The 54,622-nt window shown below is 65.1% G+C and carries 57 protein-coding genes and 1 tRNA gene (2 of these 58 running past the window's edge); 21 read left to right on the forward strand and 37 right to left on the reverse strand.

The window, feature by feature from the left end:
* From Q8M85_RS18875 to Q8M85_RS18915, 9 genes are all read right to left on the reverse strand, one after another.
* On the reverse strand, positions 1-145 hold the beginning of the coding sequence (locus Q8M85_RS18875) for a 4-hydroxyproline epimerase (RefSeq protein ID WP_305547456.1). The gene continues 857 nt to the left of window position 1, outside the view; the window shows 145 of its 1,002 coding nt (coding positions 1-145); its start codon is at positions 143-145; its stop codon lies off the left edge, out of view.
* Position 146: 1 nt separating this feature from the next.
* Positions 147-1,376, reverse strand: a complete 1,230-nt coding sequence (locus Q8M85_RS18880) for an FAD-binding oxidoreductase (protein WP_305547457.1) — start codon at positions 1,374-1,376, stop codon at positions 147-149.
* 1 nt (position 1,377) lies between these two features.
* Positions 1,378-2,337 (reverse strand): dihydrodipicolinate synthase family protein, encoded by a 960-nt coding sequence (locus Q8M85_RS18885; protein ID WP_305547458.1) that lies wholly within the window; start codon positions 2,335-2,337, stop codon positions 1,378-1,380.
* A gap of 82 nt (positions 2,338-2,419) precedes the next feature.
* Entirely contained in the window at positions 2,420-3,118 is a 699-nt protein-coding gene (locus tag Q8M85_RS18890; protein ID WP_305547459.1) for a GntR family transcriptional regulator, read from the reverse strand.
* Between the two features lie 43 nt (positions 3,119-3,161).
* Positions 3,162-4,148, reverse strand: a complete 987-nt coding sequence (locus tag Q8M85_RS18895) for an ABC transporter ATP-binding protein (protein WP_305547460.1) — start codon at positions 4,146-4,148, stop codon at positions 3,162-3,164.
* A gap of 3 nt (positions 4,149-4,151) precedes the next feature.
* Entirely contained in the window at positions 4,152-4,991 is an 840-nt protein-coding gene (locus tag Q8M85_RS18900) for a carbohydrate ABC transporter permease (protein WP_305547461.1), read from the reverse strand.
* Positions 4,988-5,854: a carbohydrate ABC transporter permease gene (locus Q8M85_RS18905; protein WP_305547463.1), complete on the reverse strand. Its 867-nt coding sequence runs from the start codon at positions 5,852-5,854 to the stop codon at positions 4,988-4,990. The genes Q8M85_RS18900 and Q8M85_RS18905 overlap by 4 nt, the downstream gene beginning before the upstream one ends.
* Before the next feature lie 67 nt (positions 5,855-5,921).
* Positions 5,922-7,199 (reverse strand): ABC transporter substrate-binding protein, encoded by a 1,278-nt coding sequence (locus Q8M85_RS18910; RefSeq protein WP_305547465.1) that lies wholly within the window; start codon positions 7,197-7,199, stop codon positions 5,922-5,924.
* Positions 7,200-7,224: 25 nt separating this feature from the next.
* Positions 7,225-9,564: an alpha-L-rhamnosidase gene (locus Q8M85_RS18915; RefSeq protein WP_305547467.1), complete on the reverse strand. Its 2,340-nt coding sequence runs from the start codon at positions 9,562-9,564 to the stop codon at positions 7,225-7,227.
* Between the two features lie 126 nt (positions 9,565-9,690).
* On the opposite strand from Q8M85_RS18915, the gene Q8M85_RS18920 reads away from it, so the two are divergent.
* Entirely contained in the window at positions 9,691-10,701 is a 1,011-nt protein-coding gene (locus Q8M85_RS18920) for a LacI family DNA-binding transcriptional regulator (RefSeq protein WP_305547469.1), read from the forward strand.
* Here Q8M85_RS18920 and Q8M85_RS18925 read toward each other — a convergent pair.
* From Q8M85_RS18925 to tsaD, 4 genes are read right to left on the reverse strand one after another with little or no spacing between them, the layout of a single operon-like run.
* Positions 10,698-11,117 (reverse strand): EVE domain-containing protein, encoded by a 420-nt coding sequence (locus Q8M85_RS18925; protein ID WP_305547887.1) that lies wholly within the window; start codon positions 11,115-11,117, stop codon positions 10,698-10,700. The two genes, Q8M85_RS18920 and Q8M85_RS18925, sit on opposite strands and share 4 nt — an antisense overlap.
* The gene (locus Q8M85_RS18930; RefSeq protein WP_305547889.1) at positions 11,114-11,386 is read right to left on the reverse strand and encodes a YciI family protein; all 273 of its coding nucleotides are present in this window, start codon (positions 11,384-11,386) and stop codon (positions 11,114-11,116) included. Before Q8M85_RS18930 ends, Q8M85_RS18925 begins: the two co-directional genes overlap by 4 nt.
* Positions 11,387-11,388: 2 nt before the next feature.
* Positions 11,389-12,342 (reverse strand): NAD(P)H-dependent glycerol-3-phosphate dehydrogenase, encoded by a 954-nt coding sequence (locus Q8M85_RS18935; RefSeq protein WP_305547471.1) that lies wholly within the window; start codon positions 12,340-12,342, stop codon positions 11,389-11,391.
* Entirely contained in the window at positions 12,339-13,424 is a 1,086-nt protein-coding gene (tsaD, locus tag Q8M85_RS18940; RefSeq protein WP_305547473.1) for a tRNA (adenosine(37)-N6)-threonylcarbamoyltransferase complex transferase subunit TsaD, read from the reverse strand. The genes Q8M85_RS18935 and tsaD overlap by 4 nt, the downstream gene beginning before the upstream one ends.
* Before the next feature lie 137 nt (positions 13,425-13,561).
* Here tsaD and Q8M85_RS18945 point away from each other — a divergent pair, with 137 nt between their 5' ends.
* From Q8M85_RS18945 to Q8M85_RS18960, 4 genes are all read left to right on the forward strand, one after another.
* Positions 13,562-14,194 (forward strand): uroporphyrinogen-III synthase, encoded by a 633-nt coding sequence (locus tag Q8M85_RS18945; RefSeq protein WP_305547475.1) that lies wholly within the window; start codon positions 13,562-13,564, stop codon positions 14,192-14,194.
* Between the two features lie 53 nt (positions 14,195-14,247).
* Complete coding sequence (locus tag Q8M85_RS18950; RefSeq protein ID WP_305547477.1) at positions 14,248-15,372, forward strand: hypothetical protein; 1,125 nt, start codon at positions 14,248-14,250, stop codon at positions 15,370-15,372.
* Positions 15,372-16,820: a heme biosynthesis protein HemY gene (locus Q8M85_RS18955; RefSeq protein ID WP_305547479.1), complete on the forward strand. Its 1,449-nt coding sequence runs from the start codon at positions 15,372-15,374 to the stop codon at positions 16,818-16,820. The genes Q8M85_RS18950 and Q8M85_RS18955 overlap by 1 nt, the downstream gene beginning before the upstream one ends.
* 50 nt (positions 16,821-16,870) lie before the next feature.
* Positions 16,871-16,946 (forward strand) — tRNA-Thr (locus tag Q8M85_RS18960).
* Between the two features lie 77 nt (positions 16,947-17,023).
* Here the strand turns inward: Q8M85_RS18960 and Q8M85_RS18965 are convergent.
* From Q8M85_RS18965 to Q8M85_RS18980, 4 genes are all read right to left on the reverse strand, one after another.
* Entirely contained in the window at positions 17,024-19,513 is a 2,490-nt protein-coding gene (locus Q8M85_RS18965; RefSeq protein WP_305547481.1) for a DEAD/DEAH box helicase, read from the reverse strand.
* A gap of 144 nt (positions 19,514-19,657) precedes the next feature.
* Complete coding sequence (locus tag Q8M85_RS18970; RefSeq protein ID WP_305547483.1) at positions 19,658-20,437, reverse strand: 3'(2'),5'-bisphosphate nucleotidase CysQ; 780 nt, start codon at positions 20,435-20,437, stop codon at positions 19,658-19,660.
* A complete protein-coding gene (locus Q8M85_RS18975) occupies positions 20,424-21,767 on the reverse strand; it encodes a TldD/PmbA family protein (protein WP_305547485.1) in 1,344 nt (447 codons plus the stop codon). The genes Q8M85_RS18970 and Q8M85_RS18975 overlap by 14 nt, the downstream gene beginning before the upstream one ends.
* A gap of 83 nt (positions 21,768-21,850) precedes the next feature.
* Entirely contained in the window at positions 21,851-23,359 is a 1,509-nt protein-coding gene (locus Q8M85_RS18980; RefSeq protein ID WP_305547487.1) for a DUF2125 domain-containing protein, read from the reverse strand.
* 106 nt (positions 23,360-23,465) lie between these two features.
* On the opposite strand from Q8M85_RS18980, the gene Q8M85_RS18985 reads away from it, so the two are divergent.
* From Q8M85_RS18985 to Q8M85_RS19000, 4 genes are read left to right on the forward strand one after another with little or no spacing between them, the layout of a single operon-like run.
* The gene (locus Q8M85_RS18985; RefSeq protein WP_305547489.1) at positions 23,466-24,083 is read left to right on the forward strand and encodes an enoyl-CoA hydratase/isomerase family protein; all 618 of its coding nucleotides are present in this window, start codon (positions 23,466-23,468) and stop codon (positions 24,081-24,083) included.
* Complete coding sequence (gene speB, locus Q8M85_RS18990) at positions 24,080-25,024, forward strand: agmatinase (protein ID WP_305547491.1); 945 nt, start codon at positions 24,080-24,082, stop codon at positions 25,022-25,024. The genes Q8M85_RS18985 and speB overlap by 4 nt, the downstream gene beginning before the upstream one ends.
* Before the next feature lie 48 nt (positions 25,025-25,072).
* On the forward strand, positions 25,073-26,320 hold the full coding sequence (locus Q8M85_RS18995) for a mechanosensitive ion channel family protein (protein WP_305547891.1): 1,248 nt from the start codon (positions 25,073-25,075) through the stop codon (positions 26,318-26,320).
* Positions 26,304-27,491 carry a TIGR03862 family flavoprotein gene (locus tag Q8M85_RS19000; protein ID WP_305547493.1) on the forward strand — a complete coding sequence of 396 codons (1,188 nt, stop codon included), beginning with the start codon at positions 26,304-26,306 and terminating at the stop codon, positions 27,489-27,491. Before Q8M85_RS18995 ends, Q8M85_RS19000 begins: the two co-directional genes overlap by 17 nt.
* Before the next feature lie 34 nt (positions 27,492-27,525).
* Here the strand turns inward: Q8M85_RS19000 and Q8M85_RS19005 are convergent, their stop codons facing one another.
* Genes Q8M85_RS19005 through ubiG form a run of 4 tightly spaced genes read right to left on the reverse strand, consistent with a single transcriptional unit; the run spans position 27,526 to position 30,631 of the window.
* Positions 27,526-27,981 (reverse strand): hypothetical protein, encoded by a 456-nt coding sequence (locus tag Q8M85_RS19005; protein ID WP_305547495.1) that lies wholly within the window; start codon positions 27,979-27,981, stop codon positions 27,526-27,528.
* Positions 27,982-29,064, reverse strand: coding sequence for a phenylalanine--tRNA ligase subunit alpha (gene pheS / locus Q8M85_RS19010; RefSeq protein ID WP_305547497.1), 1,083 nt, complete (start codon positions 29,062-29,064; stop codon positions 27,982-27,984).
* A gap of 59 nt (positions 29,065-29,123) precedes the next feature.
* Positions 29,124-29,840: a class I SAM-dependent methyltransferase gene (locus tag Q8M85_RS19015; protein WP_305547499.1), complete on the reverse strand. Its 717-nt coding sequence runs from the start codon at positions 29,838-29,840 to the stop codon at positions 29,124-29,126.
* Positions 29,841-29,893: 53 nt separating this feature from the next.
* Positions 29,894-30,631, reverse strand: coding sequence for a bifunctional 2-polyprenyl-6-hydroxyphenol methylase/3-demethylubiquinol 3-O-methyltransferase UbiG (gene ubiG, locus Q8M85_RS19020; RefSeq protein ID WP_305547501.1), 738 nt, complete (start codon positions 30,629-30,631; stop codon positions 29,894-29,896).
* Positions 30,632-30,688: 57 nt separating this feature from the next.
* Here ubiG and pip point away from each other — a divergent pair, with 57 nt between their 5' ends.
* Positions 30,689-31,657 carry a prolyl aminopeptidase gene (pip, locus tag Q8M85_RS19025; RefSeq protein WP_305547503.1) on the forward strand — a complete coding sequence of 323 codons (969 nt, stop codon included), beginning with the start codon at positions 30,689-30,691 and terminating at the stop codon, positions 31,655-31,657.
* A 50-nt stretch (positions 31,658-31,707) separates the two neighbouring features.
* Here pip and Q8M85_RS19030 read toward each other — a convergent pair whose 3' ends face one another.
* The 7 genes from Q8M85_RS19030 to Q8M85_RS19060 form a co-directional block, all read right to left on the reverse strand.
* On the reverse strand, positions 31,708-32,343 hold the full coding sequence (locus Q8M85_RS19030; RefSeq protein ID WP_305547505.1) for a hypothetical protein: 636 nt from the start codon (positions 32,341-32,343) through the stop codon (positions 31,708-31,710).
* 178 nt (positions 32,344-32,521) lie between these two features.
* Positions 32,522-34,435 carry a 1-deoxy-D-xylulose-5-phosphate synthase gene (gene dxs, locus Q8M85_RS19035; RefSeq protein WP_305547507.1) on the reverse strand — a complete coding sequence of 638 codons (1,914 nt, stop codon included), beginning with the start codon at positions 34,433-34,435 and terminating at the stop codon, positions 32,522-32,524.
* A gap of 19 nt (positions 34,436-34,454) precedes the next feature.
* A complete protein-coding gene (locus Q8M85_RS19040) occupies positions 34,455-35,324 on the reverse strand; it encodes a polyprenyl synthetase family protein (protein ID WP_305547509.1) in 870 nt (289 codons plus the stop codon).
* The gene (locus Q8M85_RS19045) at positions 35,321-35,560 is read right to left on the reverse strand and encodes an exodeoxyribonuclease VII small subunit (protein WP_305547511.1); all 240 of its coding nucleotides are present in this window, start codon (positions 35,558-35,560) and stop codon (positions 35,321-35,323) included. The genes Q8M85_RS19040 and Q8M85_RS19045 overlap by 4 nt, the downstream gene beginning before the upstream one ends.
* A complete protein-coding gene (locus Q8M85_RS19050) occupies positions 35,557-36,465 on the reverse strand; it encodes a histone deacetylase family protein (RefSeq protein WP_305547513.1) in 909 nt (302 codons plus the stop codon). Before Q8M85_RS19050 ends, Q8M85_RS19045 begins: the two co-directional genes overlap by 4 nt.
* Positions 36,466-36,580: 115 nt before the next feature.
* Complete coding sequence (locus tag Q8M85_RS19055; protein ID WP_305547893.1) at positions 36,581-37,279, reverse strand: response regulator; 699 nt, start codon at positions 37,277-37,279, stop codon at positions 36,581-36,583.
* The gene (locus Q8M85_RS19060; protein WP_305547895.1) at positions 37,276-37,770 is read right to left on the reverse strand and encodes a MarR family winged helix-turn-helix transcriptional regulator; all 495 of its coding nucleotides are present in this window, start codon (positions 37,768-37,770) and stop codon (positions 37,276-37,278) included. Before Q8M85_RS19060 ends, Q8M85_RS19055 begins: the two co-directional genes overlap by 4 nt.
* A 139-nt stretch (positions 37,771-37,909) precedes the next feature.
* On the opposite strand from Q8M85_RS19060, the gene Q8M85_RS19065 reads away from it, so the two are divergent.
* Positions 37,910-38,776 carry a branched-chain amino acid aminotransferase gene (locus Q8M85_RS19065; RefSeq protein ID WP_305547515.1) on the forward strand — a complete coding sequence of 289 codons (867 nt, stop codon included), beginning with the start codon at positions 37,910-37,912 and terminating at the stop codon, positions 38,774-38,776.
* Positions 38,777-38,840: 64 nt separating this feature from the next.
* On the opposite strand, the gene Q8M85_RS19070 is transcribed toward Q8M85_RS19065, so the two are convergent.
* A complete protein-coding gene (locus Q8M85_RS19070) occupies positions 38,841-39,269 on the reverse strand; it encodes an organic hydroperoxide resistance protein (protein ID WP_305547517.1) in 429 nt (142 codons plus the stop codon).
* A gap of 103 nt (positions 39,270-39,372) precedes the next feature.
* Here Q8M85_RS19070 and Q8M85_RS19075 point away from each other — a divergent pair, with 103 nt between their 5' ends.
* The gene (locus Q8M85_RS19075; protein ID WP_305547519.1) at positions 39,373-39,804 is read left to right on the forward strand and encodes a MarR family winged helix-turn-helix transcriptional regulator; all 432 of its coding nucleotides are present in this window, start codon (positions 39,373-39,375) and stop codon (positions 39,802-39,804) included.
* A gap of 69 nt (positions 39,805-39,873) precedes the next feature.
* Here the strand turns inward: Q8M85_RS19075 and Q8M85_RS19080 are convergent, their stop codons facing one another.
* On the reverse strand, positions 39,874-40,041 hold the full coding sequence (locus Q8M85_RS19080) for a hypothetical protein (protein WP_305547521.1): 168 nt from the start codon (positions 40,039-40,041) through the stop codon (positions 39,874-39,876).
* A 156-nt stretch (positions 40,042-40,197) separates the two neighbouring features.
* Between Q8M85_RS19080 and Q8M85_RS19085 the strand changes: the two genes are divergently transcribed.
* Genes Q8M85_RS19085 through Q8M85_RS19095 form a run of 3 tightly spaced genes read left to right on the forward strand, consistent with a single transcriptional unit; the run spans position 40,198 to position 42,571 of the window.
* A complete protein-coding gene (locus Q8M85_RS19085) occupies positions 40,198-40,932 on the forward strand; it encodes an SDR family oxidoreductase (RefSeq protein ID WP_305547897.1) in 735 nt (244 codons plus the stop codon).
* Positions 40,933-40,947: 15 nt separating this feature from the next.
* Positions 40,948-41,802, forward strand: a complete 855-nt coding sequence (locus Q8M85_RS19090; protein WP_305547523.1) for a fumarylacetoacetate hydrolase family protein — start codon at positions 40,948-40,950, stop codon at positions 41,800-41,802.
* 1 nt (position 41,803) lies between these two features.
* The gene (locus Q8M85_RS19095) at positions 41,804-42,571 is read left to right on the forward strand and encodes an SDR family oxidoreductase (protein ID WP_305547525.1); all 768 of its coding nucleotides are present in this window, start codon (positions 41,804-41,806) and stop codon (positions 42,569-42,571) included.
* Here Q8M85_RS19095 and queG read toward each other — a convergent pair.
* The 4 genes from queG to Q8M85_RS19115 form a co-directional block, all read right to left on the reverse strand.
* Entirely contained in the window at positions 42,568-43,593 is a 1,026-nt protein-coding gene (queG, locus tag Q8M85_RS19100) for a tRNA epoxyqueuosine(34) reductase QueG (RefSeq protein ID WP_305547527.1), read from the reverse strand. The genes Q8M85_RS19095 and queG overlap by 4 nt on opposite strands.
* 48 nt (positions 43,594-43,641) lie before the next feature.
* Entirely contained in the window at positions 43,642-44,319 is a 678-nt protein-coding gene (locus Q8M85_RS19105) for a glutathione S-transferase family protein (protein ID WP_305547529.1), read from the reverse strand.
* Positions 44,320-44,389: 70 nt separating this feature from the next.
* A complete protein-coding gene (mtgA, locus tag Q8M85_RS19110; protein ID WP_305547531.1) occupies positions 44,390-45,142 on the reverse strand; it encodes a monofunctional biosynthetic peptidoglycan transglycosylase in 753 nt (250 codons plus the stop codon).
* Positions 45,143-45,164: 22 nt separating this feature from the next.
* On the reverse strand, positions 45,165-45,683 hold the full coding sequence (locus Q8M85_RS19115; protein WP_305547533.1) for a DUF1269 domain-containing protein: 519 nt from the start codon (positions 45,681-45,683) through the stop codon (positions 45,165-45,167).
* 252 nt (positions 45,684-45,935) lie between these two features.
* Here Q8M85_RS19115 and Q8M85_RS19120 point away from each other — a divergent pair, with 252 nt between their 5' ends.
* Positions 45,936-46,436, forward strand: a complete 501-nt coding sequence (locus Q8M85_RS19120) for a DUF1643 domain-containing protein (RefSeq protein WP_305547535.1) — start codon at positions 45,936-45,938, stop codon at positions 46,434-46,436.
* Positions 46,437-46,441: 5 nt separating this feature from the next.
* Here Q8M85_RS19120 and Q8M85_RS19125 read toward each other — a convergent pair whose 3' ends face one another.
* Positions 46,442-47,437: a calcium-binding protein gene (locus tag Q8M85_RS19125; protein WP_305547537.1), complete on the reverse strand. Its 996-nt coding sequence runs from the start codon at positions 47,435-47,437 to the stop codon at positions 46,442-46,444.
* A 288-nt stretch (positions 47,438-47,725) separates the two neighbouring features.
* Here Q8M85_RS19125 and rpsO point away from each other — a divergent pair, with 288 nt between their 5' ends.
* Together rpsO and hslV are read left to right on the forward strand one after the other, a co-directional pair.
* Positions 47,726-47,995 carry a 30S ribosomal protein S15 gene (gene rpsO, locus Q8M85_RS19130; protein WP_305547539.1) on the forward strand — a complete coding sequence of 90 codons (270 nt, stop codon included), beginning with the start codon at positions 47,726-47,728 and terminating at the stop codon, positions 47,993-47,995.
* Between the two features lie 101 nt (positions 47,996-48,096).
* Positions 48,097-48,654: an ATP-dependent protease subunit HslV gene (gene hslV / locus Q8M85_RS19135; RefSeq protein WP_305547541.1), complete on the forward strand. Its 558-nt coding sequence runs from the start codon at positions 48,097-48,099 to the stop codon at positions 48,652-48,654.
* Here the strand turns inward: hslV and Q8M85_RS19140 are convergent.
* Positions 48,644-49,861 carry a glycosyltransferase gene (locus Q8M85_RS19140; protein WP_305547543.1) on the reverse strand — a complete coding sequence of 406 codons (1,218 nt, stop codon included), beginning with the start codon at positions 49,859-49,861 and terminating at the stop codon, positions 48,644-48,646. The genes hslV and Q8M85_RS19140 overlap by 11 nt on opposite strands.
* Before the next feature lie 46 nt (positions 49,862-49,907).
* On the reverse strand, positions 49,908-50,198 hold the full coding sequence (locus Q8M85_RS19145) for a BrnA antitoxin family protein (protein WP_305547545.1): 291 nt from the start codon (positions 50,196-50,198) through the stop codon (positions 49,908-49,910).
* Positions 50,199-50,406: 208 nt separating this feature from the next.
* On the opposite strand from Q8M85_RS19145, the gene Q8M85_RS19150 reads away from it, so the two are divergent.
* The 3 genes from Q8M85_RS19150 to mutS form a co-directional block, all read left to right on the forward strand.
* Positions 50,407-51,468 (forward strand): hypothetical protein, encoded by a 1,062-nt coding sequence (locus Q8M85_RS19150; protein WP_305547547.1) that lies wholly within the window; start codon positions 50,407-50,409, stop codon positions 51,466-51,468.
* Positions 51,465-52,763 carry an ATP-dependent protease ATPase subunit HslU gene (gene hslU, locus Q8M85_RS19155; RefSeq protein ID WP_305547549.1) on the forward strand — a complete coding sequence of 433 codons (1,299 nt, stop codon included), beginning with the start codon at positions 51,465-51,467 and terminating at the stop codon, positions 52,761-52,763. The genes Q8M85_RS19150 and hslU overlap by 4 nt, the downstream gene beginning before the upstream one ends.
* A 455-nt stretch (positions 52,764-53,218) precedes the next feature.
* Positions 53,219-54,622, forward strand: the 5' portion of a protein-coding gene (mutS, locus tag Q8M85_RS19160; protein ID WP_305547551.1) for a DNA mismatch repair protein MutS. It continues 1,215 nt past the right edge of the window; only the first 1,404 of its 2,619 coding nucleotides appear in the window; it begins with the start codon at positions 53,219-53,221; the stop codon falls past the right edge of the window.

A 54,622-nucleotide genomic window follows, 5' to 3' on the forward strand; every position in this document is an offset into this window, starting at 1 on the left:
TCCGTATCCAATCGTAATCCTTCAGGAAATGCGCGCGCCGTTCCAGCATCGTTGCCCCCTCCAGCCGGGGGCCTCCGCCCGAGACCAGCCGCACCGGATTGCCGCAGGTGTGCCCGTCCAGGCAAGAGAACGTATATACGGCCATGTCAGAACCTTTGCGGGCTGAAAGGGGTCAGGTTGATCGGCGGTGCGGCATCGGTCAGCAGGTCCGCCACGATCCTTGCCGTCCCGGCGCTTTGGGTCAGACCAAGGTGACCGTGGCCGAATGCATATACAACATGCGGGGAGGCCTTGGCCCGCCCGATGGCCGGCAGACTGTCCGGCAGCGACGGCCGGAAGCCCATCCATTGCCGCCCGCCCTCGGTCTTCAGGGAGGGCAGAAAAGTCTTTGCCTTCCGCAACATCGCCTCGGATCGCTTGAAGTTCGGCGGCAGGGACAACCCGCCCAGCTCCACCGCCCCGCCGACCCTGACGCCGGTCGACAGGCGCGAGACGACGAAGCCGTGCCCGCCAAACGTGACCTGGCAGCGCAGGTCAAACGCGTCCGTCGGAAGCGTGGTGTTATAGCCGCGTTCGGTTTCCAGCGGGATACGCTCACCCAGCGTCGCGGCGATCCGGTGCGAAAAGGCCCCGGCGCTCAGCACGACCTTGTCGGCGATCAATGGCTCGGCCTTGGTCGGTATATACACCCTCCCGTCCTGCGGCGTCAGCCCCGTGACCTCGGCCCGCAGGATCGTCCCGCCTTGGGCCTGGAACCGCGCCGCCAGTGCCAGCACATAATCCATCGGGTCGGCTATGGACCACCAGCCGGGGGTGAAGGTGCCACGCGTGAAACGGGGGGAAAGGCCGGGTTGCACCTCGGTCATCTCTTCCGCGTTCAGGTGGCGGAAGTCGATCCCGTGGGCCGTCCTGGCCTCCCAGCCGGGAAGCGAGGCGCGGAACTCGGCTTCGGTCTCATAGACCTGAAGGTTGCCATCCTTGCGCAGCATCCCCAGCGTGCCGGTCGCGGCCAGAAAAGGCTCTAGCTCGGCCCGCGACAGGTCCATCATCGCCGTTTGCGCAGCGGTTGAGGCCGCCACCGCGCGTGGCGAACAGGCCCGCCAGAAGCGGTAAAGCCAGGGGGCGATCTGCAGCGCGTAGGCAGGCGGGATGGTCAGCGGGCCGAGGGGGTCCAGCAACCACTTCGGCGCCTTGCGCAAGATACCGGGCGAGGCCAGCGGCAGGATGTCGGTAAACGCAAACGCCCCGGCATTGCCTGCCGAGGCCCCGGCGGCGGGGCCTTCGCGGTCCACCACCGTGACAGTCAGACCCCGCGCTTGCACCATCAGGGCGGCGGACAGGCCGATGACCCCGGCCCCGATGACGATGACCTTCATGTCAGGCGGCGTATTTCCGAGCCTCGGGCTGCTTGGCCCAATCGGCATACCAGGCGTCGAACATGCGCAGCTGGGCTTCGATGAAGCCCTTCTGGCTGGCCGACAGCTCATCGCCCTCGGTGAAGTGGTGGGTATAGGCCGCTTCGCCGCGCAGGACCATCATGTGCTTGAAGAACAACACCAAATCGGGGCCAGCGTCGACCTCGGACAGGACCTGCATCGCCTGGTCCAGCTCATAGGCCAGCCGCCTTGCCTCGGCATCGCCGTTCTGCGCGGCCTTGCACAGCGAGACCAGATGCAGCACCTCACGCGGCAGCACGTTGCCAATCCCGGTGATCGCGCCGTCGGCGTTGCAGTTGACGTAGCCGTGGTAGACGGCTGTATCGACACCGATCATAAGCTTCAGGTCAGCGTCCGCCCCGGTGATCGCATTCGCGGCATAGGACAGATCGTCATAGCCGCCGAATTCCTTGAAGCCGACAAGGTTCGGATGCTCGGCCCGGATCTGGAAGAAGAGGTCGGCCTTGGTGGAATAGCCATAGTAGGGGCTGTTGTAGATCACGGCGGGCAGCTTCGGCGCCGCCGACAGCACCGCCTTGAAATGCAGCCGCTGCGCCGCGACGACTGTGCCGCGCGACAAGAGACGGGGGATGACCATAAGGCCATGTGCGCCGACCTTCTGGGCATGGGCGGCAATGGCGGCTGAGGTGGCTGTATTTACAGCACCCGTGCCGACGACGACCTTGATCCCGGCTTTCACCAGCCGCTCGACACCCTCCATCCGTTGTTCGGTGGTGAGCAAGGGCCAGTCGCCCATCGAGCCGCAATAGACGACGGCGGCCATGCCCAGACCCACAAGCTCTTTCGCCTTGGCGACAAGCGTGTCGAAGTCCGGGCTCCGGTCCGCGTTGCAAGGGGTCATCAGGGCCGGGATGGTGCCCGAGAAGATATCCGATTTCATGCTTCAATCCTTCTATAGGCGGGCGAATCCGCAGGTGTGTGATTGCAGGATATACTTTGCATTTTATTTGTCGACAAGATTTTCAAAGCGCGATGTCTACTCGCAGATCGCGTGCCATCATCTGCTGGATCTGTTGGACGATCTTGTCGGCGTGGTCCTTCGCCAGCCGGTCGCAAGTCGCGATATCGCGCGCGGCGATGGCGGTGATGATCGCTTCGTGTTCTTGTATATACGGGTGCGGCAGGCGCGGCTCGAAGGTGGGATAGTAATACAGCCGCAGGATACGGCGGCCCTCATCCAGAAGGCGCGAGAAAAGCTGAAGGTAGTAGGGGTTGCGTCCCGCCTCGGCGATGGCGACGTGGAAGTCGCGGTTCAGTTGAATCATTCCGGCAGTATCCCCAGCCAGAACAACCCGGGCGAAGGCGCTTTGCCTGGACCGGATCTCGGCCAGATCGGCAGCATCATGGAATTGGGCCGCGAGGCGGGTGGTGACACGATACATCAGGGTCAGCGCGTCGAAGAAGTGATGCAGGTTCGGGAAATCGATCTGCGAGACCACGGTGGAGCGGTTCGGCAGCAACGTCACCAACCCATCGCCTGCCAGCCGTACCAGCGCCTCGCGGATGGGAGTGCGCGACATCGACAGCCGATCGGCCAGGCCGATTTCGTCAACCGGCTCACCCGGTTGCAGGGTCAGATTCAGGATTTCGTCGCGCAGGGTATCGTAGACGAACCGCGCGCCGGTGCCGCGCTTGCGTTCTTGTGGGTCTTCTTCGGACATGGCCATTCCTCTTGTCGACAAGAGGCATACAACGGTCGCGGCCTCAGGCGTAGCAAAAATCGCGGCCCGGAACCGGTGTCACGCCCTGCGTCGCTCCGATCTGCGGATTGCTGTCGCCGTCGGCGCGAACCACCATCTCGCCCAAGCCCGGTACCTCAAGGTAGATCACTGTGTCGGCCCCCAGCCGTTCGACATGGCGGACAGTTCCGGTCCAGCGGGGCGCATCGCTGGTCAGGCGCAGATGTTCGGGGCGGATGCCATAGGTGCCGCACGGTTCCCCCGCCGCCTTGCCAGGATAGAGGTTCATCTTCGGGCTGCCGATGAAACCGGCGACAAAGGGCGAAACGGGGGCATTGTAAAGCTCCATCGGGCTGCCGACCTGCTCGATCTTCCCGCCGTTCAGAACCACGATCTTGTCCGCCATCGTCATCGCCTCGACCTGGTCGTGGGTCACGTAGATCATGGTGGCACCCAGCTTGCGGTGAAGATCGCTGAGTTCGATCCGCATCTGTGCGCGCAAAGCGGCGTCAAGATTGGAGAGCGGCTCGTCGAAGAGAAAGACCTTGGGATCGCGCACGATAGCCCGGCCGATCGCGACGCGCTGGCGCTGACCACCCGACAGGGCCTTGGGCTTTCGGTCCAGGTAATCGGTCAGCTTCAGCGCGGCGGCGGCGGCTTCGACCTTGGCCTTGATTTCTGCCTTGGGCAGCTTGGCAAGCGATAGGCCGAATCCGATATTATCGCGCACGCTTAAATGTGGATACAGCGCATAGCTTTGAAAAACCATCGCAATTCCGCGGGCTGACGGTTCGGCATCGGTCACATCGGCGCCGCCAATCTCGATAACGCCCGATGTCGCCTCTTCCAGCCCCGAGATCAGGCGGAGGAGCGTGGACTTCCCGCAGCCCGACGGCCCGACAAAGACGCAGAACTCGCCGGGTTCAACTGTCAGGTCGACGCCCTTTATCACGTCCACGGCGCCAAAACTCTTGCGGATGCCTCTCAGGACAACGGATGAGGTGGACGTCATGCGCTACCCTTTCACCGCGCCGGAGGTCATTCCGGCGACGATCTGGCGGTTGAAGAAGATGAACACGAAAAGCGGCGGGATGGTCACCAGCAGGATGTTCATGAACAGAAGGTTGTACTGGCTTTGGAACTGGCTCTGGAAGTTGAAGAGCGTCAGCTGGACGGTGACGTTCTCTTTCCCGGGCAGGTAATACAGCGGGTTGGTGAAATCGTTGAAGATGGCGATGGACTGCACGACGATCAGCGTGACGGTCACGGGTTTCAGAAGCGGCAGGATCACCTTGAAGAACACCTGCCAGGACTTCGCGCCGTCGATGATGGCGGCTTCGTCCAGATCCCGGGGGATGGTGCCGATGAAGCTGCGGTAGAGCAGGACCGAGAAGGCCAGGCCATAGGCGACCTGGATGAGGATCATTCCGTGGATCGTCTTGAAGAGGCCGATGGCCTGCAGGACCCAGATCGTCGGCACGATAGCCGGGGGAACCATCAAGCCGATCAGGATGCAGGCGTAGATCAACTTGTTCCAGCCCGAGGGGCGGCGCTGCAGCACATAGCCCACCATCGCGCCGAAGATCACAAGCAGGGTGACGGCCCCAACGGTGATGACGATAGAGTTGAAATACGCCAGCATGAGCATGTAGTTGCGGGTCTGCACGACGTCGACCAGGTTCTGCCAGAAGTGCCATTCCGACGGCCAGGAGAACAGGAAAAGCGCCGCCTCCTGCTTGGTCTTCACCGCCATGAACAGGATGAAGATGAAGGGAAGAATGAACACGACTGTCGCGACCAGCAGCGCGAGGATGCCGATGGTGCGGCGGCGGGTAGCGTCGCGGCGCAGGCTCACAGGTCGACCTCGCGCTTGTTGAACCAGTAGGTCAGGGGCAGGATGATGACGGCGATGAGCAGGAACAGGATCACGTTCCCGGCCGTCGCCAGCCCATAGAAGCCTGCCTGATACTGCTTGTAGATCACCGAGGCGAGGACGTCCGATGCGAACCCAGGTCCCCCGCGCGTCGTGGCCCAGATGATGTCAAAGGACCGCAGGCCGCCGATCAGCGACAGGGTGACGACCGTCACGGTCGCGGGGCGTACCAGCGGCACGGTCACGCGCCAGAACTGCTGCCACCGCGTTGCGCCGTCGATCCGGCTGGCTTCGTAGTATTCGGGGGAAATCGCCGCCAGACCGGCGATGTAGATCAGCGTTGCCAGGCCCACACCCTTCCAGATGTCGATCATCGCGACCGAGTACAGCGCCAGCGCCGGGTCCGATAGCCAGGCCGGGCCGTCGATGCCGATCGACTCCAGCCCCAGGTTGATGACCCCCCGTGTCGGGTGCATCAGCGCGGCAAAGGTGATGCCAACGCCGATCGTGGATACCAGCACCGGGAAGAACACGACGGACCGCAGGAACCCCTGCATCCAGATCCCGCTGGTAAGCAGGACAGCCAGCATCAGCCCAAGCACAGTCTTCGCGCCCGAGGTTACCACGGCGTAGATCAGGGTGTTGGTCAGGCCCTGGATCAGGAACGGCTCCTTGAAGAACTGGCGGTAGTTGTCCCAGCCAATGAACTCGGCAGCGAACAGGTCCCAGCGGGTCAGGCTGAACCAGAAGCTCGCGATGGTCGGCACCAGGAACAGGGTCACGAAGACCACTGCTGCCGGCAGCACGAACCAGTAGGGATAGGGCGAGGGGCGTCTGGAGGCCATCATCGTCTCGATTGAAGGAAGCCCCCGCCCGTCTGGGGTGGGCGGGGGCGGAACTGGTGTCGGGAGGTTACCAGTTCGGCAGGCCCAACTGCTTGGCCTGCTTTTCGACGTCCTGGTCGTAAAGCGCCGTCGCTTCTGCCGCCGGACGGATGCCGGACCCGACCTCGACCGTGATCTGCTCCAGCGCCGGCCCCTTGATCGGCGACAGGAACTCCAGCGCCGGGGCGGTAGCGCCTTCGGTCTGGAAGTAGGGCAGCATGTCGGCGACCGAGGGCGGCACGTCTGCGGGGAGGGCGCAATCCTTGATCAGGTAGGGGCCGGTCGCACCGATGGCCCCGATCATCGCCTGGCAGCCTTCAACCGATGCGACGAAGTTCAGGAAGTCCTTCGCGGCATCGACATTGGCCGAGGCCGCCGGGATGTACAGCGCCGAGGGCATCCACACGGTCAGACCGTTCTTGTCGGCGGTCGGTCCGGGAAGAGCGAAGTAGCCCAGGTCGTTGATGTTGTCCGGCGTGTTCTGCTTCACCGTCGCCATCGCGAAGGTCAGCATCGGATAATGCGCCGCCTCGCCGGTGGCGACCATGCGCATCCCGTCCTCGAACTTCGCCACGCCGAAGTCTTCGTTCATGTAGCCCGCCTTGAACACGTCCTCAAGATACTGGAAGCCCCGCGCCGCTGCCGGAGTGTTGGCATACTTTGCCTTGTTCGCGGTGTAGTCGTCGGCAAAGGTCGGCACCTCGGCCTGCACGTTGAAGAAGTCGCCCAGCACGAAAAGCTGGCTGGTCCAGGTATCACCGAAGGTCGTGGCGACCGGGACCTTGCCTGCCTCTTTGATCTTGGCATTGTTGGCCATGAACTCGTCCCAGGTCTTGGGCACACTCAGGCCAAGCTCTTCATAAAGCTTGCGGTTGTAGTAGACTCCGCCGCCCATCGCCGCGCCGAAGGGCACCCCGCGCACGGTCCCGTCCGGGGCGGTCACGACCGGCTTGAAGCTGTCGATGACGTTCGCTTGTCCCGGCAGGTCGGTCAGGTCGGCCAAGGTATCTGCGGGGCGCAGCGCCTGGAACAGCGAGCCAGAATTGTACTGGATGATGTCACCCGCTTCGCCGGTGGCAAGCCGGGTCTTGACCATGTTGTCGCCCTCGGACCCGCCTGGGCGGTTTTCCATCTCGAAGGTGACGTCCGGGTTCGCCGCAGTGTAGGCCGCGGTCAGCGCCTCCATCATGGTGATCGTGTCGGCGTTGCCGTCGAGAAGCAGGTTCAGGGTCACTTCGGCCTGGGCCATGCCCGAGGTGAGGGTGATCGCGGCGGCAAGCGCCGCGCTGTGACGCAATGTCTTCATGGTGGGTCTCCTCCCAGAGTTATTGTCAGGTCGTCAGGTCAAAAGTGATCTCGTGCGTTCCTGCGGGAACGGGAAGGCCAGTGTCCGGCACCTCGACGGGCTTTCCGTCCAGGGTCAGAGCCTTGCGCTGGTCGCTGGCGGTCAGCCGCCCGGTGCAGCCTTCCGGCAAGGTCACGCGATAGGTCACGCGGCTGCCCTCCAGCACCCAGCCAGCCTCGATCCGGCCGTGGCGGCAGTCGTGCCAGGCCTGCACCGGGTTGAGGGCGGGCAGGATCAGCGGGTTCAGCGTGACTTCGTCAAAGCCCGGCTTGCCAGGTACCGGAGCGACACCGGCCACCCCCTCGAACAGCCATTGGCACACCGCGCCGTAGGCGTAGTGGTTGTAGCTGTTCATGTCGGGGTCGTAGATCGTGCCATCCTCACCCAGCGCGTCCCAGCGTTCCCATATCGAAGTCGCGCCCCGGTCCACCTGATACAGCCAGCCCGGCACCTTGCGGTTCAGGAAGATCTTCTCGGCCAGGTCGGCCATCCCGTGCATCGTCAGCGCGGGCAGGATCGCCGGGGTGCCGATGAACCCCGTTCCGATCAGCCCATCGGCATCCTCGACCACCCGGCGGAAATAGGCCTTCCCGGCCTCGTGGTATTCCGGCGGGACCAGACCATAGAGGAACGCCAGGCTCCAGGACGTCTGGTCGTTGTGCGCGATCCGGCCCGAGGGGGAAAAGAACTCGTTCTTGAACGCGACCCGGATCGCCTCCGCCCGCTCGCGCAGCGCCTTGGCCTGATCTTCCTCACCAATCAGTCCGGCAATTTTCGCCGCCAGGTCGGTCGAGATGAAGTGGTAGATTGTCGCCGCGCAGTCGTCGGCGATGGTCGGCCGCGGCTTGCGGTTGTCGCCAACCGGCTGAATCCAGTCGCCGAAGGTAAAGCCAGGCCCGCCCCATTCCGCCGACGGACGGATGATCGGGCCGTTGGAGATATTCCACAGATAATCCAACCACTTAAGCATGGCCGGAAAGTTTTCTGTCAATACACCTGTATCTCCATAGTGTAGATACAACTGCCACGGGATAATGACGATGGCGTCGCCCCATCCGGTTGAGCCAGCCCAGTCGCCGCGCCCCTCGATCGGGTGCAGTCGGGTCGGGTCCGGCGAGAAATGCGGCACCGCCCCGTTGGGTCGCATGTCGTGTCGCACATCGCGGAGATACTTCTTCAGGAAGCTCTCGCAATCCGCCAGCCAGCAGGCAGTCCCGGCAAAGACCTGCGCGTCGCCGGTCCAGCCAAGGCGTTCGTCCCGCTGGGGGCAGTCCGTTGGAATCTCGATGAAGTTCGACCGCTGCGACCAGATCGTGTTCAGGACCAGCCGGTTGACCGAAGGTTCGCCACAGGTGAAGCCGCCCGCCTGTTCGGGGACCGAGGTCACCGGGATCTGGTGGATCGACACCATATTTGCCCCGCCGGTCAGAGTGACGCGGGCGTAGCGGAAACCGAAGAACGTGAACATCGGCGCGTATGTCTCGATGCCAGCGCCTTTCAGGGTATAGTGCTGCTCCGCCCGGGCCGATCGGAAGTTCCGGTTGTCGAAGGCGCGGTTCGGCCCCAGCACCTCGGAGAACTCCACCCGCACATGCGCGCCTGCCGGGCCCTGGACCGCAATCCGCGCATAGGCGCCGCAATTCTGGCCGAAGTCGTAGACCACCGTCTCGCCATCTTGCCAGCTTTCCAGCGGGGCAACCGGCTCCATCTCCTTCACCGGATCGGTTTCATGCGGCACCAGTAGGGCGCGGTCGAAGGGCAGCACCTCGACGCCATGTGTATCTACAACCGCAATCCGGGCGTCGTAGTCCTCGCCGTGGTAGATGCCATTCCCCGTCACCGGCGTCAGCCCCGACCGCCACGAAGCATCCGTCTTCAGAACCGTCTTGCCGCCCGCCATCAACTCGGCAAAGGCGCCGATCCGGTCGCCCCAGGTGTTCGGGATCGGGTTCAGCGCCCACATCAGGCGCGAGCGATACCAGCCGTCACCCAGCCAGATCTCCAGCCGGTTCTGCCCCGGTTGCAGAAGAGAGGTGACGTCATAGGACTGATAGGCGATCCGGTCGTCATAGCAGGTCCAGCCGGGGGTCAAGAGGTCGTCGCCCACGCGCTGTCCGTTAAGAAAGGCGCGGTACAGACCTTGAGCCGAGAGATGCAGGACCGTCCCCGGTTCCAGCTGCTCCAATGAAAAATCGCGCGCGACGTAACTCCCTGGCCCGCCCGTGCCCGCGTCGCAGGTCGGAGCAATCATTTCCGCCGTGAAAGTGTTCTTTGACAAACCGATACCGGCTGCGGACAAAGCCCGCACCTGCCCCTCAAGGCCCATTCAGACATCCTCCCAAGGGTGCCGAATCAGGTCTCCTCCCGTTTCGTGCACCGTTCTACGTAAATCATTCTACAAGCCGATTTGCCTTGCAACAGTTTTTTGCTAGGGTGCCGAAAGGAGACCAGCATGGCCGATGGCGATACAGAAACCCGCGTCACGATCCGCACCGTCGCGGCGGATGCGGGCGTGTCTGTCGCCGCCGTCTCCAAGGTCATGCGCAATGCCTATGGCGTGTCGGATGCCCTTCGGCTCAAGGTCGAAGCCAGCATCGAACGGCTTGGCTACCGCCCCTCGGTTGCCGCACGGGGGATGCGAGGCCGCACCTTCACGCTGGGCGTCCTTCTGGTAGGGATCGACAACCCTTTCCTGCCCGGCATCTATCAGGGCATCGAAAGCGTCACGGAATCAGCCGGTTACAAGATCATGGTCGGCGTCGGTGCCGCCCGCGCCCGAACCGAGGTTTCGCTGATCGAGCAGATGATCGACAACCGGATGGACGGCCTGATCCTGGTCGCCAGCCAGATTGCCGGTGAGACGCTGGAGCATTTCGCCCGTCAGATCCCCATCGTGGTCGTCGGCCACCATGAACCTGCCGCGCAAGGCTATGACACGATCAACAACGACGACCAGATGGGGGCTCGCCTTGCCGTGCAGGCCCTGATCGACCGGGGCTACCAAGACATTGCCTACCTGACCCAGACCGACCAGGACGATCACCTGGCCGACGTCGCCCCGCAGCGCGAGATCGGCTACCGCACCGCAATCCTGGCCGCGAACCTTGCGCCTCGCATCCTGGCCCTGCCGCAGCACGGCGCGCCCCGGGACCATCAGATTCACCAGATGCTGACAGCCCCTGACCGACCCCGGGCGATCTTCTGCTGGTCCGACCTGGACGCAATCCCGCTTCTCAGCGAGGCACTTCGCCTGGGCCTGCGCGTGCCTGAAGACCTTGCGCTGATCGGCTATGACAACTCACCGATGGCGGGCCTCGCAATGATCAACCTTACGTCGGTTGACCAGGACGGTCCGCGGCTTGGAAAACTGGCGGCCGAAGCTGTGTTCACCCGGATGAACGGCAGGCGGGTCGCCGAACACATCCTGATCGAGCCAACCCTCATCCCGCGTGGGAGCTTTTAAGGCTCGACCACGCCGATGCGGCAAAGGATTGCCCATTCCTCGGGGCTGACCGGCTGGACGGACAGGCGCGTGTTGTTGACCAGCACCATCTTTTCCAGCCCGGGGATGACCTTACATTCGTCCAGCGTGATCGCCCGCTGCATCGGTTTGACGGCCTTGATCCAGACGCAGTCCCAGCGCGGGTCATCCGTAGTGCTGTCGGGGCTGCTTTCGCGGCAGACCTCGACGATGCCGACGACCTCTTTCCCGATGTTCGAGTGATAGAAGAACCCACGGTCGCCAAGCTTCATCGCCCGCATGTTGTTGCGCGCTTGATAGTTGCGCACACCGTGCCATTCTTCGCCCTCGTCGCCCTTAGCGACCTGGTGGTCCCAGCCCCACACGTCGGGTTCGGACTTGAACAGCCAGTAATTCATCCGATCACCCGCTTCCATTCCTGCACCATCACCGACTGGAACAGCCCCGCCTTGGCGTAGGGGTCGCTTTCCGCCCAGGCCTCGGCTTCAGCTAAAGAGCCAACGCCCAGGATCAGAAGGCTGCCGCACATCTGCCCCGCGGCGTCGATGAAGGGTCCGGCCTGCTCGACCACGCCAGTCTCTTGTATATACGCAAGATGCGCCGCGCGATTTTCGACGCGGGTTTGCAGAGCGTTGGGTTTGTCCAGACAAATCAAGGCGTAACGCATGGTCATTCCTGTTTCAGAGGGCGGCTCATCAGCTGCTCGATGGCATCATTCAATGCGATTCTTCCAAGGGCAAGCGCGTTGACCATCGCCGTCACCGGCATCTCGATCCCCCGCCCAGCGGCCAGTTCGACTACGGCGCGGGCGGTCGCCACGCCCTCGACCGTCAGGCGGGGGTCGAAGGCTTCGCCCTTTCCCAACGCACAGCCGAAGCGGAAGTTGCGTGACTGCGCCGACGTACAGGTCAGCACCAGGTCGCCAAAGCCGGACAGGCCCGCCAGCGTCTCGGCCCTGCCGCCCAAGGCCCCAGCCAGCCGCACCATCTCGGCATAGCCCCGCGTCATCAATGCCGCCCGCGCGCTGTCACCCAGCCCGGCACCGATCACTGTTCCGGCGGCAATGGCGACCACGTTCTTCAACGCCCCGCCAAGTTCGGCCCCGATCACATCATCGGTCCTGTATATACGCAGGGTCGGAGTCGAAAGCAGCTCTTGCAACGCCCCGCCATCCCGCGTCGCCAGCGTCAGCGCCGTCGGCAGCCCCCTCGCGATGTCGGCCGCGAAACTTGGCCCGGTCAGGATTGCCGCCTGTGCGCCGGGGCGCCGCGCTTCGATCACCGCCACCGGCCCGCGCAGGGTTGTCAGGTCCACGCCCTTGCAGCAGGCGACCAGCGGTTGCCGGCCGTCGATCTGCGGCCAGGCGTCCAAGGCACCGCCCAAAGCCTGCATCGGCATGGTCAGGAGCAAAGCATCCCCGCCGCAGACTTCCCCGATGTCCTCGTGAGCCGAGACAGTCCCCGGCAGCTCCACCCCAGGCAGCGCAGTGTCGTTGCGCCCCGTCTCGCGCATGAGCCGCACTTGATCCGGGTTGCGCGCCCAAAGCCGGACCTCATGCCCCCTTTTGGCCAGAGCCAGCGCCAGGGCCGTTCCGAAAGCCCCTGCCCCCGCGATCCCGATCATGCCTTGGCCCCCTTCTTCCCCGAGCCAAGCAAGGCCGGAGAGCGATCGTCCAGCGGCCAACGCGGGCGGGCGACAAAATCCATCGTGGGCGACAGACCGGCCCTCAGACGCTCGATCCCGGCCCAGGCGATCATCGCGGCGTTGTCGGTGCAAAGCCGCAGCGGCGGTGCAAGGAATGGCACCCCGGCCTTGGCTGAAACCGTCTCCAACACGGACCGAATGGCCTTGTTTGCAGCAACGCCCCCTGCCACCGCCAAGGCCGTGGGCCGCGCCCCCACCATATCAATCGCGCGCGATGTTTTCATTCCCAGCACATCGGCGACCGCCGCCTGGAACCCGGCACAAAGGTCGCGGCGGTCCTGCACCGTTATCCCGCCCTTCTCGGCCACCAAGGCATCCCGCGCGCGCAGCAATGCGGTCTTCAGGCCAGAAAAGGACATGTCGCAGCCCTCTCGGTCCATCAGGGGGCGCGGGAAGGTGAAGCGCTTTGCATCGCCCCGCGCCGCCTCGGCCTCGACCGATGGCCCGCCCGGCTGCGGCAAGCCCAGCAGTTTCGCCGTCTTGTCAAAGGCCTCGCCCGGGGCGTCGTCGATGGTTCCGCCCAGGCGTACAAAGCGGTCCACCCCCTGCACCAGAAGGAACTGGCAATGGCCACCCGAAACCAGAAGCATCAGGTAGGGAAATTCGACCCCGTCGGTCAGACGGGGCGTAAGGGCATGACCTGCAAGGTGATTCACCGGCACCAGCGGCAAACCTCGCGCTGCGGCCAGCCCACGGGCCAGCATCACACCCGACAATACGCCACCGATCAGCCCCGGCCCGGCCGTGACTGCGATCCCGTCGATCTGGTCCAGCGAGACGCCCGCAGCCGCTAAGGCATCCTCGACCACGCCGTCCAGCCGCTCGGCATGCGCCCGCGCGGCGATCTCGGGCACTACGCCACCAAAGGCTTCGTGAAGGGCCGTCTGACTCAGGACCTGCGATGCCAGGATTTCCGGCCCCGTCTTCCCAAGACGCACCACCGCAGCCGCCGTATCGTCGCAGCTTGATTCGATGCCAAGAAGGGTAAGGGTCCGGTCCATGCCCGCCGTTGCGTGAAGGGTCCCAGGCAGGTAACACCTTGGACATGGCGACACAATCCGCACCCGTCCTCGTGACCCGCCCGCCGGATGAAGGGCAGGCCTTCGCCAAGGCCCTGACGACCCGTTTCGGTGCAAGAGTGCAGCCGGTCCTCTCTCCGCTTCTTGTGCCACGCAACCTGACGCCCCCGTTACCTGACCGTGACTATGCGGCAGTCATCTTTACTTCGGCGCAAGCCGTTCCGGCCTCGCGTGCGATGACAGCGCGCCTGCCCTCTCTTGCATGGTGCGTAGGGCGCAAGACCGCCGAAGCCGCCACTGCCGCCGGGTTTCGGGCCAAGTCCGCCGACGGGGATGCAAAAGCGCTTGTTGCGGCCATCACTGCCGATCCTCCTGATGGTTCGATTTTGTATCTACGTGGTGTAGATACGGCCTCCAACATATTGTCAAATCTGCGTAATATTGGGTTCCACACTGATGAGGCGGTCGTGTATGTACAGGAACCGCAGTCTCTGGCACCGCAGGCACTTGCCCTGCTGCGCGAACCGGTAGACGTCATCGTTCCGCTCTTTTCCCCCCGCACCGCCCGGCTTTTCCGCGCAGCGCTTCCCGACGACACCAGCGCGCGGCTGCACATCGCAGCGATGAGCGGCACCGTCGCCGATGCCTTGGGTGACCTGTCTTGCGTCGTGCTGACCATTGCCAGCCACCCCGACGGCCCCGCCATGCTGGATGCGGTCGAAACCTTGCTTGTCGGCCTCCCCCCGCCTTGAACCTGCGGGCGGCGAGTGCTTAGGTTAGGCCCAGGGACGGAAAGGGCCGCAGCATGACCAGACGCAAGGACCCCCAGCCTGAGGCCGTGCCGCCACAGGACACGCCCCCGGTCGAGACCGTCGCCAACGAGCCCTTCGTGGTGACCGATCCGGTCGATCCGGCCCCAGCACCGCCCGACGCACCGTTGCCCCCACCCCCGTCGCAGGTGATCGTCCGCCGTAGCAGTGTCATAGCCCCCCTGATCGGCGGTGCTCTGGCAGCCATCGGCGGCTTTGCCCTGTCGCACTTCGACGTGCTGGACCTGCGTCCGGCCGACTCGACGGCTGAGGTGGCCGGCCTGACCACGCAACTGACTGACGTCCGAACCCAAATCTCTGGCCTGGAAAGCCAGTCCCACGACCTTGCGGCGCTTTCCCAACGGGTGGCGCAGCTGGAGACCGCCCCCGCGCCCCAAACCCCCGACCTCTCGCGCCTGGACGCCTTCGACCAGCGTCTTGCGGCAATCGAGGCGATGCCGACCGACGGCGCCGCTTCGACCGCCGCCGTGACTGCCAAGCTTGCAGAGCTTGAAAGGCGATTGGCCGCCGTGCCGCAGGGCGCCTCGGCCGAACTGCAACAGCAGCTCGACGCCGCCCTTGCGCGTCTGGACGAGGCAGAGGCCACCGCCACCGCCCGCGCGGAAGAGGCCGCCGTTGCCACTGCTGCCGCCCAGCGGACGCAGGCCCTGGATGCGTTGGCAGCACGGCTGTCGGCTGGTGAGGCTTTCGGAGCCGAGTTGCAGGCACTCGACGATCCGGCCGTTTCGCAAGTGCTTGCTCCCCTTGCCGAAACCGGCATCCCGACCCTGGCTCAGCTGCAAGACGCTTTCCCCGATGCCGCCCGCGAGGCCCTGCGGATCGCGCGCGAGACTGGCGCGAAAGACGGCTGGGGCGGTCGTCTGGTCGATTTCCTGGCCTCTCAGACCGGCGCGCGTCCACTCACGCCGATGGAGGGCGACACGCCCGACGCGATCCTCTCCCGCGCAGATTTCGCCCTGACCGACGGCCGCGTCGCCGATGCCGTGGCCGAACTGCAACCGCTGGACCCCACCGTAAAGGCCGCGTTGGACCCGTGGCTGGCGCAGGCGCAGGCGCATCTCTTGGCTGCTGCGGCGCTGCAGTCCGCTAGGGGGGAATGATGCTCTGGTCGCTGACAAAGGTCGTCCTCTTCGTCGTCATCATCGCCGCGCTGGCTCTGGGCGCGGGCCTTCTGTCCGAAACGGGCCAGGCGCTGCGGATCATTGTCGCCGGGTGGGAGTTCACCATCGGCCCGGTGCAGGCCGTCATTCTGGGTGTCGTCCTCTTCATCGCCGTCTGGCTGACGTTGAAGATACTTGGCCTGCTGGGCGCGACGTTCCGTTTCCTGAACGGCGACGAAACCGCGATTTCCCGCTATTTCGACCGCAATCGTGAACGCAAGGGCTACAAGGCGCTGTCCGAAGGCATGATGGCGCTGGCTTCGGGCGAGCCGCGCCTTGCCCTGACCCGCGCCCAGAATGCCGAGCGTTTGCTCGGAAAGCCCGAGCTGACCACCCTGCTTGTTGCCCAGGCCGCCGAGGCCTCGGGCGACCATCGGCGTGCGACCGAGGCGTACAAGACCCTGCTCAAGGACGACGCGACCCGGTTTGTCGGCGTGCGCGGCCTCCTCCAGCAGAAGTTGGCCGAGGGTGACCGCGAAGTGGCACTGAAGCTGGCAGAAAAGGCCTTCGAGCTGCGCCCCAAGCATGCCGAAACGCAGGACATTCTGCTGCATCTGCAATCCGATGCAGGTGATTGGTCGGGGGCCCGTGCCACCTTGGGCGCAAAACTCAAGACCGGCGCGCTGCCCAAGGACGTCTACCGCCGCCGCGATGCCGTTCTGGCGTTGCAGCAGGCCCGCACGGTCTTTGACGACGCCGCCAGCATCGAGGCGCGCGAGGCCGCCATCGAAGCGAACCGCCTGTCGCCCGACCTGATCCCCGCCGCAGCAATGGCCGCGCGCGGCTACATCTCCAAGGGCGACCGCAAGCATGCGACCCGCGTGCTGAAGAAAGCCTGGGAAGTCCTGCCGCACCCCGACCTGGCCAGCGCCTTTTCCGAGATCGAGCCGGATGAGACGCCGCAGGAGCGCCTGAAACGCTTCCGCACCCTGACCAATGCCCGCCCGGACGCCGACGAATCGAAAATGCTGCTGGCCGAGCTTCTGCTGGCCGCAGAAGACTTCCCCGGCGCCCGCCGCGCGCTGGACGACGTCGCGACCCGGGCGCCGACGCAGCGGGCATTGGCCATTCTGGCCGCAGTCGCACGGGGCGAGGGAGCAGAAGATTCCATCGTCCGCGATCTGGTCGCGCGCGCCATCGCAGCCCCCCGTGGTCCGCAATGGGTCTGCGACAAGTGTCACGCCATCCACGATGGTTGGCAGCCGGTCTGCGACAACTGCGGCAGTTTCGACACCCTGTCCTGGAAGACGCCCCCCGCGACCAGCACCTCACCTGCCCTGGCCGAGCTTCTGCCCCTGATGGACGCACGACCCGAGCCGGAACCAGCCCCCGAACCCCCACCGGAAGCGCAGCTTCCCCTGGACGAGATTGCCCGCCGCGCAAATTAGGGCTACACACTGCGGATGGGCGGTGCTAATAGCCCCGCGCAGAGAAGAGTGCCGGTGTAGCTCAGCTGGTAGAGCACGTCATTCGTAATGATGGGGTCGGGGGTTCGAGTCCCTTCTCCGGCACCATTCTTCTCTCAGGCCACCGCGACAGAAGCAAAAGCCGCCAGACCCTTCGGTCCGGCGGCTTTGCTGTTTTTCAGGCTTCAGCGCTTCGGACCTTTTGGCGGCACGAACCGCTTGGAGGTGTCCTTGGCATCCGCGCGCGGCTTGGCCGGGCGGTCGGACGCGCCAGCCCGGTCGAACGGTTTCTTGGTCCCAAAGCTTTTCGGGCCACCCGGCTTGCCGGCACCTTCGCGCTTCACATAGGGCCGCGCATCGTCGCCCTTCGGCGCATAGGTCTTCTTCGGCCGGTCGCCGTCCTCACGCGGACGGAAGCCTTCGGGCTTTGCCGCATAGGGCTTGCGCGCCGGACGGTCCCCATCCTCACGCGGTTTGAACCCCTCGCTGCGAGGCTTGTAGCCTTCGGTCTTCGCGGCATAAGGCTTGCGGGCCGGACGGTCGCCTTCCGCACGCGGAGCATAATCTCCACGCGGCTTGTAGCCTTCGGTCTTCGCAGCATAGGGCTTGCGGGCCGGGCGATCCCCCTCGGCCCTCGGGGCAGCACCTTCATCTCGCGGCTTGTAGTTTTCCGGCTTGCCCTTGTAGCCACCACCTTCGCTGGCATGGCTCTTGTAGCCCACGGCACGGGCCGGTCGATCCGCCGCGCCACCGTGGCTCTTGAACCCGGTCGAACGCGGGGCCGACTTCTGGTCAGGAGACCAACGCGGCTTCTTCGGAGCTTCGTCCACCCCTTCAGCACGCGGGGCGCGATCCGAATAGGCCGGGCGGGCCGGGCGGTCGTCCTGCCGCTTGTCCTTCCACTCGGGCCGCGCCTCGCTGGCCGCAACGCGCGGCTCATACTTCGGCTTCGGCTTCGGGGTGTATTCGCGCGCCAGAGCATCGGCTTCCCCCTCCTCGACCACACGCGGCGGCTTCGGAACATAGGCCGGCTTCTCCCGGCGTTCGGGACGTTCTGCACGCTCGGGCTTGACGAAGCGTGGCTTGTCCAGATCAGGCTCGCCCTCGATCCGCTCCATCGTCAGGCCCTTGTCCAGCTCGACCGTGCCACCAAACCGGCTGGCCAAGGCTTCGGAGATCTGCACAAAGGTTTCATCCTCACGCACCCGGATCGCGCCGATGCCATCCTTGGCGATGCTGCCCGCATCGCAGATTTTCGGCAGCAACCAGCGTGCCTCGGCACGGCCAGCGCGACCAACAGAAATGCGGAACCAGACCGACGGTCCGAACTCACCCCGTTCGCGCGGGGCAGACGGCGGCGGGACCGGAAGGTCGGTCGAAAGCACTTCCGGGGCAGACCGCCCCTCACGCCACAGCCGCACGAAGGCAGCCGCCAACGCCTCCGCCCCGAACTGCTCCAGCAGGTCCGTGGCAATGCCCAAATCGTCGCCGATGGGCATGGTCAGCGACGGATGCTCCAGAATCCGCAGGTCGTCCTTGGCCTGCACATCGTCCGCCCCGGGGGCCGAGCCCCATTCGGCCACGACCTTCGCCCCAGCCAGCAACCGCTGCGCCTTCTTGTATTCCGCCGGCGTCACGATCAGCGCCGAGACGCCCTTCTTGCCAGCCCGCCCCGTCCGACCCGACCGGTGCAGCAGGGTCTCCGAGTTCGACGGCAGATCGGCATGGATCACCAGCTCCAGACCCGGCAGGTCGATGCCCCGGGCCGCGACGTCGGTGGCGATACAGACCCGAGCCCGCCCGTCCCGCAGCGCCTGCAGCGCATGGGTCCGTTCCTGCTGGCTCAGCTCACCCGACAGCGCCACGACCTGGAACCCCCGGTTGCCCATGCGGGCGAGCAGGTGGTTCACGTTCACCCGCGTCTTGCAGAAAACGATGGCCGTCCGCGCATCATAGTAGCGCAGCACGTTGAAAATCGCATGCTCACGGTCGCGGACCGCCACGCTAAGTGCCTGATATTCGATGTCGACGTGCTGCTTGGCCTCACCCTGCGCCTGAATCCGCAGCGCGTCCTTCTGGAAGGTCCCCGCCAGCTTCTCGATTTCCTTCGGCACCGTGGCCGAGAACATCAGCGTCCGCCGCTCTTCCGGGGCCGCCGCCAGGATGAACTCCAGATCCTCGGCGAACCCGAGGTCCAGCATCTCGTCCGCTTCGTCCAGCACCGCCGCCTTCAGACCCGACAGGTCAAGGCTTCGGCGTTCGATATGGTCGCGCAACCGGCCGGGAGTGCCGACGACAATATGTGCGCCACGCTCCAGCGCGCGCTTTTCGGTGCGGTAGTCCATGCCGCCGACACAGGTCGCGATCTTGGCCCCGGCTCCGGCGTAGAGCCACTCCAGCTCACGCGCGACTTGCAGCGCCAGTTCGCGCGTCGGTGCAATGACCAGCGCCAGCGGGTGATCGGCATACAGCAGCGCGTCCTGCCCGTTCAGCACTTCCGGCGCGATGGCCAGGCCAAAGGCCACCGTCTTGCCCGACCCGGTCTGCGCCGAGACCAGAAGGTCGCGCCCCGCGACGCCTTCGGCCAGAACAGCGTCCTGCACCGAGGTCAGCGCTTCATAGCCCTTGAGGGCCAAAGCCTGCGCCAGCGGCGCGGCCACGTTTTCAATCGTCATGATGTCTTTCCAAAGGGGGGCGAAGCCATGCGCCCATCAAAGCCAAACGGCCTCTGTCCCCTTGGTGCGGGCCTCCTCGCCCACAGTCCCGGAATCTCGACCGTTCGGGGCCAGTAAACGAAACCGGCCCTGGTGTATAGGCCTTTACGTCCCCACGAGCCGCACCATCGCCTCAGCGTGCAGCTTCGGCGGCAAGGCCAGAACGCCTTCGGCCAAAGCGGTAGGCGCGTTGAACCGCAGATGCTTGCCTTGCCGATCCGTGACCACGGCGCCCGCCTTTTCCGCGATCAATGAGCCCGCCGCGATATCCCATTCCCAGGCATCGCGCAGCGTCAGCATCCCGTCGAATCGCCCCTCCGCCGCCAGACACATCCGGTAGGCCAAGGAGGCGCGGAAGCTCCGCGTGATCTCGGGCACCCCGCCCGGCCACTTCTCGGGCGCCATGTTCGCCTTGGTGGTCAGGATGTTGGAACCCTCCAGCCGTTCGCGCCCGCTGGCCCGGATCACCTCACCGTCCCGCAGCGGGGCCGAGGTCTCGGACGCCACGTATATACGGTCGATTGCCGGCAGATACACGACCCCCGCTGTCACGCGCCCCTTGTGCGCCACCGCCAGCGAATGAGCCCAGGTCTCTTCGCCCGCCACGAAGGCCCGCGTGCCGTCGATCGGGTCGATGATGAACACTGTATCTACAGCCAGCCGCTCCGCCGAATCAGGCGTCTCCTCGGACAGCCAGCCATAGTCCGGCCGCGCGGCCAGAAGCTTCGCCTTCAGCATGTCGTTGACCGCAAGGTCAGCCTCGGTCACCGGCCCATGCTCGCCGCCCTTGTCCCAGACTTGCGGGTCCTTGCGCCAATAGCGCATGGCGATCCGCCCCGCCTCGCGCGCGGCGTCGGTCAGCAGGGCCAGATCACGCGCCGGCAAGGGTCATCCCGTCGATCAGGATGGATGGCACCCGCGTCGACAGATGCGGCCGCGCGTCGTTCGCGGGCACGATCCGCAGCAGCATGTCCTTCAGGTTCCCCGCGATGGTGCATTCATGCACCGGATAGGCCAGCTGCCCGTTCTCGACCCAAAACCCCGAGGCCCCGCGCGAATAATCCCCCGTCGTCGGGTTGATCGTGGACCCGATCATCGAAGTCACCAGCAGCCCTGTGCCCATCTGCTTCAGCAGGTCGTCACGGCCAACAGACCCCTGCGTCAGGTCGATGTTCGTCGTTGACGGTGACGGAGGTGCCGAAGTCCCCCGCGACGCATTCGCGGTCGAGGCCATCCCCAGCTTTCGTCCGGTCGCCAGGTCCAGCACCCAGCCGGTCAGCACCCCATCCACAACGATCTCGCGCCGCTTTGTCGCCAGCCCTTCTCCGTCAAAGGGCCGTGAGGACCCGATTCGCGCCCGATGCGGGTCTTCGACCAGCGAAAGCCCCGCAGGCAGCACCTGCTTGCCCAGAAGGTCGCGCGCCCAACTTGACCCGCGCGCAATCGACGACCCGTTGATCGCCGACAACAGGTGCCCAACCAGGGACGCGGCAACCCGTTCGTCGTAGACCACTGCAAAGGTCCCGGTCTTCGGCTTCACCGACCCGACCCGCGCCAGTGTCCGTTCCGCCGCCAGTCGCCCGATGTCGACCGGAGACGGCATATCCAAGGCGTATATACGCCCCTCGCCCGCATAATCGCGCTGCATGTCCGTGCCACTGCCAGTGAAGGCTACCGCCGAGAGGGACGTCGACGTCCGCCCATAACCACCCGAGAACCCGTTCGACGCCGCCAGATGCAGGGCCCGCTGGCTATAGGCCGCCGAGGCTTCGACCTGCGTGATCCCCTTTGCCTCCAAAGCCGCCGCTTCCACGGCCCGGGCCGAGGCTTCCAGCACCGCTGCCCCCGGCTCCCCTGCCGGGTCCGCCAGGTCCAGCGCCGCCAGGTCCCAACCTGACGCGAGTTGCGACACATCTGCCAGCCCCGCCGTCGCGTCCTCGGGCGCCTCGCGGGCCATCGCAACGCCGCGTTCCGCAAGGGCCCGGATCGTCGCGTCCGAGGTATCCGAGGCCGAGACGCAGGCCTGCCGCCGCCCGATCAGCACCCGAAGCCCGATCTCGACGCCTTCCGACCGCTCTGCCGTCTCTAACGCGCCCTTGCGGATCTCGATCGAAACCGCAGTCCCCGCGACCGCCATCGCGTCGGCGCTTTCGGCCCCCGCCTTGCGGGCGGCATCCAGAAGGGCGTGGCTCAGATCGGAAAGGCTGCGTGTCATGGGTCCACCTCTGGTCAGGTGCAGGAGGTAGTCCTGCCCGTCGCCGGGTGCAAGGCCGGGCCGTCACGCCAGGCCGTCACGCCTTATTGCAGCTGCATCCCGTTTGCGAACAGTCCGCCGTCCTTGAACTCGATCTCCGAGACCAGCTCATCTGGCCCCGCACCTGGACGCGCGAACATGCCCAGGCCCATGCGGAAGCCCATCGCATCGTCATTGGTCAGGATGCCCAGCGCGATCAGGTTGTCGACCAGCTGGTTCACGCCCTTGATGTTGATCGTGATTTTCCCATCCGGCCGCGGAACGCCGCCAAAGGTCGCAAGGTCGGTGTTGTCGAAGGTCAACCCTCCGATAGCCGAAACCTCGGCCCCCGCCGCCTTGGCCAGCACCTGCGTCAGGTCCAGGCTTTCCAGCTTGCCGGGTGGCTGCGCGCCCTCCATCTGCAGCGACGGGTCCATCAGGTCCTGCTCCCAATAGCCCAGGCCCTTCAGGTCGACGATGACCGTCGCGGGCTCACGCGACAGCGACCCTGCGGGGTCAAAGAGGCCCCAGATATCCTCGGACACGGTGAAGTCCACGACCTTGGTCAGGAAGCTGAAATCCTGCGCCACGTCGGACTTGGACACCGGCATCACGACGTTGAACCCGCTTTCCGCAAAGGCCACCTCGACCTGCGGGAAGGGGATGTCCGCGCCCGAGACGGTGAACTTCGCGCCGTTCAGCGAGGTGCCATAGTTCAGCCGCGTCTTGTCCATTGCCACCAAGAAGCCGCCCCCCGTCGCCGTGGCCGCCAGCTTGCTGGGCCCGGCCTCGTCGGTGATGTCGGCAGTCATCGTCATCGCGCCGAAGTTCAGGCTGGTGTCCATCGTGAAGCCCGAGTTCAGCGCCGCCGCCATGTTCGCCATCAGCTCGGCCGACAGGAAGTTGCCCTTGGTCGCCCCGGTGACATCGGCAAAGCTGACCTCCACCGTGCCACCACCAGCACCCTCCGCATCCTTGCCGGTGAGCTTCAGCACCATCGAGCCGGACGAAAAGCTGCTGTCCAGCACCGTCCCCTCGCCGTTCTGCGATACCGAGTACTTCGCCGCGAGTTCGGTCATCGCCAGCTCTGCCTGAGTGTCCAGCACCTTGCCAGTCTCGTCCGTCACCTCATCCAGCGTCACCGTGGTCGACGGGGCCGAAATGTCATAGCTCGTCTCGGTCGCACTGCCGCCAGCCGTCATCTGCAGTCCCGGCTGGCTGACCGTCAGCTTCATCGACCCCGGCCCCTCGCCCTGGTCGGGGAAGGCCAGCTGGATCGGATAGCTGTCCGGCATCGTCACCTTGACCGTGCCGTCGCCATTGTCGGTGAAGGTCAGCCTGTCGAAGGAAACCGACGCGCTGCCACCCAGATCGTCCTTGTAGGCGATCACCACTTCCGTCGCCTCGATGGCCGAGCCGGTATCCGAGGTATTGCCGACCGTCAGCTCCTGCCCCGCCGCCGTGGCCATCGCCTGCCAGCTGGCCCAAACCTCCTGCGGGGTGACGTCGGCACTGGCGCCGGTGGCAAGAAATACGAGGGCAATTGCAGAAGATGAGGTCAGGGAACGGATCATGGCCTATGCCTTTCGGGTTGAATTCGCTGCCGCAACCTTTCTATCTCGTCCTGGGGGCGTCAAGGGATTCCCCCGGTGCAGGTGGGGAATGTCTTATGGTGCTGCGATGATCAGGGTTCACAACGCGGCTGACTGCTGCACGATCACCCTTTCCCGCCCGGAAAAGGCCAATGCGCTTACAGAAACGATGCTGGAAGGCCTGGCCGCTGTCGTCAGAGAGACTTCCGCCAAAGTCCTGATCCTGACGGCCGAGGGGAAAGTCTTCTCTGCCGGGGCCGACCTTGACGGCATGAAGCAGGGGCTTGGCCTGTCGCCTGCGTGGGAGGCCGCCTCGGGCGCCATCGCCGCTTTTCCCGGCCTGAGCATCGCCGCGCTGAACGGCACCCTGGCGGGCGGAGCAATGGGTGTGGCCCTGGCCTGCGACCTGCGCATCGCCGTGCCTTTGGCGACGTTCTTCTATCCGGTGATGCGGTTGGGCTACCGCCCGCAACCCTCGGACCCTGCCCGCCTCGCCGCGCTCGTCGGTCCGGCTCGTGCGAAAATGATCCTCCTCGCAGGGCAGCGGATCGACTCCGAAACTGCTCTCGCCTGGGGGCTGGTCGACCGCATCTGCGCACCCGAGGCCCTCACCGACACCGCGATGTCGCTGGCCGAACAGGCGCTTGCCGCTGATCCGGGGCATGTTGCCGCCCTGAAACGCATGACCAACGGGGACACGCCATGACGAACAGCTATGACAAGGGCCGCCTGAACCTGCCTTTCGTCGGCATTGCGACCTTTGGCAAGAACCCCTACCAGCCCGACTGGTCCGCAATCGAGGCCGACTTCGCCATCCTTGGCGCGCCCTTCGACTTCGGCACCCAGTTCCGCGCCGGGGCCCGCTTTGGCCCCCGCGGCATCCGCGAAGCGTCGACCCTGTTCTCCTTCGGCCACGCCGGGGCCTATGACCACGAAGACGACGTGACCTACCTGGAGGGCGTCCGCATCCTGGACATCGGCGACGCCGACATCGTCCACACCGACACCGAAACCAGCCACGCCAACATCGAAAAGGGCGTCCGCGCCATCCTCGCCTCTGGTGCTGTTCCCGTGGTCCTCGGCGGCGATCACTCGATCAACATCCCCTGCATCCGCGCCTTTGCAGGCCGCCCGCTGCACATCGTCCAGATCGACGCCCACCTCGATTTCGTCGATGTCCGCCACGGCGTTCGCCACGGCCACGGCAACCCGATGCGCCGCGCGGCGGAACAGGATCACGTCAAGGGCATCACCGCCCTTGGCATCCGCAACGTCAGTTCCACTGCCAAGGACGGCTACGACGCCGCCCGCGCGATGGGCGACGACATCCTGTCGGTGCGCCAGATCCGCAAACTGGGGGTGGATGCGACCCTCGCCCGCATCCCCAAGGGCGTGGACTACTACCTGACCATTGACATCGACGGCTTCGACCCCTCTATCGCCCCCGGCACCGGCACCCCCTCGCACGGCGGGTTCCTGTATTACGAGGTGCTGGAGCTGATCGACGGCCTCACCAAACAAGGCAACATCATCGGCATCGACCTTGTCGAAGTCGCGCCCGATTACGACCATTCCGGCACCACCACGATCCTTGCCGCGCAGATCCTCCTCAACACCATCGGGCGCATCGCCCATAACCGGAGGTAAGGCGTGGAGCAGCTGCAAGCCTGGCTTCAAGACGCAATCGACATTGGGATGGGCTGGCTTTCGTCGCCCGCCGCCCTGTCGCAGTTCGCACTCCTGATCCTTGCCTACATTGCCGCCCGCCTGCTGGCGCGCCGGTTCACGCCCGCGATCGAACGCAGCCTGACTCCAAAGCTTGAATCCACGCACATCATTGCCCGCCTGCGCCGCTTTGCCCTGCAATTCCTGCCGTTGCTGCTGCCCTTGCTGGCCTATTCCCTGACGGCGGTGGGCGAGGGCCTGACCCGTGCCACCTTCGGCAGCGGCGAGGTCATCGCCTTCGGCAAGCGGGTCTTCCTTCTCCTGGCGGCGCTTGAAGTGGTCCGCCGTATCCTGCCCCCCGGCCTCCTGAAGCTGATGGGTCGCTACATCCTTCTGCCCGTCATGGCGCTGAACGCGCTGGGCGTCTTGGATGAGGTCACGGCCTACCTTGACGCCGCGCAGGTCAATCTTGGCGAAATCCGCTTCACCGCCCTTGGCCTGATCCGGGGCGCCATTGCCGGGGCGCTGCTGTTCTGGCTCGGTGCCTGGTCGAACCGACAAAGCTCTGGCTACATCAAATCGCAGCCCGACCTGCGCCCTGCCACCCGCGAACTGGCAATCAAGGCCAGTGAAATCGCGATCTTTGGCGCGGCCTTCCTGCTTCTGATGTCGATCATGGGGATCGACTTGACCGCCGTCGCCGTGCTTGGCGGCGCCTTGGGTGTCGGCATCGGCCTTGGCCTGCAACAGATCGCCGCGAACTTCGTGTCGGGCATCATCCTGCTTCTGGAGGGACAAACTACCGTCGGCGACTACGTCGAACTCGATGGCGGCGAGGCGGGCACCATCGTCAAGATGACTGCCCGCGCCTGCATACTAGAGACCTTCGACGGCAAGTGGATCGTCGTCCCGAACGAACACTTCATCACCACCCGCGTCGTCAACTACTCTGACCAGGGCAGCGCAAATCGCTACGAGGCCTTGTTTTCAGTGACATACCACACCGACATAAACATCGTTCCCGATATAATCGAACGCGCTGTATCCAAACTCCCCTTTGTCCTGAAAGCCCCCGACGGCCCGGACTGCGAGTTGCGGGGCTTTGGCGAAAGCAGCGTCGACTTCGCAGTCGAATACTGGGTCGCGGGCATCGACGACGGCAAGAACAAGTACGGCTCCCCCGTCCTTTTCGCCATCTGGAACGCGCTGAAAGAGGCTGGTATTCAGATGCCCTACCCCCACCGCGTCGTCGAACTCCGCAATGCCCCCGCAGCCTGAGGCCCCCCAAGCCCTCGTCATCGGAGCAGGCCCCGCCGGACTGATGGCGGCCGAGGAACTGGCGAAGGCAGGCGTGCAAACTCTTGTCGTCGAGGCCAAACCCACCGTCGCACGCAAGTTCCTCATGGCGGGAAAATCCGGTCTGAACGTTACCAAAGACGAAGCCGAGGAGTCCTTCGTCTCCCGCTACGACACCCCCCACCTGCGTCCGATCCTCGCCGACTTCGGCCCGCAAGACGTTCAGGACTGGTGCCGCAGCCTGGGCCAAGACCTTTACACCGGCTCCTCAGGCCGGGTCTTCCCCGTGGCGATGAAGGCTTCGCCCCTTTTGCGGGCTTGGGTTCAGCGTCTGACCGCCCAAGGCGTCGAAATCCGCACCCGCTGGCGTTGGACCGGCGTTGACGGCAGCGCCCTCACCTTCGACACCCCCTCCGGCCCCCAGACCCTGACCCCAAAAGTCACCATCCTCGCCTTGGGCGGCGCCAGCTGGTCCCGCCTCGGCTCCGACGGCGCCTGGGTTTCGTGGCTGCGCGACAAGGGCGTCCAGATCACCGACTGGCGGCCCGCCAACATGGGCTTCCGCGTGGACTGGTCTTCCCACATGACCCCGGTCTTCGGCCAACCAGTCAAGGGCACCGCCCTGCTGGCAGGCAACCACCGCGAACGTGGAGAGTTCGTGATTTCGGCCAAGGGCGTGGAAGGCGGCGGAATATACAGTATATACAAGTATCTACGCGATGCATATACACTGACGCTCGACCTTCTTCCCGATCTGGACGAGGACGAGATCACCCGCCGCCTGGCGAAGATGAAACCCGGCGAAAGCACCACGAACCGCCTGCGCAAGCTTGGCCTCGACCGCACCCAGATCGCTTTGGTGATGGAGTTCTCTCGAACCGAACCCTTCGCCAGGCTCAAGCACCTGCCGATTCCCCTGCAAGGCCCGAACCCTCTGGACGAAGCCATCTCGGTGGCTGGGGGCGTCGCGTGGGAAGCCGTCACCCCCGACCTGGAACTGAAAGCGCTCCCCAACACCTTCGTTGCCGGAGAAATGCTGGACTGGGAGGCACCAACCGGGGGCTATCTCCTCACCGCCTGCTGGGCCACAGGCCGCTGGGCGGGTCAGGCTGCGGTGCGACGCCTGCAACAAGCGTCCCCGCCCCGGACGTGATCCGGGGCCTCGGGCGTCTGGGCGAGACCACGGATCACATCATCGGTGGCAGATCCTGGTGCAGCGCCTCGAACCACGGCAGCGCCTGTTCGCGCAGGATCTCCACCGCCAGGTCCAGACACTCTGGCCGGTCCAGCACATCGACGAAGGCAAGAGTCCCCGGATCGGTTTCCGCCCGTTCAAAAAACTCGGCCAGCGTGACATCCTCGCCGCCCGGCCAGTCCGCGTGATCGGGCAAGCCGCCGTCCGGGGTCACGAAGCGCAGGATGATCTGCACGTCCCAGCCATAGCGGTTGCGCTGCAGATGCACGGCCGACTTCCCCGCTCCGGTCACCCTGCTCCAGGTCGTCTTTGCAAGCGTATACCCAGCCGGAACCAGAAGCCCGTCCAAAGCCGCAACGATCCGCCCCCAGGCCTCTTCCCGCCGCGCCGGAAAGGCCGGGTCACTCCCGGCCAGATGCTTGCGCGCGGAAAGGTCCGGGTCGTCCATTCAGGCCGACAGCCCGCCCGCCAGATCCGGCACGTCCAGCGCGCTGAACCCATAGTGCCGCAGCCAGCGCAGGTCGGCCTCGAAGAACGCCCGCAGGTCCGGGATGCCGTATTTCAGCATCGCGATCCGGTCGATCCCCATGCCGAAGGCAAAGCCCTGCCACTGGGTCGGGTCCACCCCCGCCGCCGCCAGCACCTTCGGATGCACCATCCCCGACCCAAGAATCTCCATCCACTTGTCGCCCTCGCCGATCTTCAACTGACCGCCGACGTTGGAATAACGGATGTCGACCTCAGCCGAAGGCTCGGTGAACGGGAAGTGACTGGCGCGGAACCGCAGCTCCACCTTATCCACCTCGAAAAAGGCGCGGCAGAACTCCTCCAGGCACCATTTCAGGTTCGCCATGCTGATGGCCCGGTCAATCGCCAGCCCCTCGACCTGGTGGAACATCGGCGTGTGCGTCTGGTCCATGTCCATCCGGTACACGCGCCCGGGAGCGATCACCCGGATCGGCGCGCCCTGGGCCATCATCGCCCGGATCTGGACCGGAGACGTATGGGTCCGCAGCACATTCGGCGGGCGGTTGTCGCCCTCGGCCCGCGCCATGAAGAACGTGTCATGCTCTTGCCGCGCGGGGTGCTCTGGGGGGATGTTCAGCGCGTCGAAGTTGTACCAGTCGCTTTCGACCTGCGGCCCCTCGGCCACCGAAAACCCCATGTCGGCAAAGATCGCCGTCAGTTCGTCCATGACCTGGGACACCGGATGCACGGTCCCGCGCGGTCTGGGCCGCCCCGGCAAGGTCACGTCCAGCCACTCGGTCTTCAGCCGCTCGTCCAGCGCGGCATCGCCCAGCGCGACCTTGCGCGCCCGCAAGGCCGCATCAATCTCGTCCTTCAGCGCGTTCAGGCTGGCCCCCGCGGCCTTGCGCTGCTCGGGGTCCATCTTCCCCAGCCCAGCCATCAGGCCTGAAATCTCGCCCTTCTTGCCCAGCGCGCCGACGCGGACCTCTTCCAGCCCGGCCTCATCCGCCGCACCGGCCACCGCCGCCAGATATTTGGCCTTCAGCGTGTCGATCCCGTCCATCACTGGTCTCCTGCAAATCGGCTTCCCTGCTAATGGCGAAGGCCCCCCGATGCAAGAAGTCAGAAGATCGACCGCCGCCCCCGCACCTCCAGCATCCGCCGCGACCGCCCCACCTTGCCGTTCTGCGCCGTCAACGCCACCGGAGCCTCTTTCAACCGCTTTTCGATCACCACAAGGCTGTCATGGAACCTGATCCCCCCGATTTCCCGTGCCAGCGGGTGAAGCGGAAACCCGGCGTCGTCCTCGGTGTACCAGGAATGCATCCGGTCAATCAGGTCCTTGGCGAACTCGACGAAGCTGTCAGGCTCGCGGAACCCGCCGCCAAAGCCCGGCCAATAGCTCGTATGCACGTCCTCGACGATATACAGCCCCCGGTCGGCCAGCCGGGGCCAGAGATGGCGGAAGCTGGTGATCTGCTGGTGCATCTTGTGCCCACCATCATCGACAATCAGGTCGAACGGCCCGTGGGCAGCGCCCACCCGGCCAAGAAAATCCGGGTCCGCCTGATCCCCGATCTCCACCACCGTCCCCGGCAGCGCCAGAGCGCGACACGCCGGGTCGATGTCCAGGAACACCAGCCGGGACGCAGGTCCGAAAAACCCTTGCCACATCGGCAGCGACCCGCCCTTGTAGACCCCGATCTCCAGAAAGCTGATGTCCCGCCCCTGCCAGGACCCCAGAAGAGCATCATATTGCTCCAGATAGTGCTCCATCTTGAAGAGCATCCGGTCGCCGGTCCGGGCCGGATAGTCGCGGAAATAGTTGCACTCGGTCATGGGGCACCTCTTTGGCCCGCAGTCTGGCCGCTTCTGGCGGCCTGGTCCAGACGTCAGCCCTTGACCGAAGCGGTCACATAATTGCAGCTCAGATCCCGGTCCGACAGGCTCCAACGCCAGGTGACCGGGTTGAAGACCATCCCCTTGCGGTCGACCGGGCGCAGGCCCGCCTTCCCGATCAGCGCGTACAATTCGTCCGGTGTAATGAACTTTGCCCAGTCATGGGTGCCCTTCGGCAGCCAGCGCATCACCCATTCCGCCCCGATGATCGCCATCATGAAGCTTTTCGGGTTCCGGTTCAGCGTCGAACAGATCATCAACCCGCCGGGCTTCAGCAACTGCTGGCAGGCGGTCAGATAAGCCTGCGGGTCGGCGACATGCTCGACCACTTCCATGTTCAGCACCACGTCGAACTGCTCACCCGCAGCCGCAAGCGCCTCGGCCGTCGTATGGCGGTAGTCGATCGCCAGCCCCGACTGCTTGGCATGTGCCTGGGCTACCGGAATATTCCGCTCGGCTGCATCGGCACCCACGACCTCGGCCCCCAGCCGCGCCATCGGCTCGGACAGAAGACCCCCGCCGCAGCCGATGTCCAGAATCCGCAGCCCCGTGAACGGCAATGCACCCGTCAGGTCGCGCCCGAACTCTGCCGCGATCTGGTTGGTGATATAGTCCAACCGGCAAGGGTTCAGCATGTGCAAAGGCTTGAACTTCCCGTTCGGGTCCCACCATTCCGCCGCCATGCGTTCGAACTTGGCCACTTCCGCGGGGTCAACCGTATCAACCGCCATCGCTGCCTCCTCTTTGCCCTTTCGACTCCGGGCTGTCCCGGCGTATATAGTGTGCATATGGATCAGAGATCAGGTCAAAAGCGCGCAGTCGAATACCTTTACCCGCCGATCGATCCGTTCGATCAGCGCGTGATCGACATGGGCGACGGGCACCGGGTCTATGTCGAACAGTGCGGTCGACCCGACGGTATCCCCGTCATGGTCTTCCACGGCGGACCGGGGGGCGGCTGTTCCCCGGCGATGCGCCGCTATTTCGATCCCCGCGTGTTCCGTGTCGTTCTGTTCGACCAGCGCGGCTGCGGCCGCTCGCGCCCCCATGCCAGCGTCACCGCGAACACCACCTGGCATCTGGTCCAGGATGTCGAGACGATCCGGCAGACATTGGGCATCGACCGCCTCGTCTGCTTCGGCGGCAGCTGGGGCGCGACGCTGGCGTTGATCTACGCCATTACCCATCCCGAACGCGTCTCGCACCTTGTCCTGCGTGGCGTCTTCCTCGCCACCAGGGCCGAGCTGACCTGGTTCTACGGCGGTGGGGCAGGGGCCTTCTTCCCCGATCTCTGGTCGCGCTTCGTCGAGGTCATCCCCGAGGCCGAGCGTGGCGACCTGATCGCCGCCTACCACCGCCGCCTCTTCTCCGGCAATCTGGTCGAGGAAACCCGCTACGGTCGCATCTGGGCCAACTGGGAAAATGCCCTTGCATCGATCCAGAACGAGGGCGCGCTTGGCGAAAGCCCATCCGACTACGCCCGCGCCTTTGCCCGGTTGGAAAACCATTATTTCCAGAACGCGGGCTTTCTGGAATGTGACGGCTGGATCCTGCGCGAACGCAAGCGGATCGAGCATATCCCCGCCACCATCATCCAGGGCCGCTACGACATGATCTGCCCGCCGCACTCGGCCTGGTCGCTGGCGCAGGGCTGGAAAGCCTGCGAGTTGAAGATGGTCCCGATGGCGGGCCATGCCCTGTCCGAGCCGGGGATCTCCGAAGCGCTGGTTCGGGTGATGGACGGTTTGCGGTCGTAGGTCGGGCTTCAGCCCGGGTTTCCCTGCGCCACGCACAGCCCGCAGGCTGATCAACTCCGCATCAGCGCGACGTCCGCCTTCAGCCACAGACCATAGCACAGCAAAAGCAGTCCGCTTGCCGCCAGCGGCTGTGTCTGCCCCGCCGCACCAGCCGACTGGGCCTGAATCAGCACCGCAACCAGCGCCGGAAGGCGGCTTGCCACGACGGTCAGGCGAAAGGTCCGGGGCCCGAAGGGCAACCGCGACTGCACCCATTCGGGAAGTGCACTGCCGAACTTTCCGGCGGCGTGCATCAGGCCCGACGTCGCGGCCAGCACAGGCTGACCCAACAGGAACAGGCCCAACCCCAGGGCCAGCGCGCCCCAGCCGGACGAAAGATCGCCCATCCGGTTCAACGCGGCATCAGGCGGCGCGCCCAGAGCCCAGGCCCGGTGGTACTGCTCACCCGACCAGAAAAAGATCAGCATCGCCAATGTGATCGCCGTGGCACCCAGACTGCCGGCAAAGTAGTCGGCAAAGGCATCCAGTCCATGTCCAAGCCCGGACCCGCTGACCGCCATCGCGGCGGCAACATGGAACGACAGACCGCCCAGCAGCCCCAACGCATTGCCCATGTTGTAAAGGCCGCCCGGACCGCTCAGGCGCTGGGCAAGTTCCGCTTTCAACGAAACGGCATGATCAGTCATCGCAGGACCCTCAACTATCGGTGTTTGACCGACAGTAGAGACATCGTCACAGCCGCCGCTGTTCCCCAGGGAACAGTCTGCACAGGAATTAGGCGTTCTGAAAATTGCAGGCGACGAGGCCGAAGCCCTTGGCAGCTCCCTTGGAACTCAAGTGGCCGCACCCAACCCGTGTCGACACCTAGGCCCGCTTCCCCACTACCGCGACGCCCAGCGCCGCCAGCACCTTGGCCTCGATATGCCCCGCATCCAGGCCTGCGACGCGGTACATCGCCTCGGGTGAGGCCTGGTCGATGAAGATGTCCGGCAGGACCAAAGACCGGAACTTCAGCCCCCGGTCGAACACCCCTTCCTCGGCCAGCAACTGCGCCACATGCGACCCGAAGCCGCCGACTGCGCCTTCCTCGACCGTCACCAGCGCCTCATGCTCCCGCGCCAGCCGCAATACCAGCTCCCGGTCCAGCGGCTTGGCGAAGCGCGCATCCGCCACGGTCACCGAAACGCCGCGCGCCGCCAGGGCCTCGGCCGCCGTCAGGCTTTCCGCCAGCCGCGTGCCGAATGACAGCAAAGCCACCCGCGAGCCCTCCCGCAGAACCCGGCCCTTGCCGATCTCCAGCGGCACGCCGCGCGCTGGCATCTCTACCCCCACACCCTCACCGCGCGGATAGCGGAACGCAATCGGCCCCGCGTCATGCGCCGCCGCCGTGGCGACCATGTGCACCAGTTCCGCCTCGTCCGCGGCGGCCATCACCACGAACCCCGGCAGGTTCGCGAGGAACCCGATGTCAAAAGCCCCCGCATGGGTGGCCCCGTCGGCGCCCACCAACCCCGCGCGGTCGATGGCAAAACGCACCGGCAGCCGCTGGATGGCTACATCGTGCACGACCTGATCGTACCCGCGCTGCAAGAATGTCGAGTAAATCGCGCAGAACGGCTTCATTCCGCCCGCCGCCAGCCCGGCGCTGAAGGTCACCGCGTGCTGCTCGGCGATCCCCACGTCGAAGCACCGCTTCGGGAACCGTCCTGCGAACAGGTCCAGCCCCGTCCCGTCCGGCATCGCCGCCGTCACCGCGACGATCTTCTCATCCCGCTCGGCTTCCGCCACCAGCGACTGTGCAAAGACCTTGGTGTAGGCCGGAGCATTGGACGCCGCCTTCACCTGCACCCCGGTCACCACGTCGAACTTGCCTGTCGCGTGTCCCTTGTCCCGCGCCGCCTCGGCCGGAGCGTAGCCCTTGCCCTTCTTGGTCAGCACATGCAGCAAGACCGGCCCCGTCGCCCGCGCCTTCACTGTCCGCAGCACTGGCAGCAACTGGTCCAGGTCATGCCCGTCAATCGGCCCGACATATTCGAACCCCAGCGATTCAAACAAGGTCCCGCCCACGGCCATGCCTTTCAGCATGTCCTTTGCCCGCTTCGCCCCCTCCTGGAACGGCGAGGGCAAGAGGCCGACGATCCCCTTTGCCACCTGCTTCAGGTCCTGCATCGGCGCAGCCGCGTAAAGCCCGCTCAGATAGGCCGACATTGCCCCCACGGGCGGGGCAATCGACATTTCGTTGTCGTTCAGGATGACAAACAGCCGCTTGCCCAGGTGGCCTGCGTTGTTCATCGCCTCGAACGCCATGCCCGCCGACATCGCCCCATCGCCGATCACTGCAATCGCGTCGCCCGGATCGCCGCCAAGGTCTGACGCCATCGCAAAGCCCAGCGCCGCGCTGATCGACGTCGACGAGTGTGCCGCGCCGAACGGGTCATAGGGGCTTTCCGACCGCTTCGTGAAGCCTGACAGACCGCCCTCCATCCGCAAGCTGCGAATCCGGTCCCGCCGCCCGGTCAGAATCTTGTGCGGATAGCACTGGTGGCCCACATCCCAGATCAGCTTGTCACGGGGGGTATCAAAGACGGCATGCAAAGCCACCGTCAACTCCACCACACCCAGCCCAGCACCCAGATGTCCGCCCGTAACCGACACCGCCGAGATCGTCTCGGCCCGCAGTTCACCGGCCAGCTGGTGCAGCTCCCGATCACTCAAGGTCTTCAGGTCCGAGGGCAACGTCACCCGGTCAAGCAGCGGAGTAGCGGGTCGGTCGGTCATCATGCCTGCCTTTGCCGGGTCAACTGTCCCGCGCGATAACGAAGCGCGCTGCGGCAATCAAGTTGGCCGCACCATTTCCATACCCGGCCAGCGCCGCCTCGGCCTCGGCCACCAACTCCGCCGCCCGCGCCCTGGCTCCGTCCAGCCCAAGCAGAGAGACGAAAGTTGCCTTTCCGGCATCTGCATCCTTGTGCAGCCGCTTGCCGGTCTTGGCCTCATCGCCCGCCACGTCCAAGATGTCGTCCGCGATCTGAAACGCCAGCCCCAGCGCAGCGGCATAGCGCCGCAAGGGCGCGCGATCCGCCCCCGCGATCACCGCGCCCGCCTCGGCCGCAAAGCCGATCAGCGCCCCGGTCTTCCCCGCCTGCAAGACCGTGATCTCCTCCAGCGTCAACGACCGCCCCGCCGTCTCCGCCGCGATGTCCAGCGCCTGACCCAGGACCATCCCGTCGATCCCGGAGACCTTGGCCAATCCGGCAACAAGCTCCATCCGCACGTCCGAGGACCCCAGCGCCGGGTCGCACAGCAATTCGAACGCCAGCGTCTGCAAGGCATCCCCTGCCAGAACCGCCGTCGCCTCGTCCCATTTCTTGTGTACTGTCGGCTGTCCCCGCCGCAGGTCGTCATCGTCCATGCAGGGCAAATCATCATGCACAAGGGAATAGGCATGCAGCGCCTCGATCGCTGCCGCCGCACTTGCCGCGCGTGTCTCCGCGACCCCCAGCATCCGCGCGCTTTCCAGCACCAGAAACCCGCGCAACCGCTTGCCTCCGCGCAGCGCATAGCGCATCGCCTGCGTCACCGGCTGATCCGCCCGGTTCTCCAGCGCGCTCAGCAGCCGAGCCTCGACCAGCCTGGCATCTGCCGCCAACCGCTGCGAAAAACTCACATCCCCTCCGCCGGAGTCGTGCCCACCGCCCGACCTTCCTGAGCCCGGATCAGTTCCACCTTCTCCTCGGCTTCGGCCAGCTTCTTGGCGCAATGCGCTTTCAACGCGGCCCCCCGCTCATACAACGCAATCGACTGCTCCAGCGGCACTTCGCCCCGCTCCAGCGCCCCCACGACCTGCTCCAGGGCGGCCATCGCCTCCTCGAAGCTCATCGTATCCACCGCTTTGTCAGTCATCGACCCCGCTCCTCCAGCACCCCAACATGCGCGGCAACGGATGCCGCTAACGCATCCAGATCATAGCCACCCTCCAGGGACGATACCACCCGCCCCCCGGCAAAATCGCACAGGCGCTCGGTCAGCCAGCGATAGTCCTCCGCCTGCCACTCCAGCCCCGCCAGCGGATCATCCGCATGCGCATCGAACCCCGCCGATATGAGCAGCAACTCAGGTTCCCATGCCGCCAACGCCGGAAAGACCACGCCGTCATACACTTCCCGCATCGCCCTCCCGCCGGACCCGGCCCGCAAAGGGACATTCACGATCTGCCCATGCGCGCCCCGCTCCTCCGGCCGCCCTGAACCCGGATACAGCGGCATCTGATGGCTGGAGATGAACAGACACCGACCTTCTTCCCACAGCAGATCCTGCGTCCCGTTCCCGTGATGCACGTCGAAGTCCACCACCGCTACGCGCTTCAACCCGTGATGATCCAGCGCCCGCTTCGCGCCGATGGCGACCGTCCCGAACAGACAGAACCCCATCGCCGTCTCGCGCTCGGCGTGATGCCCCGGGGGCCGCCCTGCCACAAAGGCCGTCTTCGCCGCGCCTGAAACCACCGAATCGACTGCTGCACAGATCCCCCCGACCGCCCGCAGCGCGGCCTGATACGAACCCGGCGACAGAAACGTATCCCCATCCAGCTGCGCCCAACCCTCGACCGGAACCGCCGCCTTCACCCGCGCCAGATACCCCGCCGGATGGCAGCGCAGCACCTCCGCCTCATCCCCCAACGGGCAGTCCCGCCGCTCCACCACCAAACCGGCAAGCCCGCGCTCCACCGCGTCCAACCGCTCGACCCGTTCGGGATGCCCTGGTGGAGTCGCGTGGCCGCGAAACGCCTCGTGTGTGAAGACAAGCACGCGTTAACCCTTTCATCTTTGCAGAAGTATCCCGGGGTAGTCCTTTGGTTTCGCCATTCGGGCAAGAAACCAATGGACTGGGGGGCTGGCCCCCGGTCCGACGCCAGCCACCAGTTCAATCCGGTTGCAGCATATACCCCTCGCCCCGCACCGTCTGCAGATAGCGCGGCACTTTCGGGTCGTCCTCGATCTTCCGCCGCAGGCGTGTGATCTGCACATCCACTGCCCGCTCCTGCGCCGCGTCCTCGCCGCCGGTCTCGCTCACCAGCTTCTCCCGGCTGATCGCCACGCCGGGGGCCGCCGCGAACACCCGCATCAGCTGCGCCTCGGTCGCCGTCAGGCGCACCGGAACCTCCCCGCGCCACATCTCGCCCCGGTCCAGATCATAGCGCACCGCGCCCAGATGGAGGATCTGGCGCACCGGCTCGGCCGGCTTGACCTGAGGGACCCGCCGCAGGATCGCGTTGATCCGCAGAAGCAGCTCCTTCGGTTCGAACGGTTTGACCAGATAGTCATCCGCCCCGGCCTCCAGCCCCTCGATCCGGTTTGCTGCCTCGCCCCGCGCGGTCAGCAGAAGGATCGGAGTCCCCATCCGCTTGCGCAGATCCCGCGTCAGGCTGACACCATCCTCGCCCGGCATCATGACATCCATCACGATCAGGTCGAACTCCAACCCGGCGAGGATCTTCCGGGCCTGCGAAGCATCGCGCGCGATTGAAACCAGAAAACCGTTCCGCATCAGGAACTTTTGCAAAAGCCCTCTGATCCGTTCGTCGTCATCGACGATCAGCAGATGCGCGTCCGGGACCATCAGCCGCCCTCCTTCAGGCGGTTGTATTGGCGCCGCATCTCGGGGTCCATCATCGCCTCCAGCACCTGCCGGAAACCCTGCACCGCCTGCGGCCCCACCGCCCGGTACGCCGCCCGCATCCGCGCCCGTTGCGCGTCCGACAATTCCCGTTCCAGCATCTGTCCCTTGTCCGTCAAATGCAGATGCCGTTCCCGCGCATCCACCTTGCCCTTTTCACTGCGAACAAGGCCATCCTCGATCAGGGTCCGCAACACACGATTCAACGACTGCTTTGTAACACCAAGGATCGCCAGCAGATTGGAAACCGTCGTGCCGGGGGACCGATGGATGAAATGGATCGCCCGGTGATGCGCGCGACCATAGTCCATCCCTTCCAGAATACGGTCCGGGTCGGCCGTGAAACCGCGATAGGCGAAGAACATCGCCTCGATGCCCTTGCGCAACTGCTCGTCGGTCAGGAACAGCAGGTTCTCGCCGCCCGGTGTTTCCGCCATCGCCACCTCCGTTTTGCCGGAATTTACGTCAGCCTTGTTGACTTTCCAAGCACGAACCCATAATTCCTGTTCGATTTCGCGCAAGAATCTGTCCGAAGCGGACCTTTCAGGCGCAACTTTCGCAAAGCTGGAGGCGGAAATGGCAGGCTACGACGATCGGGACGGGTTCATCTGGATGGATGGCAAGCTGGTGGAATGGCGTTCGGCGAACGTCCACATCCTGACCCACGCGCTCCACTACGCCTCCTCGGTCTTCGAAGGCGAACGCTGCTACAACGGCAAGATCTTCAAAAGCCACGAACATTCGCTGCGCCTCTTGGAGTCCGGCCGTCTTCTGGACATGCCGATCCCCTACACTGCCGATGAGATCGACGCCGCCAAGGTCGAGGTCCTGAAGGCCAATGGCCTGACCGACGCCTATGTCCGCGCCATCGCCTTCCGCGGCGCGGGGGACGAGATGGGCGTCGCCTCCCTCGGCAACCCGGTCCGCCTTGCCATCGCCTGCTGGTCCTGGGGGGCCTACTACGGCGACGCCAAGATGCAGGGCGCGAAACTCGACATCGCCAAGTGGAAGCGTCCCTCGCCCGAAACCATCCCTACCGCCGCCAAGGCCGCGGGCCTGTACATGATCTGCACCATGTCGAAGCACGCCGCGATGGCCAAGGGCTGCTCGGACGCGCTGTTCTACGATTACCGCGGCTACGTCGCCGAGGCGACCGGCGCCAACATCTTCTTCGTCAAGGACGGCGAGGTTCACACCCCGAACCCCGACTGCATCCTGAACGGCATCACCCGGCAGACCATCATCGGGATGCTCAAGGACATGCAGATCAAGGTCCACGAACGCTACATCATGCCCGAGGAACTGGCGACCTTCGAACAGTGCTGGCTGACCGGCACCGCCGCCGAAGTCACGCCTGTCGGCCAGATCGGCGACTTCAAGTTTGAAGTGGGCGAGCTGACCCGCCGTGTGGCCACCGAATATGAAAAGCTGGTCCGGTCCTAAGACTGCTGTGTGAAAAGCAAAAGGCCGGGGCCTTTCGCCCGGCCTTTTCAGTTTCGGTTCAAGGTCAGACAACCTCGGTCACGACCTCGATATTGCCTTTGGTCGCGTGCGAGTAGGGGCAGATGAAATGGCCGCGCTCGGCGATCTTTTCGGCCACCGAGCGGTCGACACCCGGCATCGTCACAACCAGCCTGACCTTCAGACCGAAGCCGCCCTCCGACCGACCGCCGATGCCGACATGGGCATTGACCGTCGCATTGTCCGGCACCGTTCCCAGCTTCTCGCTGGTGGCGGCAAACCGCATCGCGCCCAGATAGCAGGCGGCATAGCCCACCGCGAAAAGTTCTTCCGGGTTGTGCCCAAGACCCGAGCCTCCCAGCTCTTTCGGGCTGGTCATCGTCACGGTCAGCTGACCGTTCACCAGGCCTGAAGTCCCATTGCGCCCGCCACCCGTCGCCTTGGCCTCGGTCCAATACTTTGTATCTACTGACATTCCGTCTCCTGCTGAGAGTTAAATCGTGCACGATTTAAATGGGCGAGAATCGGCCCGACGTCAATCACTTGCATTTTAATCGTGGGCGATATAATATGGGCCGATGACCCTGGCCCCAGCCGATATGCTCTGCTTTGCGCTACATTCGACCGCCCATGCGGTGCACGCGGCCTATGCGCCTCTGTTGCAGCCACTGGGCCTGACCTACCCGCAATATCTGGTGCTCGCCTCGCTGGCGACGCTGGACGGCCAGACTGTCGGGCAGATGGGGTCCGAGCTGCGACTGGAATCGAACACCCTGACCCCTCTCCTCAAGCGGATGGAAGGTGCTGGCTGGGTCCGCCGCAGTCGTGACGGCAAGGACGAACGCCAGGTGCGCTTGTCTCTCACCGCCGAAGGCCGTGCCCTTGCCGACCGTACATCGGACCTGCCGCGCGCCTTCGCGGAAAAGACCGGCGTGCCGATGTCTGACCTCGCCGACCTGCGCGACATCCTGGCTGCATTGCGCGACCGGTTGAAACCGGCCAAAGCTTGACAAGCCGTTAACGCCCACATCCAAGCGGTTGTTTTTATTTGTTCTTGGGGCGATGCCCAGCGTGGACAGTCAGGCCGTCCGGCCCCGTTCGATGCGCAGGAAATGGATCAGCCGGGTCGCCCCCGATTTGCCCCGCGGACGCTGCCAGGTTTCCCGAGGCGTCCGGGCCAGACGCAGGAAATGCTTCACCCGACTCCCGGTGGTCCGGCTGCGATGATCGGCAAGATGGCGGCTCATGCTTTCCTCCCAGGCTGCATCAGGTCGATGATCCTGCACCCGAATCGCCGATCCGCCAACCCCCTTGGCCTGCCCAACCAGCAAGAACCGGCCGAGAACCGCTTGCCCTTCCTCGCGCCCCCCGACTAGTCTCGCCCCAGGAAATGGGGGGAGATGATGCGACTGCAAGGCAAGACCATCCTGATCACGGCCGCCGGCCAGGGCATCGGCCGCGCCAGCGCGCTGGCCTGCGCCAAGGAAGGTGCCACCGTGATCGCCACCGACCGCGACGCAGGGTTGCTTTCCGGCCTGGATATGGAAACCCACCCCCTAGACGTCACCGACGTCGCCGCGATCGTCGCCCTCCGCGACCGCCTCCCGCCACTTGACGGCCTGTTCAACTGTGCAGGCTTCGTCGCGAACGGCACCATCCTTGATGTCACCGAGCGGGACTGGGACTTTTCCTTCGACCTGAACGTGAAGTCGATGTTCCACACCTGCCGCACATTCATCCCCGGCATGCTGGAGCGGGCGACCAAGACCGGCACAGCCTCGGTCCTGAACATGGCCTCCATGGCCTCGTCGATCAAAGGCTTTCCGAACCGTACCGCATACGGGGCGACAAAGGCCGCCGTCATCGGCCTGACCAAGGCCATCGCAGCGGATTTCGTGAAAACCGGCCTGCGCTGCAACGCCCTCTGCCCCGGCACCGTCGACACGCCCAGCTTGCGAGGCCGCATCGCAGCCGCAACTGATCCGGTCCAGGCCGAGAAGGACTTCATCTCCCGACAGCCGATGGGGCGCCTTGCCACCACCGACGACATCACCCCGATGGTCGTCTTCCTCCTCTCCGACGAAAGTCGCTTCGTTTCTGGCCAGGCCTGCCTGGTCGACGGCGGCGTCACGATCTAAGCAAAGGACCTCCCGATGAAACTCCTCCGCTACGGGCCGAAGGGCGCCGAGAAGCCTGGCCTCCTTGATGCAGACGGCCAGGTCCGCGACCTTTCCGCCCATATCCCTGACATCGGCGGCGCTGCCTTGTCGCCCGACAGCCTGAAACGCCTTGCCGCGCTCGACCCGGCCTCGCTCCCCCTCGTCGCCGGCACCCCGCAAAAAGACCTCCGTCTCGGCGCGTGCGTCGGTGGCACACGCAAATTCATCTGCATCGGCCTCAACTACGCCGACCACGCCGCCGAAACCGGCGCTGCGATCCCGAAAGAGCCTGTCGTCTTCAACAAATGGATCACCGCCATGTGCGGCCCCGACGACGACGTCGAAATCCCCCGTGGCTCGGTCAAGACCGACTGGGAGGTTGAACTCGGCGTCGTCATCGGCACCGGCGGCAAGTACATCGATGAGGCCAATGCCCTGGACCATGTCGCCGGGTACTGCGTCATCAACGACGTCTCGGAGCGCGAATACCAGAACGAACGCGGCGGCACCTGGGACAAGGGCAAGGGCTGCGACACCTTCGGCCCCACCGGCCCATGGCTTGTGACTAAGGACGAGGCCGGCGACATCGGCAACCTGAAGATGTGGCTCGACGTCGACGGCCACCGCTACCAGAACGGCTCCACCGCCACTATGATCTTTGGCGTCGCCCACATCGTCTCGTACCTGTCGCACTTCATGTCGCTGGAGCCGGGCGACGTGATCTCCACCGGCACTCCGCCCGGGGTCGGCCTTGGCCAGAAGCCCCCGGTTTATCTTAAGGGCGGCGAAGTGGTGCGCCTGGGGATCGAAAACCTGGGCGAGCAGACGCAGCGCGTCGTGAAGACCTGACATGGACCTGCGGCTCACGGACAAGGTCGTCATTGTTACCGGCGGGGGCTCCGGCATCGGCGCTGCCGTCAGCGAAGTCTTGGCCGAAGAAGGCGCGATCCCCGTGATCCTGACCCGCCGCGCGCCCGATGCTGCGTGGTTGGCCGGGGTCGCACGGGCGGATGTGGTCCTCGCCGACCTCTCGGATGACGACCAATGCCGCCGCGCCGTCGCCGAGATCCGTTCCAGACACGGGAAGATCGACGGTCTCGTGAACAACGCTGGGGCCAACGATTCCGTCGGCATCGAGGCGGGACCGAAAGCCTTCCGACAAAGCCTCGACCGCAACCTCGTCCACTATTACACCCTCGTCCACCTCCTTGCCGAGGACCTCCGCGCCACGAAGGGCGCAATCGTCAACGTCGCCTCCAAGACCGCGCTGACCGGGCAGGGCGGCACGTCGGCCTATGTCGCCGCCAAAGCCGCCCAGCTGGGGCTGACCCGCGAATGGGCCGCCGATTTCCTCAAGGACGGCATCCGTGTCAACGCCGTGATCCCGGCCGAAGTGATGACGCCGCTCTACGCCAACTGGCTGAAAACCTTCGACAACCCTGAAGAGCGCCTGGCCGGGATCACCCGCCGCATCCCGCTTGGCCACCGCATGACCACCCCGCGCGAGATCGCAGATACCGTCGTCTTCCTTCTGTCGTCGCGCAGCTCACACACCACCGGCCAATGGCTCTTCCCCGACGGCGGTTACACCCACCTTGACCGGGCCATCGCGGACTAGCCCAGCCGCGCAACCGCCCAGCGCGCGGCATCGGCCACCGTCGGATCAGGATCTCCTGTCAGACCCGCAGCAACAGGCCGCAACGCTGGAAGCCCAGAGTTTCCAATGGCATACAATACATTGCGCACGAACCTGTCGCGCCCGATCCTTTTTATCGGACTTCCGGCAAAGTGCGCACGGAACGCCGAATCGTCCAATCTGGCCAGTTCTGCCAGCTCTGGCAGCGCGTGCTTCGGTTGATACCCCATCTCCCGGGCCGCGACCGCGAACTTGTTCCACGGGCAGACCGCAAGACAGTCATCGCAACCGTATATACGATTGCCTATACGCTCCCGCAGCTCCGTATCTACAGGACCCTTGTGCTCGATGGTGAGATACGAGATGCAGCGCCGCGCATCCAGCTGATAAGGCGCGGGAAACGCCTTCGTCGGGCAGATGTCCAGACAGGCGGTACAGGTGCCGCAATGGCTGACTTCCGGCGTATCCGGCTCCAGCTCCAGCGTCGTGAAGATCGCCCCCAGAAACACCCAGTTCCCCAGATCTCGCCCCAACAGGTTCGTGTGCTTCCCCTGCCACCCCAGCCCCGCCGCCTGTGCCAGCGGTTTCTCCATCACCGGGGCCGTGTCCACGAAGACCTTGATCTCGCATCCCGCGACATCAACCAGCCACCGCCCCAGCCGCTTCAGCCGCCGTTTCACCAGGTCATGATAGTCCTTCCCCTGCGCATAGACCGAGATCACCCCCCGGTCCCGCTGTCCCAAGCCCGCCATCGGATCACCGTCTGGCGTATAGGCCTCGGCCAGCATGATCACCGACCGCGCCTCTGGCCACAGCGCCGCCGCATTGCCGCGCCATGCCTCCCGCTCGGCCATCCAGCCCATCTGCCCGTGCCGCCCCTCGGCAAGAAAGGCCCGCAGCCGCCCCGCCGCCTCTGGCACCGCATCTGGCCGGCAGACGCCCACCCTCACGAATCCCTCCTCCAGGGCCCGCGCCACCAGCTGTTCTTTCGTCAGCCCTTTCATCTTTGCACAAGTATCCCGGGGTCCGGGGCAGCGCCCCGGGGGCAGGGATCAGAAATCCAGGTCGGCATAATGTGCCGAGGGCGGAAAGCCTGAGATCTGGTCAGCCAGCAAAGGCCGGAACGACGGCCGCGACTTGATCTTCGCGTACCAGTCCTTCAGCACCGCATGCCGGTTCCAGTCGACGTCGCTGATGTAGTCCAGGCAGCTCAGATGCGCCGCCGCCGTGAAATCCGCCAGCGTCATCGCGTCCCCGGCCAGCCAGCGTCGCTGGTCCAGAAGCCAGGCCATGTAGTCCAGGTGATACTTGATCCGGGTCGAGCCCAGCTTGACGTTCTTCGAATCCGGGTAGCCCTGGCCGGTGACCTTCTTGTTCACCCGCTCGTACAGCAGCTTCGACGTCACCTCATTGTGGAACTTGTCGTCGAACCAGGCGCAGAGCCGCCGCACCTCGTAGCGCCCCTCGGCCCCCTTCGGCATAAGCGGCGGGTCCGGGGCAAGCTCCTCGATATACTCGCAGATTGCCTGGCTCTCGCTCATCACCCGGGTGCCCATCTTCAGGATCGGCACCTTCCCCGCCGGGTTGCGGCGCAGGAAGTCGGGCGAGGGCTCCCAGTACCGTTCTTCGACCAGTTCCACCTCGATCCTCTTTTCCGCCAGGGTCAGGCGCACCTTGCGGCAAAACGGGGAAAGGGGGACGTGGTAAAGTCGATTGCTGGGGCGGTTCATCGGGCGGCGGCCTCCGGTCTTCCCTCCCTCTTGCCGCGCCGGGGGCCGGATTTCAATCCCCGCGCCGGGATCAATCCTCGAAACAGGCGGAACGACCGTCCGCTGCAATGGTCTCGGCGCCCGAGATGATCGCGCGGGTCCGGCTGCGGACAAAGCTGGACGGCTCGCTGGCGCTGCGACCTTGCGGATCGGGCAGCACCGCCGCCAACCGCGCCGCCTGCAGCGCCGTCAGGTCCTTCGCGTCGACCCCGAAATGATGCTGCGCCGCAGCCTGGACCCCAAAGACCCCCTCGTCGAATTCGGCCACGTTCAGATAGACCTCCAGGATCCGTTCCTTCGACCAGACCAGCTCGACAACGGGGGTCAGCGCTGCCTCCATCGCCTTCCTGATCCAGCTGCGGCCGTGCCAGAGGAAGACGTTCTTCACCACCTGCTGACTGATCGTGCTGGCGCCACGGTTGCTGCCTGCTTCGATGGCCGCGCGGATCGCGGCCATGTCGAAGCCCCAATGGTTGCAGAAGTTCGCGTCCTCCGCCGCCACCGCCGACCGGCCCATCACCGGGGCGATCTCTTCATAGCTGACCCAATCCTTGTCGATCCCGCCCAGCCGCCAGATTTCACCCATCTGGTAGAAGTTGATCGGCGGCGGCACGAAGCTGAACAGCAATACCAGAAACGCATACAGCGCCGCCACTGCGCCCAGTCCGCGGACCAGCCATGTCAGCCCGACGCGCCAAAGCGGGCGACGGGGCGGCGGGACGGCCTTTGCCTTGCGCTTGCGCCGGGCCGGCGTCTCTGTCGTGTCGCTGGCTTTGTCGGTCATTGCCGAACGGCAGGCCTGGGCATCAGATCAGCCCGTCCGGTTGGTTCAGAACGGACGACGGGATCTGTGCCTGCAGGTCATGCAGCGCCTCTTCCGTCTCGGCAGTCAACCGGGCATGCAGGACCGTCGGGTGTCCCTTCAGCTCAGCCAGCCGCGCGCGCACCCGATCGACGCCCAGTAGCCGGACGTGGATGCCCAGTGCCGCACCACCCGTGGTCAGCGACCGCGAAACCTCATTCAGAAAGCCGGCGTCGAGGCCGGCGGCCAGCAACTGCTCGGCCAGACCTCGGCCCGAGCCGCTGGGCTTGCGATCATCCAGGAACAGCATCCCGATCAGCGCGGCCCAGCGCCCGCCCCCCAGGGGCTTGCCTGTCGCGAGGTCGATCGACTGGTTCAGCGACACCCGTCCAGCGGCGGTCCGGGTCACCACAACAATGTCCTCCGGCTCGACACCCGCCTCCTGCTGCAGGGACGCCAAGCCCTCGCCCGCCACGAAAGCTGCGGTCGGACTGGGATATGCAGCTATGATCAGGTCGGACACGTAGGGCTCCACCGCCGGTTCAGTCTGCCCTTTAATCTAGGCGCGACAGCAAATGCGCAACAAGCGGAATCGCCCGGCGGCGTCAAGCCTGCCCCGGCCTGGCGAAGCACTGCCGTTTCTGCACCTGGACACTAGCACCAGGATGGACCTGGTTGGCTGCATGGCTGGTCTGCTCCTCGCGCGCTTGATACGACGAAAGCTGCCCAGTCCGACCTGGGAGACTGCCACACTTCTCATCAAGGGGCCTGTCCGATGATCTCGCGCAGCTTCACCAAGGGCGATGCCCTGTCCGAAGCGGTCTATTCCGACTGCGAACGGTATCGCTACCTTCTGACCCGGGTCTGGGGGCCAGGTCCCAGGGCCTTGTTCCTGATGCTGAACCCTTCGACCGCCACCGAATTCCAGAACGACCCCACGGTCGAACGCTGCGAACGCCGCGCCCGCGCCCTGGGGTTCGGAGCATTCCGAGTGACCAATATCTTCGCCTACCGCGCGACCGATCCCAAGGTGATGCGGGCCGTAGCGGACCCGGTTGGGCCGGACAATGACGCCTCCATCCTGGGCAGCGTGGGCTGGGCCGACACAATCGTCTGTGCCTGGGGCAACCACGGCCTGCATCTTGACCGGGGCAATCAGGTCGCGCAGCTGCTGCGCGCAACCGGGGCAACGCTTCTGCACCTGGGCCTGACCGGCCAGGGCCAGCCGCGCCACCCGCTTTACGTCGGCTACGACCAGCAGCCACAGCCCTGGTAGACCGTTCAGCCCGGAACCAGCCGGATGTCCGACAGGTTGACCGGCGCGCCATTCACCACCGCAACCTTCGCCCCATCAAGCAGGATCGTCTGCCCGGTCCCGCCGGCGTTCTGCTCGATCGTCAGAACGGGATCGGGATGAATTTCCGCATCGTAGACCACCACCAGTTGATCCTGGCTGGGATCATAATCCATGATATTGGCGATCGAGCTTTCGGACATCCATTCCTGCAGCACGAAGACGTCCTGGCCCTCACCGCCGGTTGCATAATCCCCAGCCCCGACGATCAGCGTGTCATTGCCTTCCTGACCGTTCAGAAAGTCGCTTTCCTGCGGACCATCCTCGACGCCCGAGATGACGTCGTTGCCAGCGCCGCCATCCATCTCGTCCGAGCCACTGCCGCCGATAAGTGTGTCGTTGCCAAGCCCGCCGACCAGCCAGTCTGCATCCTCATCGCCGGACAACCAGTCGTCGCCCTCGCCTCCGATCAGGGTGTCGGACCCGGCCCCACCGGACAGACTGTCATTGTCTTCACATCCCGCAAGCAAATCCGCCCCGGCGCCGCCCAGCAGCGTGTCCGCGCCCGCGTCGCCATAAAGCGTATCGTTGCCATCGCCGCCGCTGACGCTGTCATCGCCCGCGCCCGCCCAGACCATGTCGTTTCCGGCTCCCGCATCGATCCAGTCGTCACCCCCGCGCGCATTGATCTGATCGGCACCGTCATTTCCCCAGATCTCGTCCGAGGACTGACTGCCGTCAAGCAGGTCGGCACCTTGCCCGCCCTTGACATACAGCGATTGCTCGGGCGCGTCGGGTAGATCGTCTGACGTAGGGATAGTGGGGTCACCAACCAGGTCATCCAGCAGGTTGCCTTCAGGCTGCGCCTCATCCTCGTCAGGATAGGGATCTTCCGCCTCTTGCTCATCCGGTCGACCGGAGAACAACGCGTCGGCCGCAAGGCCGGCCATCAGCACACCAAACACACCAAGCAATGCGAACACCCCGGACACCCCTACTGCACAAGCCGACCCCTGTCGGGCTGGAGGAAGATCTGCGTTAACTATCTGGTAACGCAACAAAACTTTCCAAGGGATACCACGTTTTGCACCCAGTCCAAAGCGCGGCTGCGACTCTAGGTTAAGGACTTCCTGCTCTCGGCTCGCGCGAATCCGCTTTTCTTGCCGCCGGTTTCCGCCTATACGCCCGCATCCACCCGCAAGGTGGACCCTCCAAGGGCCCTGCTGGACGACATCCCGGCTTGCGCCATCACCTTAGCCAAGGAGACCCCGATGTCGATCACCGTCGAAGAAAAAGCCCGCCTGATCAAGGACTACGCGACCAAGGAACACGACACCGGCTCGCCGGAAGTTCAGGTTGCGATCCTGTCGTCGCGCATCGCCACCCTGACCGAGCACTTCAAGGGTCACAAGAAGGACAACCACTCGCGTCGTGGTCTTCTGATGATGGTTGCCAAGCGCCGCAAGCTCTTGGACTACCTCAAGAAGACGGACGAAGCGCGGTATACCTCGCTGATCGCCCGCCTCGGCCTGCGCCGCTAATCCCGGCACCAGCTTACGGAACGCCCGTGCCCGAAAGGCGCGGGCGTTTTGCGTTGCTCTTGGGCCTTCGTCCCACCATATAGACCCAAACGGAGCGCATCATGGCAGACGACAAGTTCCCAGGCTGGCACGGCACCACGATCCTCGCGGTCCGTCGCGGTGGTGAGGTGGTGGTCGCGGGCGACGGCCAGGTCTCGCTTGGCCAGACCGTGATCAAGGGCACCGCCCGCAAGGTCCGCCGCCTGTCGCCAGGCGGTCACGATGTTGTCTGCGGCTTTGCCGGATCGACGGCTGACGCCTTCACCCTGCTGGAACGGCTGGAGAAAAAGCTGGAATCCGCCCCGGGTCAGCTTGCCCGGGCCTGCGTCGACCTGGCGAAGGACTGGCGGATGGACAAGTATCTGCGCAACCTGGAAGCCATGCTGATCGTCACCGATGGCTCTGAACTTTTCGTCATCACTGGCGCCGGAGACGTGCTGGAACCAGAACATGACGTGGCCGCGATCGGATCGGGCGGAAACTTCGCCCTTGCCGCGGCACGGGGCCTGATGGCGACCGACCTTTCTGCGGAAGACATCGCGCGCAAGGCGATGGCGATTGCCGCCGACATCTGCGTCTACACGAACGGCAACCTCACGGTCGAGCGGATCAAGGGCTGACCGACAGCTCCAGGACGGCGTCCGTCGCCGCAAGCGCAGCGCCGATCTGTGTCAGCGGAACGCTCACCAACGCACCCTTCTCGTGCCGTGCCCCTTTGACGCCACTGCAGACCGCCTCGACTGTCCGAGCCTGAAGGTCGGGCGGCAGGATCGCCTCCAGACCGATGCGCTTTTCATTCGCATGCCGGTGCAGGCGGAGATGCTCGGTCTCGGGCCGCGCATGCAGGAAGATGCGCAGGTGCTTCTGGTCGTGCCGAAGATCCACCACCATGCCTCTCGGCAGCACCGGCCTCAGATCCTCGAACACCGCCAACCAGTGCGCCCGCGCCTGGGCCGCACGAAACACCTCATGCGGCTCCACTGGATGCACTTCGGCCAGCAGCACCTCTCCCGCATAGGGCCGCCCGCCCTGCGCAACCCAGGTCTCCTGGTGTCGTGACCAGTCGGGAAACAGCTGAAGAAGCGGCGTGCAGTTCCAGAACTTGTGCGCTCCGATGGCATGCACCACAACCGCCGCATCCGCCCCCTTCGCCCCGACCGGATGATTCAAAGCCATCGGCAGCACAGTGACCGGCATGGCCCGGCTCGCCGCCGCCAGATACCAGGGCAGCTCATCAATCTGCGAGCTCGGCGCGTGACCCGCCAGTCGCCTGGCAAAGCCGCGCAGCATCGTCGATGAGCCGCCAAGTTCCACAAACCGGCGCGACAGACCGATCACGCCGCCATTCAGCAACGGGACGGAAGGGTCCAGCTTCAGGTCGGCAAAGACCCCCAGCGCCTTTTCGCGCCGCTTGAACGCTCCGTCAGGCAGGCTGCGCCAGGCCAGGCAGTCGAAGTCCCACAGCCCATCCAACCGGCCCCGGACCAGGATATCGGCATCCAGCCACAGAACCTTGTCAAACTCCGCCAGCAGTTCGGGCAGGTCCAGCTTGGCCAGCACCAGGGCGCTATAGTGCTTCAGGAACCCCGCGACCTGCTCCGAAGCCGTGCCCAGCCGCGCCACTGCCGCCTCTGTGTCGAAAACCCGGAATCGACAGCCCGGCCATACCCGACCAAGCGCCTCCTGCTGGTCCATGTCCAGGCCATCGTGCAGGATCAGCACTGTCGCATCACACGCCGGGTCCTGCGCCCGGATCGATGCCAGAAGCGTCCCCGCCGCAAAGGCAAGGTCTGCCGTGATCCCCAGGACGATTGCCTTCGACGTCATAGGCCCTGCGCCAACGGCGCAAGGCACCGGTGACCAACCAATGTGATCAAGACTGGCCGTACTCTTTCTTGACCTGCATATAGGCCGTCAGCACCGCGTTCATCCGCGTCTGATACCCCGGCCCCTGCGCCTTGAAGAAGTCCAGCACTTCGGGATCCACGCGCAGCGAGATCAGTTTCTTCCGCGTCTGCTCCGGCAGCTCGGCGTCTGCCCAGCCCTCCGTCCTCAACGCCTCGACCTGGAGTTCCCGCACCTGCTCGGTCGGCGACAACACCAGCGGACCCGCCAAAGCGCGCTTCTCTGCGATACTCAGCCGCTTGGGAGCTTCGTCATCCATACACTCGTCCCTCTTCAACAACAGCGTTCAACACTGCCTCGTTTTCTTTGTTGTTCAAACGGTTGCACGCCACTGCGATATATACGAACCGTATATATGCAACGCCCGATTGTATATACCGACTGCCAAGTACAATTTACCTCACTTGGTTTGCGCCGACAAACCCCTTATCTCTCCCCCGACAGTTTCCCGCTTAGGATTGCCCGGAATGACCCCAGAAGACCTTCGCGCTGCCGTCGCTGCAGGCATCCTGACCGAGTCGCAGGCAGCCTCGGTTCAGGTTCTGGCCACTGACCGGGCCGGCAAGCGGGCCAGCCTGCCCCAGGAAGACGAACCCTTCGAATTCTTCCGCGGCTTCTCGGAGATCTTCATTTCCATCGGCCTGGTCATCCTGCTGATCGGAGCGACGGCGCTCCTCACCGCGTTCGGCGGCTTCGCACTTCTGACGCTGGTGCCGCTTGCAACCGCCGGCATCGCCTGGTGGTGGGCCGGCTACTTCACCCTCAAGCGCCGGATGACGCTGCCCTCGATGGTCCTTGCCAGCGCCTACGGGATCGGCATCGTCATCTTCACCTTCACCGTCCTGGCCCAGGCCAACCTGGGTGAGCGCACGATCGCCATCCTTGGCTTCACCGCCTCTGCCCTTGGCATGATCGCCTGGTATCGCCGGTTCCGCCTGCCCTTTTCGGCCTTCCTGACCGGCGCCTTCGCCCTGGGCGCGGTCTATGCCATCACCGCCTCGGCAGAAAACCTGATTGGTCTGGTCACGGGCGGCGACGATTTCAGCACCTTTTTCGACCTGACCGAAAGTCCGGCCTTTGCGACCGCCACGCTGCTCTTCGGCATGGCCGCCTTCCTGACTGGCATGTGGTTCGACACCCGTGACCCTTACCGCCTGGGTCGGCACGCTGCCACAGCCTTCTGGTGCCACCTTCTCGCCGCCCCCGCCCTGGTCAATACCGTTGCCCTCACCCTTCTGAACGGCGGCGGGACCGGGTTTCTTGCCGTGGCGCTGGTGTTCATCACCCTGCTTGCGCTGGTGATCGACCGTCGCAGCTTCCTCACCGCTGCCATCGTCTATATCGCCATCGTCATCACTTGGGTAATGGGCGACAACGGCGGCACCAGTTGGATCTTCACGCTACTGGTCCTCGGCGCCTTCATCACCGCCATCGGCACCTGGTGGGTGCAGCTGCGCGCCAGGGTGATGGAACTGCTTCCCGATTTCCCCGGCAAGTCCCGCCTGCCGCCCTATGGATCGACCGAATGACCGACCTCACTCCCCGCGAAATCGTCTCGGAACTTGACCGCTTCATCATCGGCCAGAAGGAAGCCAAGCGCGCCGTCGCCGTCGCCCTGCGCAACCGCTGGCGCCGCAAGCGCCTTGGCGACGATCTGCGGGATGAGGTCTATCCGAAGAACATCCTGATGATCGGCCCCACCGGCGTCGGCAAGACCGAGATCAGCCGCCGCCTCGCCAAACTGGCCCGCGCGCCCTTCCTCAAGGTCGAGGCGACAAAATTCACCGAAGTCGGCTACGTCGGTCGCGATGTGGACTCCATCGTGCGCGATCTTGTCGACGTCGCGATAAACGACACCCGCGCCGCGATGCGGGAGGAAGTCAAAGCCCGCGCCCACAAGGCCGCCGAGGACCGTGTCGTCGAAGCCCTTGCCGGAAAGGAGGCCCGCGAACAAACGCGCGAGATGTTCCGGGGCAAACTCAAGCGCGGCGAACTGGACGACACGATGATCGAAATCGACGTCGCCGATGCGGCTCCCGCCATGCCGCTTGGCTTCGGCATGCCCGGCATGGACACCCAGATGCAGGGCTTGCAGGACCTGTTCAAGGCCTTCGGTGGCCGCTCGACGCGCAAGCGCATGACCGTGCTGCAAAGCTATGACATCCTGATCGGACAAGAGGCAGACAAGCTTCTCGACGATGAAGCCGTCCGCGCCACAGCACTGGAGGCGGTGCAGGAAAACGGCATCGTCTTTTTGGACGAGATCGACAAGATCTGCGCCCGCAGTGACGCGCGCGGGGCCGACGTCTCCCGCGAAGGCGTGCAGCGCGACCTGTTGCCGCTGATCGAGGGCACGACGGTTTCGACCAAGCATGGTCCGGTGAAGACCGACCACATCCTCTTCATCGCCTCTGGCGCCTTCCACATCGCCAAGCCCTCGGACCTCTTGCCCGAACTGCAAGGCCGCCTGCCGATCCGCGTCGAGCTTTCGCCTCTCACCGAAGACGACTTCGTTCGCATCCTGACCGAAACCGATAACGCCCTGACGCGGCAATACACCGCCCTGATGGCGACCGAAGGGGTGACCGTCACTTTCACTCCCGACGGGATCGCGGCGCTTGCCCGCATCGCGGCGGACGTGAACCGCAGTGTCGAAAACATCGGCGCCCGCCGCCTCTACACCGTGATGGAGCGGGTGTTCGAGGAACTCAGCTTCCACGCCCCCGACCGCTCCGGCCAGTCGGTGACCGTCGACGCCGGTTTCGTCGAAACCAACCTCGGCGCCCTGTCCCGCTCTGCCGACATCTCGCGCTACGTGCTGTAACCGGCCCACCACTCTCCCGGATCGCGGCATCTCCGGCACCGGACCAGGTGGGTGGTGGATTGCGAAACCCGCACACCAACCGGGCTCTCCATCAAACTTCGGGTGTCCGACTGGTCCGGCACCTGACCGCTGGCGCTGACCCAACCGCCTGTCCCGCCTTGGCACAGGCAGCAACGATCGCAGACAGCCTTTCATCTTTGCCCAAATATCCCCGCCGGAGGCGCCCTTCGACGCAACCGGGTGCGCCAGCCACGATTGCACGCGCTGCAGCCGCAGGCCCTCGCCTCTCCCTTCGTGGTGCCGGACGGAGACGCCGGAAATCAAAATCCTAACATCCGGTAAACGGCTGCGACCAAGTGACTGAAAACAAAGGACATCCAAGCTTTGTCCACCGTGGACACCCCCCTTCCCCGACCCCCACCAAACCGATACTCTGCCCCGCAGCAGGGGGAAAAATGACCGAAGACACCGTCACGCCGATGATGGCGCAGTATCTGGACATCAAGGCCCAGAACCCTGGCGCGCTCCTCTTCTACCGGATGGGCGACTTCTACGAGATGTTCTTCGACGACGCCGCCAGCGCCAGCGCCGCCCTCGACATCGCCCTCACCAAGCGCGGCTTTCACCAGGGCGAACCCATCGCCATGTGCGGCGTCCCGGTCCACTCCGCCGAAGGCTACCTCCTCACCCTGATCCGCAAGGGCTTCCGCGTCGCCATCGCCGAACAGCTGGAAGACCCCGCCGAGGCCAAGAAACGCGGCTCCAAATCCGTCGTGAAGCGCGACGTCGTCCGCCTCGTCACCCCCGGCACGCTGACTGAGGATTCGCTCCTCGAAGCCCGCCGCCACAACTTCCTCGCCGCCTATTCGGAAGTCCGCGACCAGGCCGCCCTCGCCTGGGCCGACATCTCGACGGGTGAATTCCGGGTGATGCCCTCCTCGCTCACCCGCCTGTCCCCCGACCTCGCCCGCATCGCCCCGCGTGAGCTTCTCCTGTCCGAGGCCCGCGAAACCGAGATCACCGCGGCCCTTGACCCCGGCCTCGCCATCACCCCCCTCAGCCGCGGCAGCTTCGATTCCACCAACGCCGAAAAACGCCTCTGCGACCTCTTCCACGTCGCCTCCCTCGACGCTTTCGGCACCTTCGACCGCGCCGAAGTTTCGGCAATGGGCGCCCTCGTCGACTACCTCCACCTCACCCAGCGCGGAAAGATGCCGCTCCTGCGACCGCCGGTCCGCGAACCCGCAGGCGGCACGATGCAGATCGACGCCGCAACCCGCCGCAATCTGGAACTGACCCAAGCCCTGTCAGGAGGCCGCGAAGGCTCACTCCTTGCCGCCATCGACCGCACCGTCACAGCAGGCGGGGCGCGCCTCCTCGAGCGCCGCCTCTCCTCGCCCTCGCTCGACCTCCACATCATCCACGCACGCCAGGCCGCCCTCGACTACCTCCTCGAAGTCCCCAGCCTCCGCGACCAACTCCGGGAAGCCCTCCGTCGTGTCCCCGACATAGACCGCGCCCTCTCGCGCATGGCCCTCGACCGCGACGGCCCCCGCGACATGACCGCCATCCGCGCCGGTCTGGAACAATCCGGCCGCATCGCCCAACTCCTGACCGACGCCCCGCCCCTCCTGACCGAGGCGGCGCAAGCCCTTGTCGGCCATGACGCCCTCGTCCAACTCCTCACCCAAGCCCTCGTCGCAGAACCCCCGCTCCTCACCCGCGACGGCGGCTACATCGCCCCCGGCTACGACCCCGAGCTCGACGACACCCGGCGCCTACGCGACGAGGGCCGAGGCGTCATCGCCCGGATGCAAGCCGAGTACATCGAGGCTACCGGGGTCCAGAGCCTCAAGATC

This window comes from Tabrizicola sp., assembly GCF_030694085.1.
Lineage (GTDB): Bacteria > Pseudomonadota > Alphaproteobacteria > Rhodobacterales > Rhodobacteraceae > Tabrizicola.

Coding starts and splice junctions, on each gene's coding strand:
- Q8M85_RS18880 (WP_305547457.1), bottom strand. CDS start 1,376: ATGAAGGTCATCGTCATCGGGGCCGGGGTCATCGGCCTGTCCGCCGCC.
- Q8M85_RS18885 (WP_305547458.1), bottom strand. CDS start 2,337: ATGAAATCGGATATCTTCTCGGGCACCATCCCGGCCCTGATGACCCCT.
- Q8M85_RS18890 (WP_305547459.1), bottom strand. CDS start 3,118: ATGTCCGAAGAAGACCCACAAGAACGCAAGCGCGGCACCGGCGCGCGG.
- Q8M85_RS18895 (WP_305547460.1), bottom strand. CDS start 4,148: ATGACGTCCACCTCATCCGTTGTCCTGAGAGGCATCCGCAAGAGTTTT.
- Q8M85_RS18905 (WP_305547463.1), bottom strand. CDS start 5,854: ATGGCCTCCAGACGCCCCTCGCCCTATCCCTACTGGTTCGTGCTGCCG.
- Q8M85_RS18910 (WP_305547465.1), bottom strand. CDS start 7,199: ATGAAGACATTGCGTCACAGCGCGGCGCTTGCCGCCGCGATCACCCTC.
- Q8M85_RS18915 (WP_305547467.1), bottom strand. CDS start 9,564: ATGGGCCTTGAGGGGCAGGTGCGGGCTTTGTCCGCAGCCGGTATCGGT.
- Q8M85_RS18920 (WP_305547469.1), top strand. CDS start 9,691: ATGGCCGATGGCGATACAGAAACCCGCGTCACGATCCGCACCGTCGCG.
- Q8M85_RS18925 (WP_305547887.1), bottom strand. CDS start 11,117: ATGAATTACTGGCTGTTCAAGTCCGAACCCGACGTGTGGGGCTGGGAC.
- Q8M85_RS18930 (WP_305547889.1), bottom strand. CDS start 11,386: ATGCGTTACGCCTTGATTTGTCTGGACAAACCCAACGCTCTGCAAACC.
- Q8M85_RS18935 (WP_305547471.1), bottom strand. CDS start 12,342: ATGATCGGGATCGCGGGGGCAGGGGCTTTCGGAACGGCCCTGGCGCTG.
- tsaD (WP_305547473.1), bottom strand. CDS start 13,424: ATGGACCGGACCCTTACCCTTCTTGGCATCGAATCAAGCTGCGACGAT.
- Q8M85_RS18950 (WP_305547477.1), top strand. CDS start 14,248: ATGACCAGACGCAAGGACCCCCAGCCTGAGGCCGTGCCGCCACAGGAC.
- Q8M85_RS18955 (WP_305547479.1), top strand. CDS start 15,372: ATGCTCTGGTCGCTGACAAAGGTCGTCCTCTTCGTCGTCATCATCGCC.
- Q8M85_RS18965 (WP_305547481.1), bottom strand. CDS start 19,513: ATGACGATTGAAAACGTGGCCGCGCCGCTGGCGCAGGCTTTGGCCCTC.
- Q8M85_RS18975 (WP_305547485.1), bottom strand. CDS start 21,767: ATGACACGCAGCCTTTCCGATCTGAGCCACGCCCTTCTGGATGCCGCC.
- Q8M85_RS18980 (WP_305547487.1), bottom strand. CDS start 23,359: ATGATCCGTTCCCTGACCTCATCTTCTGCAATTGCCCTCGTATTTCTT.
- Q8M85_RS18985 (WP_305547489.1), top strand. CDS start 23,466: ATGATCAGGGTTCACAACGCGGCTGACTGCTGCACGATCACCCTTTCC.
- speB (WP_305547491.1), top strand. CDS start 24,080: ATGACGAACAGCTATGACAAGGGCCGCCTGAACCTGCCTTTCGTCGGC.
- Q8M85_RS18995 (WP_305547891.1), top strand. CDS start 25,073: ATGGGCTGGCTTTCGTCGCCCGCCGCCCTGTCGCAGTTCGCACTCCTG.
- Q8M85_RS19000 (WP_305547493.1), top strand. CDS start 26,304: ATGCCCCCGCAGCCTGAGGCCCCCCAAGCCCTCGTCATCGGAGCAGGC.
- Q8M85_RS19005 (WP_305547495.1), bottom strand. CDS start 27,981: ATGGACGACCCGGACCTTTCCGCGCGCAAGCATCTGGCCGGGAGTGAC.
- pheS (WP_305547497.1), bottom strand. CDS start 29,064: ATGGACGGGATCGACACGCTGAAGGCCAAATATCTGGCGGCGGTGGCC.
- Q8M85_RS19015 (WP_305547499.1), bottom strand. CDS start 29,840: ATGACCGAGTGCAACTATTTCCGCGACTATCCGGCCCGGACCGGCGAC.
- ubiG (WP_305547501.1), bottom strand. CDS start 30,631: ATGGCGGTTGATACGGTTGACCCCGCGGAAGTGGCCAAGTTCGAACGC.
- pip (WP_305547503.1), top strand. CDS start 30,689: ATGGATCAGAGATCAGGTCAAAAGCGCGCAGTCGAATACCTTTACCCG.
- Q8M85_RS19030 (WP_305547505.1), bottom strand. CDS start 32,343: ATGACTGATCATGCCGTTTCGTTGAAAGCGGAACTTGCCCAGCGCCTG.
- dxs (WP_305547507.1), bottom strand. CDS start 34,435: ATGACCGACCGACCCGCTACTCCGCTGCTTGACCGGGTGACGTTGCCC.
- Q8M85_RS19045 (WP_305547511.1), bottom strand. CDS start 35,560: ATGACTGACAAAGCGGTGGATACGATGAGCTTCGAGGAGGCGATGGCC.
- Q8M85_RS19060 (WP_305547895.1), bottom strand. CDS start 37,770: ATGGCGGAAACACCGGGCGGCGAGAACCTGCTGTTCCTGACCGACGAG.
- Q8M85_RS19065 (WP_305547515.1), top strand. CDS start 37,910: ATGGCAGGCTACGACGATCGGGACGGGTTCATCTGGATGGATGGCAAG.
- Q8M85_RS19070 (WP_305547517.1), bottom strand. CDS start 39,269: ATGTCAGTAGATACAAAGTATTGGACCGAGGCCAAGGCGACGGGTGGC.
- Q8M85_RS19075 (WP_305547519.1), top strand. CDS start 39,373: ATGACCCTGGCCCCAGCCGATATGCTCTGCTTTGCGCTACATTCGACC.
- Q8M85_RS19080 (WP_305547521.1), bottom strand. CDS start 40,041: ATGAGCCGCCATCTTGCCGATCATCGCAGCCGGACCACCGGGAGTCGG.
- Q8M85_RS19085 (WP_305547897.1), top strand. CDS start 40,198: ATGCGACTGCAAGGCAAGACCATCCTGATCACGGCCGCCGGCCAGGGC.
- Q8M85_RS19090 (WP_305547523.1), top strand. CDS start 40,948: ATGAAACTCCTCCGCTACGGGCCGAAGGGCGCCGAGAAGCCTGGCCTC.
- Q8M85_RS19095 (WP_305547525.1), top strand. CDS start 41,804: ATGGACCTGCGGCTCACGGACAAGGTCGTCATTGTTACCGGCGGGGGC.
- queG (WP_305547527.1), bottom strand. CDS start 43,593: ATGAAAGGGCTGACGAAAGAACAGCTGGTGGCGCGGGCCCTGGAGGAG.
- Q8M85_RS19105 (WP_305547529.1), bottom strand. CDS start 44,319: ATGAACCGCCCCAGCAATCGACTTTACCACGTCCCCCTTTCCCCGTTT.
- mtgA (WP_305547531.1), bottom strand. CDS start 45,142: ATGACCGACAAAGCCAGCGACACGACAGAGACGCCGGCCCGGCGCAAG.
- Q8M85_RS19120 (WP_305547535.1), top strand. CDS start 45,936: ATGATCTCGCGCAGCTTCACCAAGGGCGATGCCCTGTCCGAAGCGGTC.
- rpsO (WP_305547539.1), top strand. CDS start 47,726: ATGTCGATCACCGTCGAAGAAAAAGCCCGCCTGATCAAGGACTACGCG.
- hslV (WP_305547541.1), top strand. CDS start 48,097: ATGGCAGACGACAAGTTCCCAGGCTGGCACGGCACCACGATCCTCGCG.
- Q8M85_RS19140 (WP_305547543.1), bottom strand. CDS start 49,861: ATGACGTCGAAGGCAATCGTCCTGGGGATCACGGCAGACCTTGCCTTT.
- Q8M85_RS19145 (WP_305547545.1), bottom strand. CDS start 50,198: ATGGATGACGAAGCTCCCAAGCGGCTGAGTATCGCAGAGAAGCGCGCT.
- Q8M85_RS19150 (WP_305547547.1), top strand. CDS start 50,407: ATGACCCCAGAAGACCTTCGCGCTGCCGTCGCTGCAGGCATCCTGACC.
- hslU (WP_305547549.1), top strand. CDS start 51,465: ATGACCGACCTCACTCCCCGCGAAATCGTCTCGGAACTTGACCGCTTC.